The sequence below is a fragment of the Rhizorhapis sp. SPR117 genome, assembly GCF_021742065.1.
On record NZ_JAKKIE010000012.1, the window covers coordinates 1 to 56,291 of the forward strand.

General features: G+C 63.6%; 57 protein-coding genes and 1 pseudogene (1 of these 58 running past the window's edge). 24 read left to right on the forward strand and 34 right to left on the reverse strand.

Features of this window, described 5'->3' with window-relative positions; translation table 11 throughout:
* Positions 1–63: 63 nt before the first annotated feature.
* The 11 genes from L3X40_RS06600 to L3X40_RS06650 all read right to left on the reverse strand — a co-directional run bounded on the left by L3X40_RS06600 (position 64) and on the right by L3X40_RS06650 (position 11,005).
* On the reverse strand, positions 64–1,626 hold the full coding sequence (locus L3X40_RS06600; RefSeq protein WP_338331132.1) for an Atxe2 family lasso peptide isopeptidase: 1,563 nt from the start codon (positions 1,624–1,626) through the stop codon (positions 64–66).
* Positions 1,627–1,628: 2 nt separating this feature from the next.
* Positions 1,629–4,175, reverse strand: coding sequence for a TonB-dependent receptor (locus L3X40_RS06605; protein ID WP_158511743.1), 2,547 nt, complete (start codon positions 4,173–4,175; stop codon positions 1,629–1,631).
* A gap of 117 nt (positions 4,176–4,292) precedes the next feature.
* Positions 4,293–5,285 (reverse strand): FecR family protein, encoded by a 993-nt coding sequence (locus L3X40_RS06610; RefSeq protein WP_237364975.1) that lies wholly within the window; start codon positions 5,283–5,285, stop codon positions 4,293–4,295.
* 2 nt (positions 5,286–5,287) lie between these two features.
* On the reverse strand, positions 5,288–5,821 hold the full coding sequence (locus tag L3X40_RS06615) for an RNA polymerase sigma factor (protein WP_158511742.1): 534 nt from the start codon (positions 5,819–5,821) through the stop codon (positions 5,288–5,290).
* A gap of 307 nt (positions 5,822–6,128) precedes the next feature.
* On the reverse strand, positions 6,129–6,284 hold the full coding sequence (locus tag L3X40_RS06620; protein WP_158511741.1) for a hypothetical protein: 156 nt from the start codon (positions 6,282–6,284) through the stop codon (positions 6,129–6,131).
* 75 nt (positions 6,285–6,359) lie between these two features.
* On the reverse strand, positions 6,360–7,283 hold the full coding sequence (locus L3X40_RS06625) for a HEPN domain-containing protein (protein ID WP_066556948.1): 924 nt from the start codon (positions 7,281–7,283) through the stop codon (positions 6,360–6,362).
* Positions 7,280–8,269 carry a HEPN domain-containing protein gene (locus tag L3X40_RS06630; RefSeq protein ID WP_237364976.1) on the reverse strand — a complete coding sequence of 330 codons (990 nt, stop codon included), beginning with the start codon at positions 8,267–8,269 and terminating at the stop codon, positions 7,280–7,282. Before L3X40_RS06630 ends, L3X40_RS06625 begins: the two co-directional genes overlap by 4 nt.
* A 56-nt stretch (positions 8,270–8,325) precedes the next feature.
* Positions 8,326–8,838, reverse strand: a complete 513-nt coding sequence (locus tag L3X40_RS06635) for a type II toxin-antitoxin system VapC family toxin (RefSeq protein ID WP_066556946.1) — start codon at positions 8,836–8,838, stop codon at positions 8,326–8,328.
* Positions 8,835–9,131 carry a type II toxin-antitoxin system Phd/YefM family antitoxin gene (locus tag L3X40_RS06640; RefSeq protein ID WP_066556944.1) on the reverse strand — a complete coding sequence of 99 codons (297 nt, stop codon included), beginning with the start codon at positions 9,129–9,131 and terminating at the stop codon, positions 8,835–8,837. The genes L3X40_RS06635 and L3X40_RS06640 overlap by 4 nt, the downstream gene beginning before the upstream one ends.
* Positions 9,132–9,256: 125 nt before the next feature.
* Positions 9,257–10,183: a DUF7146 domain-containing protein gene (locus L3X40_RS06645; RefSeq protein ID WP_066556942.1), complete on the reverse strand. Its 927-nt coding sequence runs from the start codon at positions 10,181–10,183 to the stop codon at positions 9,257–9,259.
* A gap of 324 nt (positions 10,184–10,507) precedes the next feature.
* The gene (locus tag L3X40_RS06650) at positions 10,508–11,005 is read right to left on the reverse strand and encodes a winged helix DNA-binding protein (RefSeq protein WP_066556940.1); all 498 of its coding nucleotides are present in this window, start codon (positions 11,003–11,005) and stop codon (positions 10,508–10,510) included.
* A 313-nt stretch (positions 11,006–11,318) separates the two neighbouring features.
* Here L3X40_RS06650 and L3X40_RS06655 point away from each other — a divergent pair, with 313 nt between their 5' ends.
* The 4 genes from L3X40_RS06655 (at position 11,319) to L3X40_RS06670 (ending at position 15,812) form a co-directional block, all read left to right on the forward strand.
* Positions 11,319–11,465, forward strand: coding sequence for a hypothetical protein (locus L3X40_RS06655; RefSeq protein WP_237364977.1), 147 nt, complete (start codon positions 11,319–11,321; stop codon positions 11,463–11,465).
* A 461-nt stretch (positions 11,466–11,926) separates the two neighbouring features.
* Positions 11,927–12,586, forward strand: a complete 660-nt coding sequence (locus tag L3X40_RS06660; RefSeq protein WP_066556937.1) for an NAD(P)H-dependent oxidoreductase — start codon at positions 11,927–11,929, stop codon at positions 12,584–12,586.
* Between the two features lie 59 nt (positions 12,587–12,645).
* Positions 12,646–13,317 (forward strand): NAD(P)H-dependent oxidoreductase, encoded by a 672-nt coding sequence (locus L3X40_RS06665; RefSeq protein ID WP_158511740.1) that lies wholly within the window; start codon positions 12,646–12,648, stop codon positions 13,315–13,317.
* Between the two features lie 104 nt (positions 13,318–13,421).
* Positions 13,422–15,812 carry a phosphoketolase family protein gene (locus tag L3X40_RS06670; protein WP_066556931.1) on the forward strand — a complete coding sequence of 797 codons (2,391 nt, stop codon included), beginning with the start codon at positions 13,422–13,424 and terminating at the stop codon, positions 15,810–15,812.
* Between the two features lie 261 nt (positions 15,813–16,073).
* Here the strand turns inward: L3X40_RS06670 and dnaG are convergent, their stop codons facing one another.
* Positions 16,074–17,708: a DNA primase gene (gene dnaG, locus L3X40_RS06675; RefSeq protein WP_066556930.1), complete on the reverse strand. Its 1,635-nt coding sequence runs from the start codon at positions 17,706–17,708 to the stop codon at positions 16,074–16,076.
* A gap of 580 nt (positions 17,709–18,288) precedes the next feature.
* Here dnaG and L3X40_RS06680 point away from each other — a divergent pair.
* Positions 18,289–19,065 (forward strand): MucR family transcriptional regulator, encoded by a 777-nt coding sequence (locus tag L3X40_RS06680; RefSeq protein ID WP_082748894.1) that lies wholly within the window; start codon positions 18,289–18,291, stop codon positions 19,063–19,065.
* Between the two features lie 40 nt (positions 19,066–19,105).
* Here L3X40_RS06680 and L3X40_RS06685 read toward each other — a convergent pair whose 3' ends face one another.
* The gene (locus tag L3X40_RS06685; protein ID WP_066556928.1) at positions 19,106–19,360 is read right to left on the reverse strand and encodes a hypothetical protein; all 255 of its coding nucleotides are present in this window, start codon (positions 19,358–19,360) and stop codon (positions 19,106–19,108) included.
* Positions 19,361–19,524: 164 nt separating this feature from the next.
* On the opposite strand from L3X40_RS06685, the gene L3X40_RS06690 reads away from it, so the two are divergent.
* Both L3X40_RS06690 and L3X40_RS06695 read left to right on the forward strand, forming a co-directional pair.
* Entirely contained in the window at positions 19,525–19,887 is a 363-nt protein-coding gene (locus L3X40_RS06690; RefSeq protein ID WP_066556927.1) for a hypothetical protein, read from the forward strand.
* Positions 19,888–19,993: 106 nt separating this feature from the next.
* Positions 19,994–20,233, forward strand: a complete 240-nt coding sequence (locus tag L3X40_RS06695; protein WP_066556923.1) for a hypothetical protein — start codon at positions 19,994–19,996, stop codon at positions 20,231–20,233.
* A gap of 381 nt (positions 20,234–20,614) precedes the next feature.
* Here the strand turns inward: L3X40_RS06695 and L3X40_RS06700 are convergent, their stop codons facing one another.
* From L3X40_RS06700 to L3X40_RS06715, 4 genes are all read right to left on the reverse strand, one after another.
* The gene (locus tag L3X40_RS06700) at positions 20,615–21,655 is read right to left on the reverse strand and encodes a sensor histidine kinase (protein WP_237364978.1); all 1,041 of its coding nucleotides are present in this window, start codon (positions 21,653–21,655) and stop codon (positions 20,615–20,617) included.
* A gap of 192 nt (positions 21,656–21,847) precedes the next feature.
* A complete protein-coding gene (locus L3X40_RS06705; protein WP_158511739.1) occupies positions 21,848–22,237 on the reverse strand; it encodes a PRC-barrel domain-containing protein in 390 nt (129 codons plus the stop codon).
* Positions 22,238–22,306: 69 nt separating this feature from the next.
* Complete coding sequence (locus L3X40_RS06710; protein ID WP_066556918.1) at positions 22,307–22,753, reverse strand: ferritin-like domain-containing protein; 447 nt, start codon at positions 22,751–22,753, stop codon at positions 22,307–22,309.
* Positions 22,754–22,812: 59 nt separating this feature from the next.
* Complete coding sequence (locus tag L3X40_RS06715) at positions 22,813–23,397, reverse strand: DUF4142 domain-containing protein (protein WP_066556915.1); 585 nt, start codon at positions 23,395–23,397, stop codon at positions 22,813–22,815.
* 319 nt (positions 23,398–23,716) lie between these two features.
* Here L3X40_RS06715 and L3X40_RS06720 point away from each other — a divergent pair, with 319 nt between their 5' ends.
* Entirely contained in the window at positions 23,717–23,974 is a 258-nt protein-coding gene (locus L3X40_RS06720) for a GlsB/YeaQ/YmgE family stress response membrane protein (RefSeq protein ID WP_066556913.1), read from the forward strand.
* 78 nt (positions 23,975–24,052) lie between these two features.
* On the forward strand, positions 24,053–25,072 hold the full coding sequence (locus tag L3X40_RS06725) for an IS110 family transposase (protein WP_237364979.1): 1,020 nt from the start codon (positions 24,053–24,055) through the stop codon (positions 25,070–25,072).
* A gap of 73 nt (positions 25,073–25,145) precedes the next feature.
* On the opposite strand, the gene cyoA is transcribed toward L3X40_RS06725, so the two are convergent.
* Positions 25,146–26,219, reverse strand: a complete 1,074-nt coding sequence (cyoA, locus tag L3X40_RS06730; protein WP_272907927.1) for a ubiquinol oxidase subunit II — start codon at positions 26,217–26,219, stop codon at positions 25,146–25,148.
* 188 nt (positions 26,220–26,407) lie between these two features.
* Between cyoA and L3X40_RS06735 the strand changes: the two genes are divergently transcribed.
* Both L3X40_RS06735 and L3X40_RS06740 read left to right on the forward strand, forming a co-directional pair.
* Positions 26,408–27,742, forward strand: coding sequence for an MFS transporter (locus tag L3X40_RS06735; RefSeq protein WP_082748578.1), 1,335 nt, complete (start codon positions 26,408–26,410; stop codon positions 27,740–27,742).
* 281 nt (positions 27,743–28,023) lie between these two features.
* Complete coding sequence (locus L3X40_RS06740; protein ID WP_066556911.1) at positions 28,024–28,428, forward strand: hypothetical protein; 405 nt, start codon at positions 28,024–28,026, stop codon at positions 28,426–28,428.
* A 41-nt stretch (positions 28,429–28,469) separates the two neighbouring features.
* On the opposite strand, the gene L3X40_RS06745 is transcribed toward L3X40_RS06740, so the two are convergent.
* The gene (locus L3X40_RS06745; RefSeq protein ID WP_066556909.1) at positions 28,470–29,150 is read right to left on the reverse strand and encodes a TetR family transcriptional regulator; all 681 of its coding nucleotides are present in this window, start codon (positions 29,148–29,150) and stop codon (positions 28,470–28,472) included.
* Between the two features lie 87 nt (positions 29,151–29,237).
* Here L3X40_RS06745 and L3X40_RS06750 point away from each other — a divergent pair, with 87 nt between their 5' ends.
* The 4 genes from L3X40_RS06750 to L3X40_RS06765 all read left to right on the forward strand — a co-directional run bounded on the left by L3X40_RS06750 (position 29,238) and on the right by L3X40_RS06765 (position 31,904).
* Entirely contained in the window at positions 29,238–29,486 is a 249-nt protein-coding gene (locus L3X40_RS06750; protein ID WP_197672702.1) for a hypothetical protein, read from the forward strand.
* Between the two features lie 72 nt (positions 29,487–29,558).
* On the forward strand, positions 29,559–29,981 hold the full coding sequence (locus tag L3X40_RS06755) for an SIP domain-containing protein (RefSeq protein ID WP_197672701.1): 423 nt from the start codon (positions 29,559–29,561) through the stop codon (positions 29,979–29,981).
* A 34-nt stretch (positions 29,982–30,015) separates the two neighbouring features.
* Positions 30,016–31,242 (forward strand): FAD-dependent monooxygenase, encoded by a 1,227-nt coding sequence (locus tag L3X40_RS06760; protein ID WP_145907282.1) that lies wholly within the window; start codon positions 30,016–30,018, stop codon positions 31,240–31,242.
* Positions 31,239–31,904, forward strand: a complete 666-nt coding sequence (locus L3X40_RS06765) for an O-methyltransferase (RefSeq protein WP_066556907.1) — start codon at positions 31,239–31,241, stop codon at positions 31,902–31,904. The genes L3X40_RS06760 and L3X40_RS06765 overlap by 4 nt, the downstream gene beginning before the upstream one ends.
* A gap of 230 nt (positions 31,905–32,134) precedes the next feature.
* Here L3X40_RS06765 and L3X40_RS06770 read toward each other — a convergent pair whose 3' ends face one another.
* Genes L3X40_RS06770 through L3X40_RS06790 form a run of 5 tightly spaced genes read right to left on the reverse strand, consistent with a single transcriptional unit; the run spans position 32,135 to position 36,948 of the window.
* A complete protein-coding gene (locus L3X40_RS06770; protein WP_066556904.1) occupies positions 32,135–32,872 on the reverse strand; it encodes a DUF6796 family protein in 738 nt (245 codons plus the stop codon).
* Positions 32,873–32,874: 2 nt separating this feature from the next.
* Positions 32,875–33,576, reverse strand: coding sequence for an O-methyltransferase (locus L3X40_RS06775; protein WP_066561681.1), 702 nt, complete (start codon positions 33,574–33,576; stop codon positions 32,875–32,877).
* Positions 33,573–33,767, reverse strand: a complete 195-nt coding sequence (locus L3X40_RS06780) for a hypothetical protein (RefSeq protein ID WP_066556901.1) — start codon at positions 33,765–33,767, stop codon at positions 33,573–33,575. The genes L3X40_RS06775 and L3X40_RS06780 overlap by 4 nt, the downstream gene beginning before the upstream one ends.
* Positions 33,767–34,918, reverse strand: coding sequence for a PepSY-associated TM helix domain-containing protein (locus L3X40_RS06785; RefSeq protein ID WP_237229775.1), 1,152 nt, complete (start codon positions 34,916–34,918; stop codon positions 33,767–33,769). The genes L3X40_RS06780 and L3X40_RS06785 overlap by 1 nt, the downstream gene beginning before the upstream one ends.
* Before the next feature lie 11 nt (positions 34,919–34,929).
* Entirely contained in the window at positions 34,930–36,948 is a 2,019-nt protein-coding gene (locus L3X40_RS06790; protein ID WP_066556899.1) for a TonB-dependent receptor, read from the reverse strand.
* Positions 36,949–37,064: 116 nt separating this feature from the next.
* Here L3X40_RS06790 and L3X40_RS06795 point away from each other — a divergent pair, with 116 nt between their 5' ends.
* Both L3X40_RS06795 and L3X40_RS06800 read left to right on the forward strand, forming a co-directional pair.
* Complete coding sequence (locus L3X40_RS06795; protein ID WP_237364980.1) at positions 37,065–38,282, forward strand: helix-turn-helix transcriptional regulator; 1,218 nt, start codon at positions 37,065–37,067, stop codon at positions 38,280–38,282.
* Positions 38,283–38,574: 292 nt separating this feature from the next.
* Positions 38,575–38,850, forward strand: coding sequence for a PepSY domain-containing protein (locus tag L3X40_RS06800; protein WP_066556888.1), 276 nt, complete (start codon positions 38,575–38,577; stop codon positions 38,848–38,850).
* Between the two features lie 56 nt (positions 38,851–38,906).
* Here the strand turns inward: L3X40_RS06800 and L3X40_RS06805 are convergent, their stop codons facing one another.
* Both L3X40_RS06805 and L3X40_RS06810 read right to left on the reverse strand, forming a co-directional pair.
* Positions 38,907–40,019, reverse strand: a complete 1,113-nt coding sequence (locus tag L3X40_RS06805) for a pyridoxal phosphate-dependent aminotransferase (protein WP_237229773.1) — start codon at positions 40,017–40,019, stop codon at positions 38,907–38,909.
* A complete protein-coding gene (locus L3X40_RS06810) occupies positions 40,019–42,652 on the reverse strand; it encodes a TonB-dependent receptor plug domain-containing protein (RefSeq protein ID WP_066556885.1) in 2,634 nt (877 codons plus the stop codon). The genes L3X40_RS06805 and L3X40_RS06810 overlap by 1 nt, the downstream gene beginning before the upstream one ends.
* 293 nt (positions 42,653–42,945) lie before the next feature.
* On the opposite strand from L3X40_RS06810, the gene L3X40_RS06815 reads away from it, so the two are divergent.
* The 6 genes and pseudogenes from L3X40_RS06815 (at position 42,946) to L3X40_RS06840 (ending at position 46,059) form a co-directional block, all read left to right on the forward strand.
* The gene (locus L3X40_RS06815) at positions 42,946–43,533 is read left to right on the forward strand and encodes a hypothetical protein (RefSeq protein WP_197672700.1); all 588 of its coding nucleotides are present in this window, start codon (positions 42,946–42,948) and stop codon (positions 43,531–43,533) included.
* A 43-nt stretch (positions 43,534–43,576) separates the two neighbouring features.
* A complete protein-coding gene (locus tag L3X40_RS06820) occupies positions 43,577–44,218 on the forward strand; it encodes a peroxiredoxin (protein WP_066556882.1) in 642 nt (213 codons plus the stop codon).
* A gap of 55 nt (positions 44,219–44,273) precedes the next feature.
* Positions 44,274–44,984: a glutathione binding-like protein gene (locus L3X40_RS06825; protein WP_066556879.1), complete on the forward strand. Its 711-nt coding sequence runs from the start codon at positions 44,274–44,276 to the stop codon at positions 44,982–44,984.
* 2 nt (positions 44,985–44,986) lie between these two features.
* Positions 44,987–45,295, forward strand: coding sequence for a hypothetical protein (locus L3X40_RS06830; protein ID WP_237364981.1), 309 nt, complete (start codon positions 44,987–44,989; stop codon positions 45,293–45,295).
* 201 nt (positions 45,296–45,496) lie between these two features.
* Positions 45,497–45,661, forward strand: a pseudogene (locus L3X40_RS06835) (tyrosine-type recombinase/integrase); the annotation flags it as partial.
* 137 nt (positions 45,662–45,798) lie between these two features.
* Entirely contained in the window at positions 45,799–46,059 is a 261-nt protein-coding gene (locus L3X40_RS06840; RefSeq protein ID WP_066556870.1) for a hypothetical protein, read from the forward strand.
* A gap of 19 nt (positions 46,060–46,078) precedes the next feature.
* Here the strand turns inward: L3X40_RS06840 and L3X40_RS06845 are convergent, their stop codons facing one another.
* The 5 genes from L3X40_RS06845 to L3X40_RS06865 all read right to left on the reverse strand — a co-directional run bounded on the left by L3X40_RS06845 (position 46,079) and on the right by L3X40_RS06865 (position 49,070).
* Entirely contained in the window at positions 46,079–46,729 is a 651-nt protein-coding gene (locus tag L3X40_RS06845) for a GNAT family N-acetyltransferase (RefSeq protein WP_066556867.1), read from the reverse strand.
* Between the two features lie 125 nt (positions 46,730–46,854).
* Positions 46,855–46,995 (reverse strand): hypothetical protein, encoded by a 141-nt coding sequence (locus L3X40_RS06850; RefSeq protein WP_158511738.1) that lies wholly within the window; start codon positions 46,993–46,995, stop codon positions 46,855–46,857.
* Between the two features lie 29 nt (positions 46,996–47,024).
* Entirely contained in the window at positions 47,025–47,549 is a 525-nt protein-coding gene (locus L3X40_RS06855) for a Dps family protein (RefSeq protein WP_066561677.1), read from the reverse strand.
* Between the two features lie 200 nt (positions 47,550–47,749).
* A complete protein-coding gene (locus L3X40_RS06860) occupies positions 47,750–48,307 on the reverse strand; it encodes an NADPH-dependent FMN reductase (RefSeq protein WP_066556865.1) in 558 nt (185 codons plus the stop codon).
* Positions 48,308–48,341: 34 nt separating this feature from the next.
* The gene (locus tag L3X40_RS06865; protein WP_066556863.1) at positions 48,342–49,070 is read right to left on the reverse strand and encodes a dienelactone hydrolase family protein; all 729 of its coding nucleotides are present in this window, start codon (positions 49,068–49,070) and stop codon (positions 48,342–48,344) included.
* A gap of 84 nt (positions 49,071–49,154) precedes the next feature.
* On the opposite strand from L3X40_RS06865, the gene L3X40_RS06870 reads away from it, so the two are divergent.
* On the forward strand, positions 49,155–51,131 hold the full coding sequence (locus L3X40_RS06870; protein WP_066556854.1) for an MFS transporter: 1,977 nt from the start codon (positions 49,155–49,157) through the stop codon (positions 51,129–51,131).
* A 73-nt stretch (positions 51,132–51,204) separates the two neighbouring features.
* On the opposite strand, the gene L3X40_RS06875 is transcribed toward L3X40_RS06870, so the two are convergent.
* The 3 genes in view from L3X40_RS06875 to L3X40_RS06885 are tightly spaced (each overlapping or abutting the next) and all read right to left on the reverse strand, a layout consistent with a single transcriptional unit that may run on beyond the window.
* Positions 51,205–54,468 carry an error-prone DNA polymerase gene (locus tag L3X40_RS06875; RefSeq protein WP_237364982.1) on the reverse strand — a complete coding sequence of 1,088 codons (3,264 nt, stop codon included), beginning with the start codon at positions 54,466–54,468 and terminating at the stop codon, positions 51,205–51,207.
* A complete protein-coding gene (locus L3X40_RS06880) occupies positions 54,468–56,279 on the reverse strand; it encodes a DUF6504 family protein (RefSeq protein ID WP_082748573.1) in 1,812 nt (603 codons plus the stop codon). The genes L3X40_RS06875 and L3X40_RS06880 overlap by 1 nt, the downstream gene beginning before the upstream one ends.
* Positions 56,197–56,291, reverse strand: partial view of an ImuA family protein gene (locus L3X40_RS06885; RefSeq protein WP_082748571.1) — the end only. The gene runs 682 nt beyond the window's last position; the window shows 95 of its 777 coding nt (coding positions 683–777); its start codon lies off the right edge, out of view; it ends in the stop codon at positions 56,197–56,199. Before L3X40_RS06885 ends, L3X40_RS06880 begins: the two co-directional genes overlap by 83 nt.

The window sequence follows — 56,291 nt, forward strand, 5'->3', positions numbered from 1 at the left end:
GCCGACGAGATCCTCGCCGCCGTCAAACGCTTCTGCCAGAAAACAATGAAGCGAACTTCGGATTCAGGTGACTAGCATATAGCGTGCTTTGTCAGCACCATCGCTGAATCCAGTGATGCCTATCCGTTTAGGGTCAACGATTTCCTCGCGAACAAGACGATCTACGGTAGTTAGTATCGCCGATGAAACGCTGCGCTTGTCCATCCAATTCGTGACACCGATCCGGGTGCTTTCCTCCGTCGTCTTCACTGGCTGCGCGAGACCGTAGTAGACGGGCCGATTATATACTAGAACGGCATAGCCCGCGGACGCCAAAGGGAAGATCGGGTAGCTGTCGCCGACACCACCTCGCAAAAATCCCCGCGCATAATAGCCGACGATCACAAGCGGCAATTTCGGGCGTTCGCCGGTTCCGGGCGGAAGGACAAGCTCAGCAAAGTACGGCAAACCATATTGATTGCGATCCTCGAGATGTCTTACGGATCCGACCTTCAGGGAATGCCATTGCGGATTGGGGTCGAACAGGAGCGTGCGATCGCCCGTGGCTTTGCCGATAGTGATCAGCCGTCGCGGCACCGCTGCAGACTCAGCGGCGCAGATGATATCCGTTCGGGAACTTGCACATCCGCTGATGAGGTCGCGAGTTTGATATAGGAGGCGTGGTTGAGCGCGCGTTACCGGCCAGGAGTAAATCTTCGTCAGGCTGCGTGCCCACCCAGCGCGCGAAAGGAAAAATAGGGTGCTGCCATTATCGCCGAACCAGATCTGCTCCACGTCCGAACATATGGCATCGGCGCACGTCATCTCGGTTCCGTCGTTCCGGCGGATGACGATCGTGGTGGCAGAATTCACAAACCTTGGATCCTTTGACCCGATCCATGCCTCGGCGCCGGTAGATGCACGTTGACGACGCGGTTCTGCAGCTATGCGTTCCGCTTCTATCGGCAGCACGTCATGGCGCCCCTCCACGCCGATCGCGAACGTTTGAAACGGGGTTGCCGGAGGCCGGGGGGCCGGTCCCCAATTTGGTAACCATCGATCATCGTATCGATAGCCCTGAAGCCCCTCTTGCGTCTGATGCGGGGGTGTCCTCACAGTGAATATTATTTGCGCGCCAGTCTCGCTCCAACGAAATCCACGAACATCTTCAGTGGAGCGCGAGAGCAGAGCGAGAGTACCGCCGGCGCTTGGCAGCATCCACACCTGGGTCCGGCCCTCCCGACGCAGCAATAAGGCGAGCCTCTCACCATCCGGGGACCATCTCGGGATGATTGTTTCGATGGCCCCGGTGCCAAAATCTGCAACTGGCGGTCTGTCGAAAGTTCCCAAGATCGGCTCGCCATCGATAGGGAGTTCAAGATCGATCTTTCGACTGCGGATATCGATAATATAAAGCGTGGTGCAATACACGTTCCTGTCGGCATCTCCTTGGCGCACGGTCAAGGCGACCTTGCGACCGTCCGGCGATATGCTGAAGGGAGGCTCGGTATCAGCCATCCCTCCAATATCCCGCAATGAGACCAAATCTCGCGCTTGGACGTTGCGCGACGATCCGGACTCGGAAGACGACGCACATGGGGCCGACACCGCAGACATCGCTGCAAGCATGAGCGCCAGTGAGAACATCACTAGAACTGTGCAGAAAGTGAGAACTTAACAAATCGGCCGATCGCCGAGTAATTCGTCGAATCATATGGCTCGAAAAGCGCGCTTGTCGTTCGGATAAAGCTCGGTTTCCTATCGAACAAATTTAGTACCGACATCTGCACTTCCCAGTTGGACCGGCTGGATTCTCCGTTTAACTTGTATCGAGCGGTTATATCCCACGTCGTCATGGAGGCTGTCGAATAAGTTGATGCTGTGCGGTTATCGCGGACGCTGCCTAGATAGTTCGCGAAGAGATTCGCTCCCACGCCCCCACTATTTGTCCAGGAGAGGCCGCCGCGAGCCCTGAACCGCGGCGGATTAAATATCGTGCCGGCAAGTTGGACGCTCGGTTCCAAGGGAACGAGCTGACGGCTTGAGGTTAGGTATGACGCATCGGCCCGGAATGAGAGGGAATTCCGCGATCCAAATTCCAAGCGATAGGATATTGATCCGTCGACGCCACTGTAAGATGTGCTGGCAATGTTACGAAATCGGCCATCGATTATAGCAAATACCGAGGCCGGGTCGAACGGTCTACCTGTCTGATTGTTCAAACCCGTTGGCGAAACGCTCACCGCCTCCTGAATCGCAGACAGGGACGGCCTGAACTCGACCAATTCAGCAAAGGCTTGACTCAGTAGCGCCGTCTCGATCGAGCCGACCGGCGCAACGATGCGATCACGGTAACGAACGTCGAAATAGCTCACGCTAACCGCGAGACCGGGTAACGTCGGTGGGCGGATGTCGATTGTTGCTGAGAAGCTCGTTGCGCGTTCGGGCCTCAGCGTCGTGCTTCCGCCTGAGAGAGAGAGCAGGGTTCGTCCGCTCGGGACCGTACTTCCGCCAGATGCTGCGGACAGCAGCGTGGCGGCAGGAATAGAAAGCTGCTGCGCGAGAGTGGGAGCCTTGAAAGAACGGCCCCACGACAATTTGATTTCAGCTCCGCGGACGGGGGCCCAAATCAGGCCAAGTCGCGGGGTTCCCACGTTTGATAGACCATCGTAACGCTCGTATCTATAGGCAGCGCTTACACGAAGCTTCTCCACGCCCGGCATGGCATTCTGCTCCCCCACCAGGGGCAAATTAAGCTCGGCATACCCATAATATGCTGATTGGTCTCCGCGACGGACGACCGTCGCTCGGGTCGTTGTCAACTCATTGCGACGCCATCCACCGCCAAAAGCAAGCCTTACTCGTCCGCCGGGAAGATCGAACAGCGGGCCCTCTGCACCCGCTTCTACGACCCGATTTTCGTTGTCATAGATCACTTCGTTGCGCAGTAGCTGCGAACCTTGGAGAAATACCCGAGTAACTATGGGCGAAAAGCTACGACCGAAGACACCATTCAAGGATATCTTCCAAGGGGATAAATCGATTGTTGCGGCCGGCATGATGCCATAGGTCCAACTCTTCGATCGAAGGATTACGCCGAAATCAGTCAGAGGGCCGGTGGTTTGATTTGGTGCGTCCGTCGCCGTATCACGGCTGGTGTAATAGCCATCCGCATTCAAACTCAAGACGTCGCCGATTTGTTGGTGGCCGCTTGCGACGACACTGACTGTGCGAATCATGGGAAACAATGTCGCGTTCGGATTCATCGCGGCAGTGTAAGATCGCCGGCCGGCGGTGATGGCCGAATTGCGAGCAAAATTCCCAGTCAGGACGAGGCCGCCGCCCGACCATTGGGTCCCGCCAACGGCGCTATAATTTTGCGTAAAATTCCCCCCATCGGTTGACGCCCCGATAGCCGTATCAAAAGCCAACCCTCGATAGTTTCGCTTGAGAAGGATGTTCACAACGCCGCCGACAGCGTCGGAACCGTACAGCGCTGATGCGCCATCTGGCAGGACTTCTACTCGTTCAACTGCGGCGAGCGGAATGCTGGAGAAATCCACTCCCTGTGTAATGGAGCCGTAGACCATTCGGCGACCGTTGAGGAGTGTCAACGTCGCGTCGGGGCCGAGCCCTCTGAGATTGAGGGCCGTCGACGAATCCCCATTTTGGCTACCGAAAAGACCGGGGCCTTGCCCGACACCAGGATTTTGACCACCTGTAAAATTCTGTGGTATGATCGAAGCCAGTTCACGCAGATCTGTAACGCCCTGCTGTTTGACTTCCGCTGCCGAATATTCGTAGACTGCTGACGGGGATTCTGCGCCTCTGATCCGCGATCCCGTGACAACAATGTCGGAGCTGCCGCCACTGGAACTCAGTTCCGCCGAAGCTTCCCGAAATCGGCTCCGGATAAGGATCGCCCCGCCTCGCTCGACCGCTACGAGATCGGTACCGCGGAGGAGCTGTTCGACCGCCTCTCTCGTCGTGTATGAACCGTCAAGGGCAGGCGCCCGCTTCCCTTGAACGACATCCGTTTCGAAAATGATTTCACGATTGGCGGCCCTGCCCACTGCGCGAAGAGCTGCGCCCAGATCCTGGCTGGGAACATCGTATGACTGCCTCGTCGGCTCCCCTTCGGCGGCAGCGGCAACCGCCGTGCTGGCCAGAAGCGTCGAACCAAGCAACGCATTCACAATCGCTTTCCTGAACCCCATGTGTCCCCCGAATGACGCTGGGCCGGATGAATTTCCGGCCTTTCAGGGGCATGCGACGCAGAGGGTTGGGTTTTTTAACCGCTTGCTCTCCTAAATTTAGCGGGATTGTCCATTCAGCGTGATATCGCCATCGGGAGTTCGGCCGACCCGAGCATCAAGAAGGATCGCGAGGCGATCGGCCAGCCTCTCCGGATCGCCGACCCGGAATGTGCCGGAGACCCGTCTTGTCGCCAGCGCTGGATCGGCAATGATCAACCTTTCGTCGGAATACCGATTGGCCTCCGCCGCCATTTCTCCCAGCGTCGCGCCGTCGAAATCGAGTAGCGCGTCTGGCCATGTTGTCTGAACGATTTCCGTCTCTTGGGACGGTGCAACAGCAACGACACCATGCGAGTCATCGAAGGCGACTGCCTGTCCAGGCAAAGCCCTGTGGATCACGCCTTCCGACTGTACCTTGCCCGGAACGTGGACATCGATCGCCCCCTGAATGAGCCGAACCATCGCCCTGGCGCCGTCCACCCGAACATCGAACACAGTGCCGTGGGCGACGACGGTGCCAGCGCCAGCGTGGACGACAAATGTCCGTCCATCATGTGCCACGTTGAACCTTGCGCGTCCCTTCTTGAGCCACAGCTCGCGCCGATCCCGGCCGAATACGACGTCCAGATACGTGTTGGTGTCGAGGGTGACGATCGATCCGTCCGCGAGGTCGACCGAACGGATCTCGCCGATCCGCGTCGAGAACTGGGACGGCGGTGCAGCCGTTCCACGCTCGGCGATGGTCGTTGGACGCATCAGATAGATGAGTGGGGTCATCACGACCATCGCCAGCCCGACCATCGCCGCGAGGCGACGCAGCCGGCGCGCCTTTGTTTCCTCCTCCGCCTGGACAAGAAACTCGATTTTCGTCGGGTTGAGGTTCTTGCCGAGACTGTAGGTCTCGGCAATATGGCTGTACGCCATGCGGTGCAGGTCATCGGCGCCGAGCCATAGCTCGAATTCGGATTGCCAGGCCAAGGCGTCCGGCCCTTTCATCCGCGCGAGCCAGGTTGCAGCGTCACGCAACGCGGATCGTTCAGGAGATCGCACTCTCAAGCCTCATCGAGCAACGCAAGCGCTATTCTTTCCAATGCCTTCGCCATGTGCTTCTGTACGGCCGGGATGCTGATACCCAGCCGCGCCGCGATCTCCCGGTAGCACAGCTCTTCGACCCGATAGAGCAGAAACACGGTGCGTGTGCGCTCAGGCATGACCGCCAATGTGGCCTCATAAGTCTGCATCACATCGTTCAGGCGCAAGCCGTCTTCCTGCGTTGCCGGCACGGCAATGTCCTGGACGACGCGAAGAACGGCTGAGTGGATTTCTCGTCGTGAGCGGTCGATCAGGAGGTTTCTTGCAATGCGCTGAAGATAGGCGGCGGGCCGCGCCGGCATGGCTTCACGCGCGACCTGGGCAAGTCGCACAAATGCCTCCTGAACGAGATCGCAGACATCTTCGCCCGAGTGTAACCGTCGGCGGATATAGCGTTGCAGCCGAGGCCCTTCGACGCGGAACAGCGCCTCGATGGCGTCGCCATGTGCCTCTGAAACCAGCCGAGGCGCGGCGCCATCTTGCGGGCCGTTCACGACGAACATCGCCCAACGCAGCGGAGTGGCAAAGATTTGCCAAGCAATTCATGCATCGATTCCGGACCGTGCGCGGCAAAACCCATCGGCCGGCGGGCGCCGGCTCATCGAGCTCGCAGAGGAATGCCGCCGTTGGGCAATGACGCCCTGGTCCGGAACGGCCGCCTGTCAGTCAGAGACCGGCGTGTGTGCCTCGCTGGATAGTTCCACAGCATCGGTTGCCAGCGACGTGCCGAGCTGCCAGCTAATCATGCTGAGGGTTCCCGCGAATTGCAAGAGAGCTGCCCTGTCGCGTCGGAACGCGCCGTCATAGCTCATTGACTCCTGCATCCACGTCCCCAGAACCGCGTAACGCGTCGATTAAACGCTGCAACTCGGCCGCGGCGTCATAGTTCTGCGCATCGTCCAGCAGATGCAGCGCTCGCTCCATCAGACCCAGCGCAGCCGCTACCCGGTCATCCATCTCGCACCTCCGCAAACAAAGTTAGGGCGGAAGCAGCGACGTCTGGGGGCTCGGCTTTATGCCGAAGGCGTCGATTTATTTGCGCGCGTCGTCCTCGAGCCGCGCGATCCGGGCCTTGCAGCTCGCCTCGACGAGTTTGATCAAATGCTCGGCATGCTCGCCGAGCCAGGCAAGCTGCTCCTCCGAAATGTGATAGTCCCTCGGGTAACGCGCCTTCACATAAGCCTGCTGGAGCTTCTCGAACGCGGCGACATCCGCATCCTCTTCGCGTGGCCATGCCGAAGCGAGCGCGGGATCGTGCAATTCGGCGGCATTGCGCAACTCGACGATATTGTGGCTGTGGGGCGTATACAGCGTGTAGACCAGCAGGACTGAATGATAGAGCCGTTCTACGCATTGATGGAGCTCATATGCCGCCTTCTTGATCCGATCCTTTTCCACGTTCCCGATGTAATCGTCGTAAAATTCGATCGAGCTTTTGAACCAGTCCTCGAAATACTCCTGGGTTAATTTCAGCACGCGCTTGGGAGACATGGGTTTCGGCTCAACGAGTGCGGCGTCATCGGTCTCGTACACGACGATGCCGTCACGCAGGAAATCGATGAAAAAATAACGCCCGCTCTCGAGCGATGCATTGATTTGCTCTATCGTGTATACGAAATAATGGGCCGGTGATCGCAGTCTGTGCGTGAAGCGATATTCCCGATAGAGCCGCTCGGTCACGTTGCGCCAATATTTGATGCGGTCGGTCAATCGTTCATCATTGACCATAACGATCAGGTCCCAGTCGGAATGCTTCCCGACATGGGTGTGATGCAGGTCCACCCAGTCCCCGCGCGCACGGCTGCCATAGAGAACGATCTTTGTGATCCGACCCTTCGATCGCCATTCTTGCTGCGCGAGCGACAGCACATCCTCGAACTCCTCAAGGATCATGCCGATTATGCGTTCGAGTTCGGGCCGCTCCGTGACTGCGACATGCTCAATGCCATGCCTCATTCGCTCTCCTCCTCGACCGCTCTATCGATATTGCGCACCGAGACAGGTATCGCGTCGACCGAATGCATTGCCTCCGCCTTCAGCGCAGCGATATGTTCCTGGCACACGATGCGCACCGCTTCCGAGAGATTCTGCGTGATCTCGCCCAGCCAGCGCAACTGTTCCACCGTGATCTTGTAGCCCGGTCTGGCGTAGCGTGCCTTGACATAGGCATCGCGCAGGATGTTGAACGCAGCCCGCTGCCAATGAAAGTCGCTTGGCCAAACATAGGCGAGGCGACGATCGAGCTTGTCCGCCATTCCCCGCAATGCTTTTATATTGTGATTGCGCGGCGCATAGAATGTTAAGGTCAGAAGCACGGCATTGTAGAGATGCTCGACGCATTGGTGTAGTTCGAAGGCGGCTTTGTGAGTTCGAGACAATTCCAAATTGCGCGAAAAATCATCATAAAACTCTCCGGCGCTCGGATACCATTCTCCAAAATATTCCTCTGCCAATGCCACTTTATCGCTGGGCGTCTTAGGTTTCGGTTTTGGAAATTCTACATCGTCGGCATCGTACAGCAGGATACCGTCTTTCACGATATCCATGAAGAAATAACGGCCTCTGGACAGGGCGCTGTGAACTTCCTGACGGGTGTGGACGATCATCGAAGGCAAGCTCTTTATGCGGCCGGCAGCGCGCGCCTTGAGGAATCGGTCCTCCAACGCGGACCAGAAGGCGATATTGTCCACGACCTGCTTGCGATTGACCATGACCAGAAGGTCGTAGTCCGACGAATAGGCCTTTTTGGTGTGGGGCTCGTACACCCAGCCGCCGCGCGCGAAGCTGCCATAAAGCACGATCTTGTGGATGCGGCCTTTTTTCTTCCAGCCGGTCACCGAACTGGCATGGGCATCCTCGAACGCGGTCAATATCGTGCGTAGCACGAAATCCCCCAGTTCGCGTCGTCGATCCGCCGGCAAATGATCCAGATCGGTCCGCATCAGTGCTGGTCTTCTGGTGGAGCTTTCGCGGGATGGAGTGAAACGATAGTCAAGCTTCACCCCCGCTGGGCCAGGAGGCTAGACAACAGGCTAGGATTCGCGAGATCGTCGACATTGATCGGGACGCTCTTGGAAGGGATGAAAATGGCCTTCCAGGGCTCGAGAACAGGCACGCCGGCAGCCTTGAAATGCGTTACATCCCGGCTGACCACGATCAGACCATTCTCGGCCGCGCAGGCCCCGATCAGAAGATCGAGCTGTCCGAAAACGTGACCGCGACGTCTCCCAGCCTCGAGAAGGAGCCGCCAACGCAACAGCACGTTCTCATCGATCGCAAGCGTCCTGCCCGCAAACAGCGGCCGTAGCTCATGATCGAGCCAGCTTGCGATGTGCGCCCGGCGATCCGCGTCCGCCAGCTGCTCGATCCCGAACCGGATCTCCGCAAAAGTCACGTCCGAGACGAACAGATCATCTTCGCCCTGCGCAGCCACGAACCGGACGACGTTGGCCTCCGGCCGAGGTTTCCGCAATTCCGAGAGGATGTTCGTGTCGAGCAGGAAGCCGCTCACAGATGGACGTTCCTCACCGGCCCGTCCACCGACGGCCGGTCGAATTCGACATCAACGAGCGGCGAAGCGGCCAGAAGGTCGACCAGACGGCGGCCGCTACGCTGCGCGCGTTCCTTGTCCCAGGTCTCCGCCGACACGATCACGACCGCGTCGCGCCCATGCAGGGTTACCCTCTGCGGGCCATTTTCGCGTGCGAGTCGTACGACTTCGCTGAACCTTGCTTTCGCATCCTGCAGCCGCCACCGCGTTCGAATTGGCGGCGCCGGCGTCTCCGGATTAGCGCGTTTTCCCACAGTCACATCCTACTAGTCAGCATGACTAGAATATGGCGGAGCACCGTTCGGGAATCAATCGTCTATTTGACCTCGTTGCTTGGACCGGGTCGGCCGAGTATTTCCTGCCTGTGGATGCCAGCTGCTCAAGCGGCCCGGCGCAACTCCTGCGGCCCGCCCTTCCCATATTTCCGCAGGACGTCATTCCAGTCGTTGAAACGAGGCGGCGGCCAGATTGTCTCGATCGTCCGGCCAGGCATTCCGTAGGCCTGCTCGGCCTTGGTCGCACCAATCCTTCCGCCTCGATCGTTATCGGGAAGGAGCAGCAGGCGCGTGACGGTCTCGGGGATCGTGATGCCCGCAAGGCGTTCGTTTCCAAGCGTCGCCCAAACGGGCAGATCGAAAAGGATCATGGCCGAGTAGGCCGTCTCCATGCCCTCGGCCAGGCCGAGCGTATCTCCGGCTGGGGCAAGCGTGACCGCGCCCCCCAGCGGACGACCGAGCATTCGGCGGGGATTAGCCAGATCCCGCGCGCGACGAGGTTCGCTGGGATCAAGAAAGGTGCGCTGAACCGCAACGAAATTGCCTCTCTCGTGCAGCGCGGAGATGAGGGCCGGACGCAAGGTAGCGATCTTGCCTCGTCCAAGGGGCGTATAGCGGTTATAGCGCAAGGCACGCGAGACTGCCGGCAACGATCGGCGCCGGAGATATTCCTCGGCCGGCGTCCCGGCGAGCGGGATCGAAGCATCCCAGAGATCCAGCGCGCGCTGCCGCAGCCAAAATGACGAATCTTGGTTGGTGGGTGCGCGATCCTCGGACGGAAGTGATTGGAGGGCATTGCGATCCAGGCGACGGATGGCGCGAAGGACGTCGCGCGTGTCGCAGCCCGCGAAGCATTTGAAGAGCAGCGCGCTGTCGCCGATGCGGACTGATAGGCTTGGACTGCGGTCGTCATGCGCAGGGCAAAGGCACATACCTCTGTCCGAGGACCAGACGCCGCCAAGACGCTTCACGAGACCGGACCCCAGAGCCTCGAGCTCGAGGTTTCGATTGGTGAGGAGAGATTGGGACACATGCGAACTCCCGGTCGTTCGCACTCCTCCGCCCGCCTTTCCTCCTTCCGGCCGAATTCATGCGGCACTGGGCGAAATCCGCCTTCCGGAGGACACGCGTTCCGCAGGCAGAGGAGATGGGGCACGGTGGTGCCCTTTTTCGAATTCGATGATGCGGATGCTATTGGCGACGATTTCCAGGACCCTGATCGATCCGGACAGAGCGTGGTGTGGAAGCGGTGTCCAATGTCCGCTATTGAGCGGGCCAGAGGTAATTGCCGATGGCGGTCGTGGCCGAGCGCGTCCGCGTCCCGCTCGACGCTCAAAAAGGGCCGAAGCCGGGTTCTACCTTGTCAGGCCAGCTCCTCTCTGGATCAGCGTGTCGAAATAGGTCCGCATGAGGGCACGCCCTTGCGGAGTGAGCCTGAGGTGGATTCTGCGCCGGTCCTTTGGGTCTCTTGTTCGAACGACGAGCCCCTTCTTCGAGAGTATCTGGGCCCAGCGGGCCGACGTGCTCGGAGCCATGGGCGAAAAGCTGGTGACGTTGACATTCTCCTCGCGCGCCTCGGCACCGTGGAGGTCGAGCAGAATGTCCCAGGCTGGATCGGCGAAAAGGCCCTCGCCAAAGATGTCCTCGCGCAGGCGCAGCGCCGACAGGAAGAGGTGCGCGATCCTCACGCCTTCGAGATAAGCTGGATGTGAGACAGGGTCGTTCGGTGCAGGCGAGAGATGCTGCTCGTCATCAGGCACCTGCCCATCGGAATGATCGTTTTTCGCTAGGTCTTTACCGGCGCCCTTCCCTTTGTCTCGCAACCCGGACGCGTTGGCACTTTCCTCGCTCATTCGCCCCGCTCCTCTGCCTATCGTAGGTTTTTGCTCGCAATGTGGGGGCCGTGCGCGGTCGGACGGTCCGACATTGGCTTTAATCCTGGCCTTTCTGCGACCGGACTGGCGCAGCGGACGGGTCAGGGGGCAGGCCGACTCCAATCACGTTCGGGACGGGGGCTTCGTTCGGCGTGCATATCACCGGTAACATCTGGACCGCTGTCCGGAGGCGCCCTCGGCGAGTGCCTGGGCGCCTTCCGGGGTCACGGGAAGATAGGCGAGCAAGGCTGCGTGATCGGCCGGTATCCCGTCGCGTTCGATCAGGTGAAAGATGTCCGGGTCCTGTGCCAGCAGCTTCCACGATGAAATCGTCCACGAGGACGTCGAGCCGGCTGCGAACAGCCGCCATATCGGAAATCGCTTCTTCCTGGTCGGCGGCGCGGATGGTTGGAACTGTCCCGTTGGGATCGGCCCGTAGGCGCCTCGCCGGCGTGGAGAAGGACATTGTCTGATAGCCGGCACCGAAGCCGGTCTCGGGCTTTTCGTGACCCATTTGCTTGAACTCGTCGTGTCTGCGAGAGGTCGCGATACTTACGGCCTTCGCTCCTTCCTGAAGCGAGTGAGATTTACTCCAGGGTGTATCAATGATTGCACCACCCCCCTCTTTCGCAGATGCCCGATGTCCCGTTTGGCGCGGAGGGTGGCGCGTATCGATTGACGCGACCTCGAGCTCTTCCTCGAGTCGGACAAGCCGGAAGTTTCAGGGCCTGTGCTAGCTTCGAACGTTGAGCGGCGAGTCCATCAGACTTTGGTGCATGGCGCTGGTACGCATCGCCGCGGTGCTGCGCGTCGCCATCTCCGTAGAATCCCCAAGCGTGTTATGAGGAGCGAGGCGCTAGCAGGACGAAGCCGCGCTTGGTGAGGGAAAAGGAGATTCTAATGTCCAGGCAGCCCGCCTTCTATAAGCCGCGCCATGTCGTCATCCTCGCTCATCCGATTGCGGGCAGCTTCAACGGCCTTGTGGCTGATGCCTATTGCGAGGCCGTGCGCGCCTGCGGGCAGGAAGCCATCGTGCGCGATCTTTACGCCATGGGCTTCGATCCCGTCCTCAAGGATCACGAGCGTCCCGGCAGACCGGGATTCAGCCTCTCCCATGACGTCGAGGCCGAGCACGATGCGATCAGGGGCAGCGATGTCTTCGTTCTCGTCTATCCGATCTGGTTCGGCATGCCGCCCGCGATGATGAAGGGTTACATCGATCGGGTGCTCGGAGCGGGGGTGACGCCGCAGGACGTCCAGCATCGCGCCGCTCTGACCCTGATGAAAGGCCGTCGGCTCGTCAGCATCACGTCGTCGGGGGCGAGCAAGCGCTGGCTCAACCAGCAGGACCAGATGGAATCCCTGCGCAACGTGCTTGGCCGCTATCTGCTGCATGCCTTCGCGATGACGGACTACCAGGATCTTCATTTCGGCGAGACGGTCGAGGGCCTGGAGCAGGACTATGTCGACCAGAATATCGGGGTCGTCGACGAGCGCGCCCGCAGCATCTGCGCGGCCGTCGCAGCCGAACGCGCGGCTCTTGGCGAAACTGCGACGTGATGATCCTGGCCGCTGACCCGGCGAGAAGTCGGGTTGCCGAACCGGGAAAGGAGAAACCGATGTCTGATCAATCCACCGCCCACCCGCGTCACGTGGTGGTCCTTGCGCATCCCGATCCGAACAGCTTCAACGCCAGCGTCGTTCGGACCTATTGCGAAACCGTCCGCTCCTGCGGACAGGAGGCGATCGTTCGCGATCTCTACGCGATCGGCTTCGATCCGGCGCTGAAAGCGGATGAGCGACCCCATGCGCAAGCGATCGCGCTTTCACCGGATGTGCAGGCCGAACTCGCCGCGATCGCCGAAGCCGACATCTACACACTGGTCTATCCGATCTGGTTTGCGATGCCGCCGGCGATGTTGACGGGCTATATCGACCGGGTGCTGGGCGCGGGGATCACTGTGAATGAGATTCAGGATCGCGCCGGGGAAAGCGTGCTTAGCGGACGGCACATGCTGAGCATTACCAGCTCGGGAACGCGCGAGGTCTGGCTCGACGAGCAGGGCCAAGTCGAATCGCTGCGCAACTTGATCGGTAAGTATCTCCTCCATGCCTTCGGCATGAAATCGTGCGAGCATCTCCACCTCGGCGGTGTCGTTGAAGGTCTCGACAAAGGGTTTGTCGATCAGTCTCTCTATGAAGTTCATGAGCGCGCCAGAAAGGTGTGCGCCATGCTCGCGGCGGAACGGCACGCCGCATCGGCATCGTTATCCGTCTCGGATCGTAGCTGACCGCCGAGACGTTCCGCGGTTGCACGCGTTGGCTATCCGATAAGGATGTCGCGGTCGCGAGCGCCCACGCGCGCCGCTTTGAAACGATTTTAACGGGAGCCCCGATGACCCACGACACAGATGTCCGCCATGGCTCGTTCGATCCGGCCGCCCCGCTCGATGCCGACGAGTTGAAACGGATGGACGCTTGGTGGCGGGCCGCCAACTATCTCAATGTGGGGCAGATCTATCTGTCGGCCAATCCTCTGCTTCGGGAGGCCCTGAAGATCGAGCATATCAAACCGCGGCTGCTCGGCCATTGGGGTACGTCGCCAGGACTCAACCTGGTCTACGTCCACATGAACCGGCTGATCCGCAAATATGATCTCGACACCATCTACATGGCCGGTCCCGGCCACGGTGGCCCGGCGCTGATCGCCAATGTCTGGCTGGAGGGCAGCTATAGCGATTTCTATCCCGAGATTACACGCGACGGGGCGGGCATGCTGCGCCTGTTCCGCCAGTTCTCGACCCCGGGCGGCGTCCCGAGCCACGTCAGCGTGCCGACCCCCGGCTCGATCCACGAGGGCGGCGAACTTGGCTATGTGCTGCTTCATGCCTTCGGGGCGGTGATGGACAATCCCGACCTGCTGGTGACGGCGGTGGTCGGCGATGGCGAGGCCGAGACCGGGCCGCTCGCCGGAAGCTGGAAAAGCATCGACTTTCTCAACCCGACGCGTGACGGCGCGGTGCTGCCGATCCTCCATCTCAACGGCTACAAGATTTCGGGCCCGACCGTCTGGGCCCGACACAGCGATGCCGACCTGGCCAAATTCTTCGAAGGTCAGGGCTATGCGCCGGTCTTCGTCGAGGGCGACGACCCGATGGTCGTCCATCAGCAGTTCGCGGCCGTGCTGGAGGCCGCGGTCCTCGGGATCAGGGATATCCAGAAGGAAGCGCGTGCGAACGGCCTCGGAGATCGCCCGGTCTGGCCGCTGATCGTGCTGCGCACGCCGAAAGGTTGGACCGGCCCGAAGATCGTCGACGGCGTGCAGATCGAGGGTACGTTCCGCGCCCACCAGGTGCCGGTCTCGGAGGTCAGGACCAACCCCGAGCATCTGCGCATCCTGGAAGACTGGCTGCGCAGCTATCACCCGGAAGAGCTGTTCGATGCTGACGGACGGCTCCAGCCCGAGATCGCCGCGCTGGCGCCGGAGGGCGACCGTCGAATGGGGTCCAACCCGCAGGCCAATGGCGGCTTGCTGACGAAGCCGCTCAAGCTTCCTGTTTATACGGTATACCAGGTCCGGTTCGAGCGGCGCGCTGCGGAGCGGATCGGCTCCACCGCCGTTCTCGGCCAATATCTGCGCGACCTCTATCGCGACAATCCCGACAATTTCCGCCTTTTCTGTCCGGACGAGACAAATTCGAACCGGCTGGGTGCGGTGTTCGACGCCTCGGATCGCTGTCTCGTGAGCGAGATCGAACCGGGCGACGACCATATCTCGCACGGCGGCCGAGTGATGGAGGTGCTGAGCGAGCATTGCTGCCACGGCTGGCTCGAAGGTTACACGCTCACCGGCCGCCACGGCCTGTTCGCGACCTACGAAGCCTTCGCCATGATCATCGATTCGATGGCGATGCAGCATTCCAAATGGATCGAGCATGCCCGCCGGGTGCCTTGGCGCGCCGACATACCCTCGCTCAACTATCTGCTGACGTCGACCTGCTGGCGCAACGACCATAACGGCTTCAGCCACCAGGGGCCGGGCTTCATCGATACGATCATTCATCGCAAGCCGGTTGTCGCCCGTGTCTACCTGCCGCCGGACGCCAATTGCCTGCTCTCGGTCGCCGACCACTGTCTCCGGAGCCGCAATTATCTGAACCTGATCGTCATCGACAAGCAGCCGCAACTGCAATGGCTGACGATGGCGGAGGCCGAGGCGCATTGCGCGAGCGGTGCGGGTGTGTGGGACATGTACAGCAATCAGCCCGAGGCGCCGGACATCGTGCTCGCCTGCGCCGGCGACGTGCCTACGCAAGAGACGATCGCCGCTGCCTGGATGCTGAGACGGCATGCCCCCGACCTCAAGGTTCGCGTGGTCAACATCGTCGATCTCATGCGGCTGGCCCCCGCTGATCGGCATCCGCACGGCATGAGCGATGCCGACTTCGTGGAGATTTTCACAGCCAACGTGCCGGTGGTGTTCGCTTTTCACGGCTATCCGGGCGTCGTCCACGATTTGCTGCATGGCCGGTCGGCGCATGAGCGGTTCCACGTGCGTGGTTACATGGAGGAAGGAACGACGACCACCCCGTTCGACATGGTGGTCCTCAACGAGATGAGCCGCCTGCATCTCTGCCTTGACGCGCTGCGCTACGTATCGGGTGCGCTGACCGCGAACAGCGACCTGATCGAACGCTGCAACGCTCTGCTCGCGGAGCATGAGGCCTACATCCGCGAGCATTTCGACGATCTGCCGGAGATCAGGGACTGGACCTGGTCGGACTGACGACGGCGAGCGCGATACTCGGCATCGGGGACCTTTGGATTTCGGCCAGGAATGCCAGCGCGCATTGAGTAGGATCGATCGCAGCCTGGCCTTATGGTCCGCGATTGTCTCGGGCATTGGGATGGTCCGCGGCGAGGCACCGGGGGCGACGTCTGCTGCCGCGACCGGCGCTTCATAGCTCGGCGAATGTTCGTCCCCCACGAGGCGATTGCCGGGAGGGGTAACGTCCACCACCGGCAAACCGGATCGACGGGCGGGGATTCAGCTGAAGCGCGAGAATTCTCGCTCGAGGGCGTTAATCGCGGCTGCGAGGTCGGCTCGTCCTCGCTCCGAGGGTGGTTTGCGGAGGAAGGAGAAAGGCAGGCTCGCCGCGTGCATCAACGCGACGACGGCATCGCCGAGCCCCGCCCGTGTGATGCCGCCCGCAAGGTCATGGCCGGCCTGGCCTTTTTCGGTGAGGATATCCCGAATACGTCGAAGGGAATCATCGCCCAGCGGGAGTGCCTTGATGGCGGCAAGGTGGTCGGGCACGAGTTCTGGATAGCGGACGAGACCCGCGAGGATGCAGCGATTGAGGATATCCCCGGAGTGGGAGGCGCCGACCGAATGAGTTGCCTGGCTTTCCGTAGGGGGACCAAGCGGTGGGAATTGTCGATTGAAGCGCGCCGTGAATTCGATGCGGTATTGATCGGCGACAGTTGCGTTGCGGATGCTCGCGACATGGTCGGACAGGCGCTGCTGGAGCCCGGCGCGGCCCTCGGGCGTCGCCGTCTGGGCGTTGTTGAACTCATGGTGCCAGAGCAGATCGGCGAGCGGAGCCTGCGCTTTGATGAGGAGCTCGACTGCGGCGCGCCCGCCGCTGCGGACGATCTCGTCGGGATCCTGACCCTCTGGCAGCGGTGCGAATGCGAGCGAACGGCCGGGTACGAGCCCCGGCAGCGCGCGGAGCGCCGCGCGCACGGCGGCCCCCTGGCCGGCAGCGTCCCCGTCGAAGCAGAGCAAAGGAACGTCCGCGATGGTCCAGAGCCGTTCGATATGCGCTTCGCTGAGCGCAGTACCCAAGGGCGCGACGGTCTCCTCGATGCCAGCCTGGGCGAGCGCGATGACATCCATATAGCCCTCAACGACGAGCAGCCGTCCCGATCGCCTGGTTCCCACGACGGCCCGGTCGACGTTGAAAAGCGTGCTTCCCTTGTCGAACAGAGCCGTTTCGGGCGAGTTCATATATTTTGGGCGCTCGTCGTCGAGGACGCGCCCGCCAAAGGCGATGACGCGGCCGCGGATATCGCGGATCGGGAAGATCAGCCGGTCGCGGAAACGATCATAGGGCGCGCGATTGGCGAGCGCGATGACGAGCCCGGCGTCGACAAGCAAGCCAGGCTTGCGATGCTGAAATGCCTCGAGAAGAGCCTGACCCGTTGCGGGCGCGTAGCCGAGGGTGAATGCCTCGCGCGTGTCCGGCGTAATGCCGCGGGCGTCGAGATACGCGCGGGCAGCATGCCCTTGCGGCCCCGCCAGCTGCGCGACGAACCAGCGGCTCGCCTCGGCCAGGACGTCGAACAGCCTTTGGCGATAGGCCGAACGTTCAGCGGCCCGGGGATCGGCGGCGGGAAGCTCGAGCTTGGCGGCGGCCGCCAGCTCCCTGACGGCGTCGACAAATCCCAAGCCGTTCGCTTCAATCAGGAACTGAATGGCATCGCCATGCGCGCCGCACGAAAAGCAATGGAAGAAGCCCTTTTCGTCGCTGACGGTGAAACTCGGATCCCGCTCACTATGGAAGGGGCAGCATGCCTTGAACTCCTTGCCCGCCCTGATCAGCTTGACGGAGCGGCCAATGACGTCGGAGATTTTGGTCCTGGCTCGAACCTCATCGAGAAAGGCGGGCGGGAAGCGCATCGGAGTGTCGTGTGGTGGCCTTAGCTCGGGAGGTGGATACGACTGCCCAGAAATATTTGAGGATAGTGGCAGACGATTCCAAGAGGCCGGATTGCTCTATCGTTCGAACGGACAGGTTCCGTTGTCGCCCCGGCCGCGTCGGACCCCCAGAGATGCGGCATGTCTCGCGCGCGATTGGACCGGCGGCATTCCGCGCCGGATGGAGAGAAACGTCACGGCGCTCGTTGGAGGCAATCATTCTCTACCGGCCGCGCTCGCATGAATTGATGCAAGGATCTCCTCGTCGCCGATGCGACCACCGGCAGTGGGCATTGGTGCGATGACGCGGATTTCTATCGCTCGGCCCCTCGGCAGCATGAGACCACGCAATAGTGAATTTGAGTCCGCGCGCTATCTTGCCCACGGCGCGACAGGCCGCGCGGATCGGCGACCAGGATTGCGCTGCTTGCGACCTTGTCGCCTGATTTTTTCACCTCTTCCCTTTGACTTCGCCGGTGGCTGACGGCAGGAGTCCCCTTTGCCTGTTCGAAAGCCGTCGCCTTTATCGGCGTTCGCGTTCCCACCATGCATGGAGCTGATCATGGCCGAGGCAGAGAAGCCCGATCTCACTAATCTGACCGTGGAGCTCCTGAGCGCCTATGTGTCGAACAACACCGTGCCGAGTTCTGAGCTCGCCGAGCTGATTCGGACGACGCGAGCCGCGCTGGGAGGGGAAGCCGTTCCCGCGCCGCCGTCCGAGCCGGAGTACGCCCCAGCCGTTTCGGTGCGCAAAAGCCTGGCATCGCCCGACCATATTGTGAGCTTGATCGACGGCAAACCTTATAGGAGCCTCAAGCGGCATCTTTCGTCGCACGGGCTGACGCCGAACGAGTACAAGGTCCGCTTCGGGCTTGCCAAGGATTATCCGATGGTCGCGCCGGGCTATTCGCAACAGCGGCGTGAGGTTGCGCAGCGTCTCGGCCTCGGACGCAAAAAGGCAGCGGCGCCTACGGAGTCGGCGGCGCCCAGAGAGGCGGAGGCGCCCGTGGAAGCGGAGGCGCCGGCCGGCCCTGTGTCGGCTCCGAGAGCGCGCGCAGAACAGCCGAGCCGAATACGAAAAGCAAAGACCGCGCCCGCGGCCGTGGCAGCCGTTCCGCCGACGGGCGAAGCCGCGGCCGACACCTCCGCAAGCGCGACGAAAGCACGAAAGACGCGGCCCGGAAAACTTGCGACGGTGAAGGCCAAACTTGGCCGGGAAGGCGAGACGCCGGCGGGCAAGAAGGCAGGAACGCGGCGGAGTCGCGGCGCGGCCGCTGAGACGCCGGTGAATGCCGGCGATACCGACGCAGCGGCAGCCTCGCCGCAGCCTGCAGAATAGGGGTTCTGGCCTTCGGCGGAGCGGCCGAGGGTCGGGTCGCTCACGGGCGGTCATCGAGTCTTTGCCTACCGCGCCGATCAACCTGCGTGCAGAGGCGGTAGGCGGCGCGACGACCCTGGGGTGAAGCCGTGGCGGTGAATAGCGCGGCAAACTCTCCATCGTCATCGGGAAGGTCAACGACGTCGCGGCTTCTGGTCAGCTTCTTGATTTCGATCGCGGCCGCACTGCCAAGCGTCGCAAGGGCGATGTTGAAGGCACCGGCGAAGCATTTGTCGGACATGGGTTTCTCGTCCATGTAGGGATCTCCGGATCGCGATCGTTCAGTGTGATCAGCCTGCCCGGCTCTCCTCTTCCATCTGATCGACACCGGCCGTCCCGGAGGGCTGTGCGTGGATTTTGCTCCTATTCTACGTCTTATTCTCGATTGCGAGGAGCCGATGTGCGAGATAGCCACAAGGCATGAGCGAGAATCGACGAATCCTGTCCCTGTGCTTGCAAGATGACGAGCCGGCCGAAAATGATCCGGATGAAAATGTATTTGCGCATGCGATCGCAAATCACCTTTGCGTGCGCGTGACCCACAATCGCGGCCTGATGATCCTTGCTCCGCATGTCGTGTTCACGCGCGGGGGCGAGCGGTTCGTGGACGCTGTCGTGATCGAAAGAAATGGTGAAAGGCCGGCCGAACCTAAGCTGGACATGTTGAAGTTCTCGAGTCTGAAGGGTCCGGTTATTACTTCGGAGCCGTTCTTTCCTTTTCAGGACTATGATGCCGGCGACGATCGCTATGCCGAGAAGATCATCGCCCGGATCGACAGCTGATTCCGGCGCCTGGAGCGCAAACCGGAAGCGAGGTGCGTCGCCGCATTCGACGTGCCGGGGCCAGTCACCGGCTACGGTAAGAGCGATCAATCTGCTGGGGGTGGACTTGGGTCTTATTGACGAATTGCTGGAAAACGGCGGACACTTCATCGCCGAGCGCGGCGAAAGGCGGGCGACATTCCGGCCAGTCAGCGACCGTGGCGGCGATGTCGCGTCGTTCCAGACCATTGTTCGGCGGCTGCGGGATCATGAGGGCGAGGGCTATACGATCATACAAGACCATATGTCATCTCATCATGGGCTTGATTTTGTCGACCTGGTAATTCTCTCGGTCGGAGCGGGTTAGGCTCGGAAGCTGCCCGATGGCGCCAGACCCATTGCCTTGTCGGATCTGCGTTTCCCTTGAAGGCACCCAGTTCCGGCTGCCGCCAACTATTCGTTTGATATTCGGTTGGCGAAAATTGCGTCGATAGCAAGCCTTTCGATAGGTCGAATGTTCACAGTCCGCCTTTTTCGGTCAGCCCAAGATGCATGTGGGGATGACCTCATCCGCAAACAGCCGGTGATCGTCTTAGCCGCGGGCGCCGAGTTATGGCATGCTCCGGCCTAACAGAGCCTGCGCTGTGCCGCTGGCGCGGATGTCCAGCCCGGCGACATTGGAGCGAACGGCGGCTCTCTCAGCCTGTCGAGCCCTCAAGGCCCATCGGGCCGCGGGGAGGATGGGCCGTCATAAAGGTTCGCGGGCCGGAATCCCGGAGGCAGTATGGGCGATCGAGATTGTCGTGCCCGGATATCCGGCCTCGGTCTGAACGGTCGCATCAAGCTGATTTGCCAGAGCCTCGACAATGCTCGTACCGAGACCTGGTTTGGCACTCGCCATTGTCTCGGGTGTTCCGACGCCATCGTCGCTGACCGATAGCTTCCACTCGGCCTCGTGCGAGTGATAGTCGACGAGGATCTTGCCGCTGTGGTCGCCTGGAAAGGCATGCTTGAGCGCGTTGATTACCAGCTCGGTGACGATGAGGCCGAGGCTCACCGAGATGTCCGCGCTTACGCTGCTGCCATCTGCGGTCACCGCAATGGACACCTGATCATGGTTGCGGATCATGGATGCGCCGAGGCTTTGGCAAAGCTGGGTGAAGTAGCCATGCAACTCGACCTCACCCAGCCTCGATGCAGCGAGCTGCTGCTGAACGGTGGCGATCGACATGACCCGGTGGTGCGCGTCATGGAGATGGCTGCGGGTTTCCTCGGACTGCACGCGCCGTGCGCTCTGCATGAGCACGCTGGCGATGATCTGCAGGCTGTTGGCGACGCGATGCTGCAGCTCCTGGAGGAGGATCGCCTTCTCGCGCAGCAGATCGTCCTTGAGCTTCTCGCTGATCCGCGCCTCGGTGACGTCGGAAATGGTGAGCAGCAGCCGTATCTGTTCGGCATCGCCATAGTCGAGATTCTGGGCATTGAGGACGAGCCGTCGCGGCGCTGCATCGCCTTTGAGGTCCATCTCATAGGCCTCGATCCTGGCAATCCCGGAGAGCGTTGCGTTGAGCAGGGATCTAAGCTGCGGCACATCCCACTCGCCCGCACCAAGCTTGAACAGCGGCTTTCCAGCCACATTCTTGGGATCAAGAGAGAAGGTGCGATAGAAGGATGCGCTGCCGGCGATCACCCCCAGATCCCCGTCGAGCAGCAGCGCCGGCGCGGCCGTCGAAGCCAGGATCGCGAGCGCCAGATTATGCCCGACATCGGGATGGGTGGTTCGGTTCACGATCTTCACCCCTTCCGGGGAAAACCGGAAAGCTCGCGGGGTGAAAGCTGTGTCCGGGTAACAGCGATTGAGTCGCCCCTCGGACCGGGAGCATGGAATCGCAGCGTTATCCTAGCATGGATCGTGCGCAAACCAGCGTCTATTCGACACCGGATCAATCTTCCCTCCTGGACCGTGCCGGGAAGCGAGCAATCAGGCGGCGCCATCGGGCGGCAGCCGATAATAGTCGGTGACGCGCCGACCGTAGCTCTCATCGAAGACCGGAGCCGAATCCGGCCGGAAACTGGGGGCGCCCTCGAGCAGTCGCTTGTCGATCGCCACTGCATAGCTGTCCTGTTTCTCTTCATAGCGGAACGTCGCCCAGGGAATGGGATGATAGCTCTGACCCAGGCCCAGGAAACCGCCCGAAGACAGGATCACGTAGGCGACCTGGCCGGTCCGCTTGTCGAGAACGAGCTTGTCGATGGTGCCAAGCTTGTCGCCGTCACGGCCATGGACAGCCATGCCTCGGACATCCTCGGCGCAAATCAGCATGGTCGTGCCGATGGCAGTTTCGATGGGAATTTCTGCATTGGTGGCCACGGCCATTCTCCATTCCAAGGAATATCCGGGCGGCAGGCACGCGCCCGCCGCCCGGTCATCGTGCAAGCGTCAAACCAGGCTGTGCTTCAGCGCGCTGGCCTGGTCGTGACCTGCCTTGACCGAAGCGGAGGCTTCCCGGATCACCGCGAGCGTGGCCGGTTGCAGGTCCGGATCCCTCAGAGCCTCTCCGAACTTTGCCTTGATGTGATCCTCGCCGCGTTCGACCTCCTCCACGACCGCCTTGTCGTTCTTGCCGGTGAGCGCCTGCTTGAGGTTCATGAAACTGCGATGTGCGGCGCCCAGAAGGCTGGAGCGCTCCTCCGGCTTGTCGCCCAGCGCTCGAACTCTGGCCTGCAAAGAAGCGACGACCTGTGCCCGATCACGCGCGAAGTCCGCGAAGATCGTGGCGAACCGCGTGCTTTTAGCATCTTCGGCTGCGTCTTCGAAGCCCTTGATGCTGTCGAGCGTCGTGGTGATAAGACCATTGAGGACGGAAACGTCGTGCGTATCGCTCATATTCGAATCCTTTGATCGTCGAGAAGCCGGCCGGACAGCGCTCTGCCCGGCCTTGACCCTCAGTTCGCCGAAAGCGCCGAAGGCAGGAGCGCGTTGCCCTGCTGAAGCTGCTGCTCGATAATCGGAACGCCATTTCCGGCGACCTGTTTCAGCGACTGGTCGGCGCCATCCTCGGCATAGCCCTTGTACGTGGCCCAGCTGGCCTGCTGCACCTGTGCAGATTGGGTGAGGTACAGATTGTCGAACGAGCCGCGAGGTGTCTTGCGGAGCAGCTTGAGCATCGAGGCGCGTTCGGCAGACAGGTTGGATGTCGGCCTGGTGATCTTGCGCTGATCGTTGCTGAGCGAGGCGACGAGCGTCTGCTGGGCAGTTTCTGAATCCGAGATGATGCGGCGGGCATAATCCTTGACGTCGCTGCGCTGCGAACGGGTCAAGCTGAGACGACCGGCCGCGATCTGGTACTGGTTGCCGTCGGACGCTGCCGCGGAAAATCCCGCGCCATCGAGGCCGTGTATGGGCGCAACGCCGGCGTTCGCGTTCGAATAGCTGCCGGTCGTGGCCGGGGAGGTGGACTGGGCCGCTGCAATCGTCGCAGCGCCGAGGGTAGCCGTTCCCAAGAGAAGGGCAAAAACAGTAAGTTTCATGTCGTGTTCCTTCGTGGCGCGGCAACCGACAGGTTTTGCCTGCAAGAATGGACGCACCGGTTCGTTGGCTGGAAGACGCGCCTTCGGAATTGAAAGGTATCGCTTGGAGCTGCCTGATAACGATCAGCCGATAGAATCGTTACAGGCTGGTTCGCTTTTATTTCTAGTTTCGGCCATCGTCCTGAAGATAGCCGACAAATTCTTGTCCGGAGGAGCCGAAAGGAGCGTCAGGAACGCTATCAGCGACTGGGGGTTATGGACTTTCCGGGTACGATGCGTCGATGTGGCCAAATCGTCTTCTGGATGACAGGAGAATGGCGTGGGAATTATCATGTGGCTCATCGTCGGCGGCGTCATCGGGTGGCTTGCCAGCCTCATCATGCGGACCGACGGCCAGCAGGGCATCATCCTGAACATTGTGGTAGGCATTGTCGGCGCTTTCATCGGCGGCCTGATCCTGGCCCGAGGCGAGATCAACAATGCGCCGCTGACGATCACGACATTCCTCGTCTCGCTGGCGGGCGCGGTCATATTGCTTGCCATCGTCAATCTGGTGCGCCGCGGTTCGCTGCGCTGACGTGATGGGGTGGACGGCCCCTGCACCAGCGTAGCTGTGCAATGATGTGGTCGTTGAGCCACGTCTAGGAGTTGATCCATGCAGCAGGATGTTGTGACCGTCGGTGTCGATCTGGCGAAGAACGTGTTTCAGGTTCATGCAATCGGGGCCGACGGAAAGGTGTTGGTGCGCCGACAGCTTCGGCGCGGCGAAGTGGTGAAGTTCTTCTCATCGTTGCCGCCGTGCCTGGTTGGGATGGAGGCGTGCGCATCGGCGCACCATTGGGGTCGAGAGCTACTGGCGCTGGGCCATGATGTCCGGTTGATGCCGCCCGCCTATGTGAAGCCATACGTGAAGCGCGGGAAGACCGATGCCGCAGATGCCGAGGCTATTTGCGAGGCGGTGACCCGGCCAACGATGCGGTTCGTAGCGGTAAAGAGTGTTGATCAGCAGGCGGTGCTGATGCTCCACAAGACTCGCGATCTGCTCGTGCGACAGCGAACCGCATTGATCAACGCTTTGCGGGCGCACCTGGCGGAGTACGGCATCGTCAGTGGCAAGGGGCCCGGCGGCGTCACCGTGCTGATGAAACTCCTTCACGAGGAGCAGGCGAAGCTGCCGGCACACGCCCGTTCAGCGCTGCATACCATCGGGTCTCAACTACGCTCGTTGGCAAGCGAGATTGACCGGCTCGAGGCGCAGATTCTCGCCTGGCACCGGGCCGACGAAACTAGTCGCCGGCTTGCAACCATCCCTGGCATTGGTCCGATTACCGCGTCGGCCATCGCTGCGGCCGTGCCTGATGCTTCGCTCTTTCGGTCAGGCCGGCAGTTTGCTGCCTGGCTCGGGCTTACGCCGAGGCCCCATAGCTCTGGCGGTAAGGAGCGGCTTGGCGGCATCAGCAAGCAGGGCGACGGGTACCTCCGCAAATTGCTGGTCGTCGGTGCGACCGCGGTGATGCGGATGGCGCGTAAGGACACCACCAGACAGCCATGGATTGCGCAACTGCTCGAGCGCAAGCCGGTGAAAATCGCGACCGTAGGCCTAGCTAACAAGACAGCCCGCATCGCCTGGGCCGTGATGGCGCACAAGGAAGTCTACGCAGCGCCCGCTGCGTGACCGCTTTCCTCATTGCCCGCTGAAGCGAGCGGAGGGATGGTGTAAGGGCAGCTGAGTGGTGATGACAAACCGGTCAGACCGGGGATCGAACAAACCCAGGGGAGCAGAGCGCTTCGAGCGCGATGACGTGATTAGGGATCCGATCCGCGGACTTCATCAGGGCCAGCAGCCATGCGGTGCTGCGCGAACAGGCCGAACACATGGATGCACCCGACCGGTGCTCATCGCTACACGAAAGCTCTTGCACCGCAGGGGCCGTCCACACATGCGCCATCACGTCGCTCATGCAGGGCTTGTCCGGCTCGACGCAGCGATTGAGGACGCGGTCGAACAACTGGGGCTGCACCGCCGCGTAGCGGATCACCGGGACCTTCTCGCTCGGCTGCTCGAGCCTGAGGTAATCGGCCGCCGTGAGAGCGCCCCCGTCCTTTTTCACGCGGGCGACCCAGCGATCGAAGTCGGCCGGCGCCATGCCATGCAGCTGAAAGCGCATGTCGGAATGGCCGCGCCCCGTATAATTGCCGGAGTAGCCCCAGCTGTCGCCCGGCTTGTTGAGGACGGCATTCAACTGCGATTGCATGCCTGGCATCGCATAGATCATGCCGGCCATCGTGGGCGCGTAGAAGGTGCTGAACTGGCTGGTCGAGGTGATCGAGAAGTGGACGGGGACGTCCACCGGGAGCGCGAGCTCGTTCACCGTGGCGATGCCCAGCTCGGGATAGATGAACAGCCATTTCCAATCGAGCCCGACGACCTGCACCTTGAGCGGCTTGGCGTCGGCGGGAACGGGTCTGCCGGGGCCAATGCGCTCGAGCGGACGGAAAGGATCGAGCAGATGCGTGCTGGTCCAGGTGACCGCGCTCAGCGCGATGATGATCAGGAGCGGACAGGACCAGATGACCAGCTCGAGGGTCGTCGAATGATCGAAGTCGGGGTCGTATATCTTGTTGGGGTTGCCTCGACGATAGCGCCAGGCGAACACCACGGTCATCGTCATCACGGGAACGATGATGATCAGCATCAGGCCGACCGCGACGAGGATGAGGTTGCGCTGCTGGAGGGCGATGTCGCCGGTCGGGTTCATCACGACCATGTTGCAGCCACCGAGCAAGGCAAGCGCGCCGGCGGCGGAAACGGCTCGAGTCACGCCGCGAATTGTGGGTTCTCTTCCTGGCATAGGACCCGATAGCCCTCCCTGGCTGCCGCGACTTTGACGGGAATCAAGTGATCGCCATCGCGAGTCGGCCATCGTCATTAAACAGATCGCGAATCTTCGCGTCGGTGTTAAACTGCTGGCGCACACTACATTTTGATCTGGGATGAGGAAAGCACGGGATGGTGAGCACGACCATGGGACCGGCCAGTTCCACCCCCCTGGAGCGCGACGCGCGGCTCGTCAACGCGCGCGAGCACCGTGTCAAACCGGGCGAAATCGCCGTCGGAGTCGTGATCGGCCGCACCTCGGAATTCTTCGATTTCTTCGTGTACGCGATCGCGTCGGTGCTGGTTTTCCCGAGCGTCATCTTTCCCTTCGTCGATGCGCTGACCGGAACACTTTACTCGTTTGCGATGTTCGCGCTCGCATTCATCGCCCGTCCTGTGGGCGCGTTCCTGTTTCTCTGGATCGATCGCCGCCACGGCCGAGGCGTGAAGCTGACGATCGCGCTCTTTCTCCTCGGCGGATCGACGATGTCGATGGCGTTCCTGCCGAGCTATCACACAGCCGGTATCTTCGCCGTCCTTTTGCTCGGCCTCTTTCGGCTCGGTCAGGGGTTCGCCACCGGAGGGACGTGGGACGGCCTGCCCTCGCTGCTTTCTCTCAATGCGCCGCCAGAGCGGCGCGGCTGGTTTGCGATGATCCCGCAGCTTGGCGCACCGCTGGGCCTGCTGGTCGCATCCGCCGTCTTCGCGTTCCTGCTGACGACCCTGTCGACGGCCGACTTTCTCGAATGGGGCTGGCGCTATCCCTTCTTCGTGGCGTTCGCGATCAATGTCGTCGCCCTGTTTGCCAGGCTCCGCCTGATTTCGACACCCGGGTTCGAGCGGCTGTACGAAAGCCGGGAACTCCAGCCGTCGCCGGTGCTGGAGATGTTCCGGGACGAATGGCGCACCGTCGTGCTCGGCGCCTTCGCGCCGCTCGCGAGCTTCGCCCTCTTCCATCTCGTCACCGTATTTCCCCTGTCGTGGGTCATGCTCAATACGCATGAACCCCCCGTTCGCTTTCTCGTGATCGAGATCGTCGGCGCCGTGGTGGGCGTGTTAGCGGTCGTGCTTTCCGGCCTCTTCGCGGATCGGATCGGACGGCGGACGGTGCTCGGCGTGTCGGCCGCGCTCATTGCAGCCTATAGCGGGTTTGCGCCCCAGCTGCTGTCGAAGGGCAGTGCTGGCGAGTGGACCTATATGCTGCTTGGATTCCTGCTGCTCGGCCTCGCCTTCGGACAATCGTCCGGCGTCGTGAACGGGAGCTTTTCGTCCAGGCACCGCTACACCGGCGCTGGCACCACCGCGACCGCCGCATGGCTCATCGGCGCGGGCTTTGCGCCACTGGCGGCGCTCCTTCTTGCCTCCCACTTCGGACTGCTTGCCGTGGGCGCCTATCTCCTTTCGGGCGCCGTCTGCACCCTGGCCGCGCTCGGCATCAACCGCGAATGGGGCCGAAAGGCGGTTTGAATCGAGATTTCGGGGGCAGAGATGAACGATGCGGCGCCGCCGCCGCTTGGGATCGCGACCTTGTCGCCCAGAACCGGCGCTCGTTGGCATCGGCCACGGCACCTCTCGAACTCGATGGAGACCTGCAGGGAACCAAGTGATGTATTAACTTCGGTTCCTGGCCGACCCGCGATCCACACGGGCCAACGCGCCTCTCCTTGCACGCGGCGTTGTGATCCGATAGCCAGTTGCGAATAATTCTCAAGAAGAGAAAGGGGATCCACGCAGGAAAGTGACGCCGGATGACCTATGCCCTTTCGCCATCGCCAAGCCCTTTAATCCTCCCGGCCGCGATCCTGATCGACACGGCGCGATGCTGGCGGGAGGCGCGCGACAGCGGGAGATCGGTCCAGCCGTGCCTTTCAAGGACGCTCGCGGCGCATGACTGCGCGATGCTCGCGCCCGTCTTCGATAGCCTGATCCTGTTTTACGAAGCGGCGCTCGGCCGGCCCATGACGGTGGGCAAATCGCCGGCGCTATCCGACGACGAGCATCTGCTGCTCGGCCTGCTCGATGGATCAAGGCCAAGGCCCGCTGACATCGACTGTCCCGAAGGCGCGGCGACCGCCCTCGACTGCGCGCTCTGCTCGACGCGGATCATGATGGCGCTGACGATCGAGCGGCCCGCCACGCAGGCGATTCCATGACCGCCGTACAGGAGGGCAGCATGGATCGGCGCCAGCCGCATTCATGTCGGACGGGCTTGGCCGCGCGCTCTCGGCCGCTGGCCGGCGACGGCGTTCGCGTCCATATTTTCAAGATAGGCGCAGAACATGTCTCCGAGCGCGCTGGCCCGGGCGTCGATCGCGGCGGGGGCATATCCGTCCTCCGACACCTGCTTGCCCACCGCGGCCAGCGACATCATGATGATGTCCGCCGCGACCAGACGCCTGGACTCGGGCGCATGAGGAAGGGCTTCGCGCATGAATGCGCGCACTGTCCGCATGGTGGCGAGGCGAAGCGTGCGCGCCTCGGGCGCATCGCGGTAGAGCGGCTCCGCGTCGCCCAGCGCGATACGCATTCCGGCCTCCTCGCATTCGGATCGCACGAATTCGCGGACCGCCACGCGCAGGCGATCGAGCGGCGCCAGCGACGCATCGGCGAGGATGCCTGCCAGCAGCCCGCCGGTCGCCTTCCACTCGTCGGCCTGGAGGCGGAACAGGATCGCCTCCTTGTTGGGGAAATACTGGTAGAGCGACCCGACGCTGACCCCGGCCTCCTCGGCGACTCGCGCGGCGGTGAATCGGCGCGCGCCCCCGCGCGCCAGAACGCGACCTGCGGCCGCCAGAATGTCTGTGACGAGCTGGCGCGACCGCTCCTGTTTGGGCTGCTTTCGCGAGGAAATGCGCAACGTTGCTGGACTGGTCATGGCGGTCTCGGGAACGCGAATAGTAAATGCGACGAATTAGTCGTATTTATGTGAGGAGGCAAGACGCCCGACCGAGGAGATTATCCGTTGAGCAGGGAGACCGCTGGCGCCGATATGGCGACCCCGCCGCAGACCGATGGTCGGCTGACCCGCGCCCTGGTCCGATGGCTGATGCGGTCCGCGACCGTCGCCTCCGTCGAAGCGCTGTCCGATCGCTTCCGCCTGATCGGGTTTACGGGTGAAGGATTGCGCGGCGCGGCGTGGCGGCCGGGACAGAAGATTCAGATCAAGATCGGCGGCGGCCTGACGGCGCGCACCTATACGCCGATCGCCTGAGACGCCGCGGGCGGCGCGACTTCGATCCTCGCCTGGCTGCATGGCGACGGGCCGGCCAGCGCCTGGATTCGGTTGCTGGCGGCCGGACAGCAATGCCAGTTCTTCGGCCCGCGCGCCTCCCTCGACCTCGCGGACCTGAGCAGCCGCTTCGTCCTATTCGGCGACGAGACCTCGTTCGGCCTGGCGGCGTCCGTCGCCGGCCTTGGCGAAGGCACGTTCCTGTTCGAGGCGAGTTCTGCCGCCGAATGCGCGCCGGTTCTCGCCCGGCTGGGCGTCACGGCGACGGTGAGCGAGCGCCGCCCCGGCGACGCGCATCTGGGCGACGTCGAAGTCGAAATCGTGCGCCGCGCCGCCGACGCCGACGTCCGCTTCATCCTCACCGGCAAGGCGCAGTCGATCCAGCGGATAAGCCGCGCCCTGAAGGCTGCTGGTGTCAGCTCGGCCCGCATCCTCGCCAAAGCCTATTGGGCGCCCGGCAAGACGGGTCTCGACTGATCCGTTTCGAGCCGCTGCCAGCAAAGAGTGATCGATGATGAAGAATGATGTGAATGTGCTCATCTCCGGCGCCGGCGTTGCGGGCCTCACCGTCGCTCATTGGCTCGTCCGCTATGGCTTCAAGGTGACGGTGGTGGAGCGCGCGCCGCATCTGCGTCCGGGCGGACAGGCGCTCGACGTGCGCGGCCCGGCCCTGGAGGTCGCCGAGCGGATGGGCGTGCTGGACACGTTCCGCCAGCGCAGCACGGGTCAGACCGGGATGTCGGTGGTCGATGGCGACGGCAAGGAGATTTTCCGAAGCACCGAGCGCACGCTGACCGGCGGACGCTTCGACAGCCCCGACGTCGAGATCCTGCGCGACGCGCTGTGCGACGTCCTCTACCGCGCCGCGGGCGCGGTCGAGTATCTGTTCGGCGACCGGATCACCGCGCTCGCCCAGGACGAGGGCGGCGTTGACGTCACCTTCGCCAGCGCCCCGCCCCGCCGCTTCGATCTGGTGATCGGCGCGGACGGCTTGCACTCGGGCGTGCGCCGCCTCGCCTTCGGACCCGAGGCGGAGTTCATCCGCTATATCGGCGGGTGCCTGGCCGTCTTCCCGATGCCGAACTTCCTCGGCCTCGATCGCTTGCAGGTCTTCCATCAGCACGCCGGCATCTTCGGCGGCGTTCTCGGCCTGCGCGCCGACCTCGACGTCAGAACCTATATCGGCTTCGGCTTCGGCTTCGATGCCGAGCAGCCGCGCTACGACTATCGTGACGTTGATGCGCAGAAGCGGCTGGTGGCCGATCAGGTCGCCGGCGCGGGATGGATATTCCCGCAGATCGTCGAGCATATGTGGGCCGCGCCCGATTTCTATTTCGACACGATGAGCCAGATTCGCATGGACCGCTGGTCGCGCGGGCGCGTCGTCCTGGTGGGCGACGCCGGCTACTGCGTGTCGCCGGCCACGGGCCAGGGCACGAGCGTCGCGATGGTCGGCGCCTACATCCTCGCCGGAGAGCTTGCCGCCCACCGAGGCGACTTCGAGGCCGCCGCGGCCGCCTACGAAGCCGAGCTGCGCGACTATGCCACGCGGACAGCGCGCTGGCGGTCAGCGCCGAGGCCTTGGACACGCTGGGCGAGTCCACGGCGCCGGACGATCCTGGCCACCCGAATGGCGTCCCGGACCTGGGCCTGCTGGTCCAACCGATCACGCTCAAGGATTACCAGGCTCTGGCGCGGCCATCCTAGCGCCTCCCACCAATTCGGAGACTCCTCATGACGACCCTCACAGCCACACCCTTGGCCCCGCTGCTTGACCGGCTGTTCGCCGATGCCGAAGCGACCACCGCGCAAGTGCTGCCGACCATCATGGAGATGCCGGAAGACGAGCGCGCCGCGATGATGGCGAGCAAGACCGATTACCGCGCGTTCTACACGCGGATGAAGGACGCGCACCTGGCCGTCTCGCGCGAGACCGCCGCGCTTCTCTACATGCTGGGCCGCTCGACCGGCGCAAAGAGCATCGTCGAGTTCGGAACCTCGTTCGGCATCTCGACCCTCCATCTTGCCGCCGCACTCCGCGACAATGGCGGCGGGCGGCTCATCACCAGCGAGTTCGAGCCGTCCAAGGTTGCGCGCGCGCGCGCAAACTTCGCGGCCGGCGGCCTCGCCGATCTGATCGAGCTGCGCGAGGGCGACGCGCTGGAGACGCTGGCGCGCGACCTGCCCGACCGGATCGACATCCTGCTGCTCGATGGCGCGAAAGGCCTCTATCCGGCCGTGCTGGCGCTGGTCGAGGGCCGCCTGCGTCCCGGCGCCTTCATCGTCGCCGACAACGCCGACTGGAGCCAGGACTATCTGGCGCGGGTCCGCTCGCCCGATCACGGCTACATGTCGGTGCCGTTCGGCGGTGATGTCGAGCTGTCGATGCGGTTCGGGTGAATCGGCCATGCGGATGCGACTCATCCCGGTCGAGTTATGAGTGCGACACGTCCCGCACGACCACCGCGGCTCGGCCGCGCCGCGCGGCAGTCGTCCGGCGGTGATGCCCTCGATCTGCGCGACCCAGTTCGACGTCCTCCGCGGCATTGCCGCCTCGCCACCTTCTCAGGAATGCGCCGGCAGCCTCGTACTTGCCCATTCCCATGTTAAGGAACCTCAGTCCGCAGCCCTCAACGCGGGCACGTCCGTCGCTCTCCTTTCCAGAGCAGAATCGTCGATAGGGTATAGACTGCCAGCCAGCCGAGATTGAATGCCGCACCGTCGAGCCAGATCGAGACTGGCTTGGGCGAGATGAATGCGATCACCATGCCGAGCAGCACCAGCGACACCGGATTGGCGATCAGCGCGAACCAGCGTGGCCAAGCCGTCCGGCCGAATGCGATGACGACCCCGAGCCCGAGCAGTGCGAGACCGAGCGTGACGATCGGCAGCAGCCAGGCGATCAGCAGCACGGCATGGAAACGCGCGGCGAGATCGAGCAGCGCCTGGTGCGCGGCTGGCGGCGTCACCAGCACTGTCTTGTAGGCCATGCCCAGATAGTAAAAGGCTGCGTGTCCGAGCGGCGACCAGGCATTGCCGCAGATGAACAATGCGAAGATTGGCCATGCCCATTTGGCGCCCGCCGGCAGCAGGCCGCGAAACAGATGCCAGCTTCCGGCGAGGTAGAAGACGATACCGATGTCGGCGACGAGGGCGCCGGCCGCCAGTCGCGTCTCCGAGGACGAAACCATCGCGGCCGCGAGATCGGGCTCGATCTGGTGAGCATAGGTCTGGAAGAGCAGCGGGTAGTCCGCCGCGGCCGCCTTTCCTCCGACGATGAGCGCATCGCCGAGCGTCCAGAGGATCGCCCCTACGATGCCGGCGATTCCGGCCAGGCGCAGCCAGCGGAGTGAGGCAGTATCGGTCATTCCTATCTCCGCACCGAATATTCGCTGCCGCCCTTGAGCGGCAGCAGGGTGGAATCGAACCCGTTGGCGGGATCGCGAAGCCAGGCGACATAGTCGCGGAAGTTGCCCGCCAGCCCGCCGACGTCGTCGGTCAACACCACCGCGCCGGGGCGCATGCGCCGTGCAAGCAACTGCACGACGTCGAGCGCGAGCATGGGAAAGCCGTCGTTCAGCAGAAAGTCGATGTCGGATGGCTCCTCCCGAAGGCTCTCGAGCGCATCGCCGACGCGAAGGTCGATGATGTCGGCGACGCCGGCCTCCTCAAAATTTTGGCGTGCGACGGCAGCCTTTTCCGGCACGATTTCGGTCGTGACGACCGTTCCGCCGCCGTTCGCCTTGACGGCCGCTGCGAGCCACAGCGTCGAGACGCCGAACGACGTGCCGAACTCGACGATTGTCCGAGCTCGGCGCGCGCGGGCTGTCAGGTAGCAGAAGGCGCCCTGCGGTTCGACGATGGCGATATATTTGTCGCTCCAGAACCCGGCCATCTCGGCCATCGGAAAGTCGACCGCCCTGCCGCGCAGGAAGGACAGCGCGTGGCGCGACAGATGGCGGACGACGGAGAAGTGCTGACGATTGGCCTCGCGGTAGAGACGGCGCAGCACGTCCGCGATGCGCTCGTCGGCGATCACCGCGAACGGATCGGCATGGCGAACGTCCGTCATTTCGCGGACCATCCCCGCCAGGCCACGACCATGAGGAACACGCAAGCGCCGAGGCAGAGCCAGGACAGCGCGTCATACCAGCCATCGCCGACGAGCGCGGACAGGAGGCCGACGAAGCTCATGATTCCGATCAGCAACGGCCAGCGGAAGACGCGCCAGTTGGTCTGCGAAACGCTCCTGCGGTCGCTCATTACTCTGCAGGCTCCAGCACGCCGCCACTGTTCAGTTCCATGATACGCTTCTCGATCGGCACGCGGCGGCGGCCGAGCCAGAGATAGATTCCGGTTCCGAGCACTACGATCGCGGCGATATCGAGCAGCGCCCAGATGATCTTGAGCGGAAGGCCGCCATAGTCGCCGAAGTGGAGCGGCTGCGAGAGGAACAGCGTCTTCACATAGAGCGGCATCTCCTCGATCGCGGTGAGCTTGCCGGTCTCCGCATCGACCAGCGCGGGTTTGATCAGCTTCCTGGTTAGCGGCGTGTTGCCGCTGAGGAACACCGCATAATGGTGCTTCGAGCTGAAGAAGGTGCCGGGCCAGGCGATGACGCTGACCGACGTCGAAGGCGCGGCGGCGTGGGCGACTCGCGCCGCATGGTCGACCGATCCGAGCCGGCGAAGCGGCGGCGCGTTCTTGTAGGGCGCGGTCATCTCGGCGAGCTGGCCCATCTGCCAGACGCCGGCGATCGGCGTCGAAAGCGCGGTGATCACCCCGGTCGCGCCGACCACCGCCAGCCAGGCCAGCGCGACGATGCCGACCATGTTGTGCGTGTCGAGCCACTTGAGGCGCGCGCTGCGGGCCTTGCGCACTGTCCCGAAGGCCAGCTTGCGCATGAAGGGCGCATAGACCACGGCGCCCGAGATCAGCGAGACCAGAAAGACCAGCCCGACCAGCGCCATGACCATTTCCCCGGGCAGGCCGAGCAGCAGGCTTGAATGCAGCTCCAGCAGGAAGTGCATCACGCCGGTATCGAGCGGCGGCGCCATCAGCAGCACGCCGGTCCGCGCATCGAACTGCGCGATGTGCGTCTCCTCTTCCTTCGAGTCCACGCGCGGCGCGGTAATCGCATAGAAGATCGGCTTGTCCGGATCGCGGCTGAGGAACATCATCACCTCGCCTGGCCGGTTGGCTAGGGCCCCGGCCACGATCGCGTCGAGGTTGGGCGGCGGCGCCGGCTTCACCGCAGCCGGGATGGCCGGCGCCCGCGTCAGCCCGTCGATCTCGGCGTGGAAGATCAGCGGCAGCCCGGTCAGGCAGAGGAGCAGCAGGAAGACCGTGCAGACGAGGCTCGTCCATTTGTGGACGAGATACCATCGCCGGATCGTGGTCTGCGACATCGCCATTGCGGGCCCGATCAGAACCGGAGCTCGACGCCGCCGGTCACGGTGCGCGGCTGGAGGATCGTCGCGCCGTAAACCGCGCCGCCATAGATGACATAGTCGACGGGATGGCCGCTGTTCAGCAGGTTGCGCACCGACAGCGACAGGCGCGCGGGTCCCAGATTGTAGGCGACCCGGCCATTGAGCACGGCATAGGGGCTCACCTTGCCGCGGGCGTTGCTGAACACGTCCGAAAAATAGGAATCAGTGTAGCGAACGTCGCCGCCCATCTCGAACTTTCCATCGGGCGAGACATTGAACCCGACATCGCTGCTGAAGGCCGGGGCGTGCAGCAGGTCGTTCCCCTGAACCGCGGGATCGTCGTAGCGGTTCACCCTGGTCTTCAGGAGGCCGACGTTCGCGTAGATCTGGTTGCCCATCGAGGGGTTCCAGCTGATCCCGGCCTCGGCGCCATAGGTCGTCGCCCTGTCGGCGTTGCGGATCACCGTCGACAGGACGCCGAGGCTGTAGGGCAGTTGGAGACCCTTATAGTCGTTGTAGAAGACGTTCGCGGTCAGCGTCACCTTGCCGCCGGCGAGCGAGCTGCGCAGGAAGCCCTCATAGTTCCAGACGAACTCGGGCTTGTAGGTGTAGCTTACATAGGGCGGATAGTAGGTGAAGCCCGCGCCGCCGCCATTATAGCCGCGCCCGGCGGTGACGCCGACCGTGATCGCATCGGTGGCGCGCAGCGACAGCGTCGCCTTGGGCAGGAACTCGCGATAGGTCTCGTCGAAGTCGATGAGGAAGGGGCCGGCATAGCCGGTGCGGAAGCGATGCTCGACCTCGTAGCGCCCGCCCAGCACCAGCGTCAGCGCGTCGGTGAGCTTGCCGGTGAACTCGCCGAAAGCGGCGGTGGTCCGGGTGCGGTCGCGGAACGCGCCGCCGCCGTAGAGATCGATCGTCTCGCTCTGGTGCGTCCTGAAGATATAGGCCGCGACGAAGCCGCTGAACCGGTCGTCGGGCGAACGCAGCCGGACGAAGGGTTCCGCGACATATTCCCTGCCGTCGATCCGGGCATTGCCGGTCGTGGCCGGCGCATAGCGATCGGTCCTGAAATCCGTCGCCGACAAATAGGCCTGCAGGGTGACGATATCGCTGACTCTCCAGCTCGTGTCCGTGATACCCGTCGTGTTGCGCGAGCGAAACACCGGCTGCGGGGCCGACTGCGGGACCTTCTGGCTGTAGTCCGGCCCGAGCACATATTCCGATTGCGGAGCCCGCCCATCGACATAGGCGACGGTGAGGAGCGAGCGCACGTCAGGGGTCGGCGTGAAGAGCAGCTTGCCGCGCAGGGTCAGGTTCTGAAAGCGTCCGGGATGCGCTTCTTCGGGGTAGGGGGTGAAGTCGACATAAGCTTGCGAGCGGCGCCAGTCGGCGCTCAGACGGAAGGCGAGCAGATCCGGCGCGATCGGTCCGGACAGCGCGCCGGAGACCTGCCGTTCGTCCTGGCTGCCGACGAGCGCGCGCGCCCGCCCTTCCCAATCGAACGTCGGATCGGCGGTGCGGATCGCGATGGTGCCGGCGATCGCATTGCGCCCCTGCAGGGTGCTCTGCGGGCCGCGATAGACCTCGACCTGGCCAATGTCCCACAGCGTCCCGTTCTGGAAGATCGATTCGTTGAAGCCGAGCGTTCGGCCGTCGAGCTGGTAGTTGAGCCGCGGGCGCGTGCCCGCGAAAAAGGCGTCGGATCCCTGCGCCGGACCCGTGCCGTCGATGCCGCGCACGGTCGGGGCGGCATTGCCGGGCTTGATGTTGACGAGGTTCGTCATGCGGTCGAGCAGCTCGTTGGTACCGTAGACCCCCATGCGTTCGGCCGCCTCATCGGTGATGACCGTTACGCTCGACGCGGTCTCGCGCAGGCTGCGGTTCGACTTCTCCGCAGTCACCACGATCTCGTCGAGCGTGCCGCCGTCTTGTTCGGCAGCGCAGGCGGCGCTCGTCGGCAGCAGGACAAGCGCGCCGGCGGTGACGAAAAGCTGCGAACGAAACGGCATCAGTGAACCACCCCCCTGTGCTGCGCGAAGCGGCACAATCGAAGGGATTGGGAACCACCGCCTGCGCCGCGTGATGACGCCGGCCACGCGACAAGCGTCCGTCGCCTGACTGCGACTTGTTCGCATTAGCAAGTGTCCGTGCGATCTGCTATCGCTTGGGCTATGTCGAGACGTTCGAAAAGTATCGCGCAACGAAATATGGCGAAGGGGCCGCCGCGATGGGCCTAGTGTTCCGGAAAACCGGCGAATTCTCCGCTTCCGACCTTCTTCGGGAAGCCGCTGAACGGTCGATGCACGTTACCGTTCAGCACGCGGCAATGACGCATGTCGATGCACCGATGATGCGCGGCACCGTCGTTGCAGAAGACATACAGCCGGGTCTCGCCGTGGCGGCTCATGATCTCGTTTATCTTTGCGACGGCAGCTATGAGGCGGAAGTGGAGCGCTCCTTGATGTGCGCCCTGCTCGTCGAAGGCGAAACGGAGCCCATGCTGCTTCCGCGCCGTTCGCCGATCGGGCATGTCGTCGGCGAGGTCGCGCTGATCGGTTTCAGTGCCCGTACCCGCTGCATGCGGCACTATCGCACTGGCCAGCGCAATCGAGCTTTTGCACTTACCATCAAGCCCACCTTCTTCGAGCGTTTCGAGGGTGATGTCTCGGACGCCGGCTTGGCTGCTTTCCGCGGCTTAATCGATCCCGGTGCCGACGAGGTCATCCGTCAGCCGCCGCTCGTACTAGCTGCGCTCGCGGGCGAGCTCTTCCACCCCAGTTACGGCGGACAGCTCGGGCGGCTTTACCAGGAGAGCCTGGCCCTGCGTTTCGTTGTCGAGGCAAGCGCGCGAATGCGCGACGAGGAGGATTTTGGCCGACTTCTTGGCCGGCGTCGAACCCAGCGGCTGTGCGACGCGCGGGATATCCTGGACAATTCGCTGACACATCCTCCCAAGACGCTCGACCTTGCTCGGATGGTTGGTACCAACGTCACGAGTCTCCAGCGAGAATTCAAGCAGGCGTTCGGGACGACGATCTTCGGCTATGTTCGGGCCCACAAGTTGGCGATGGCGGATATTCTCATCGTAGAGCATGGTCTCGGCATCGCTGAGGCGGGCTACAGGGTAGGCTTCACAAATGCCGCGGCCTTCACGGCGGCATACCGGCGGCATTTCGGACATCCGCCGTCGCGGCGTGAGCGTTGGCCGCGAACGGGATCGGCCGCCGGCGCGAATTGCGGCTGCGACGAACGAATCCAGCGGATCGAAACCTCGAACGTCAGCATCGCCTCTGCATTGGCATCTCCTGCGACAAGGCATGGCGCCTTGACGACGGACGGCTAGAGATTGGGTGATGAAACGGCGCGTGGCGGCGAATCGCTGACTGCGGTTGCGCTCGACGATCGTTGTCGAGCAGTCAGCGCTCGGACAGGCCGTGGGAGGGCCCACGTGGGATAGGCGATTGGCCATGGCGGTTTTGATCGTTCCGAGAGGCATCTGATAATTGGCAGTTGGCGCCTTGGCGCACAATGGAAGTGTCGCGAGGGGTTGGTCTTCAGAAATCATCATTCTCGATCCAGGAACCTGACGATAGTCCTCAAGTTATAGTCCGGTCCTGAATCGAGGGAGAGAAAAGGTGAGAAGGCAATTGGCGGCCGTGATCGCGGGTACCACATTCGTCGCTGCGACCCCTGCGTTGGCAGACAGGGCGCCGACCGCCCAGGAGCGGACGGCGATAGAGGCGGTCCTGAAGGCAAACGGCTTTGCCAGCTGGGAAGAAATCGAACTCGACGATGACGGACCGCGCTGGGAAGTCGATGATGCGCGAACGACGAACCGGGCAGCCGGAAAATTCGATTTGAAGCTCACTCCAGAGACGTTGCAAATCGTGAAGCGGGAACGGGACGACTGATTGCATCGGTCAGCCCCACGAGCGGAAGGACGAATAACCGCAGATATCTCTTCGGGCTATCCGTGGAGGCCGTTCAGCACAGCAATGACCGCCTCATTTTCGCGCGGTAGGCCTACGGTGATGCGAATCCATTCGGACAAGGGCGGAAACGCCCTTCCCACCTCAATTCCGGCGGCTGCGAGTCGGCCGCGAAGGTCGGTCACATGGGGCGAGCGAAAGAAAATGAAATTCGCTTTGCTGTCCGTATGCTCGAGGCTGAGACTGTCGAGTACTCGCGTGAGCCGCGTTCGTTCAGCGGCGGTACGCGCACGTATGTCGCGGAGATGGGCCTGATCTCCCAGCGCCGCTGATGCTGCCACCAGCGCAAGGCGGCTAAGGGAATGCGGGGCGCCGATTCCCGCTGCGCGCAAGGCTTGCGCCAATGATGCAGGGGCCACGGCATAGCCGATCGAGAGACCGGCCAAGCCATAGATCTTCGCAAGCGTGCGGAAGACGAGGACATTAGCGCCCTCGCGCGCGAGTCTGATCGCGCTTCGCTGCGCGAGATCGTCATATTCGAGATAGGCTTCGTCGACGATGACGAGGGTCCGCTTCGATATGTCCCGGATGAAGCTGTCGAGGGCGTCTCGGTCGTTGATGGTGCCGGAGGGATTATGCGGGTTGACCAGGCTGACTGCGAGGGTCCGATCGTCGACAGCACGCGCCAGCGCGGGCAGGTCGTTCTCGAGGCGCTCATTGAGGGGAACCGCGATGCCGATGCCGCCGAGCGGGGCGCCTGCATCGATCAGCGCGGTATAGCCCGGCGACGAATAGACGAAGTTGCCGCCGCCGGGCCGCTGGCGCGCAAGGTAGAGCCCGAGCGGCTCGAGCACCTCGCCGATCACCACCTGTTCGGGGCTTACCCGTTCGAGCGCGGCGATCTGCCCAACAAGTGCGTCGACCTCGCTCTGGCCGACATAGCGTTCGAGGCCTCTGAGATGGGCCGCTATCGCCCGGCCGACCTTCGGCGAGGGGCCGAAGGCATTTTCGTTGAGATCAAGCCGTATCGGTTGGGTCGCACCGGATCCGGTCGGGGTGCCCGCGAGGGCCGGCGCGCCGGCGAGAAGCGCAACGCCACCCGCCGCCAGCCAGTCGCGGCGGGTCAGGGCAAATCCTTCATTGCCCGACATCAGAAGCTGAACCCCACCCGCGCATAATAGAAGGCCCCGCTGAAGCCGAAGGGCGAGAACTCGCTATAGGGGAAGACGCCGAACGTGTCGGCACCGGTGAGCAGCGGCGTCGAGGCGATGTTCTTGGTCGGATAGACGTTGAAGATGTTGTTGGCGCCCACGGTGGCGGTGATATTGGGCGTCACCTCGCCGGTGAAGCTGAAATCGGTCACCCATTTGGCCTTGAGACGTTGGATCACGTCGACATTGCCGGCAGTGCCGGATTCGGTCGGCACCGTTCGGAATGGCGTCGAGCCCTGCGCGATCAGTGCGACATTGGCCGGCGTCTGGTTGGTGAGCGCCACCTGCTCGACCCGGCCGTAGCGCGTGGTGCGCGCATCGAACGTGATCGGACCGACCTTCCAGTTCGCTCCCAGCGCGATCTTGTCACGCGGCTGGCCATGCTCGATGCGGGTGCGCTCGTTGATGTCGAAGAGCGGCGTGGTGATCCCCAGCGCGGTGATCTGTGTGGGCGTTGCGCCGACCCGGCGGAGACGAACCTGGTTGTAATTATAGGCCGCGCTCAGGCGCAGCGCGCCCCAGTCCCGCAGATCGGTCGTATAGGCGGCCGTCACATCGACGCCCTGGGTGCGGGTGTCGATCGCATTGGTGAAGTAGCGCACGCTGGTCACCCCCGGTATCCCGATCGAGGCGAGATAATCGCGGAGCGCGCGCCTGCCCGACGCGTCGACATAGTTGGAGGAGAGCGTGATCTGATCGTCGATGTCGATATGATAATAGTCGACCGAGGCGGTGAGCCCGCCGCCCGCATAGGTCAGGCCGCCGCCAAAGCTGGTGGATTTTTCGGGCTTGAGATCCTGCGCGCCGAGCGCCTGGGCAAGCGCCGAACCCACGGGCGCTGTCCGCACAAGCACGAACTCGGGAAACCCCGTCGTGTTGTTGACGATGGTCCGGCTGCTCGTCGAGCTGAAATATTGCTGGGCGAGCGAAGGAGCGTGGAAGCCGGTGCTGACCGAACCGCGCAGCGCGAAGCCCGCGGGCAGCTGGATTCGCGTCGAGGCCTGGCCGTTCCAGGTGTCGCCGAAGTCGCTATAATCCTCGTAGCGGCCGGCGAGGTTCACCTGCCAGCCCTTCACCACCTCGGTGTTGAGCTCGGCAAAGGCGCCGATCGCATGGCGGTCGACATCGACCGCGTCGCCGGGCTGGATGCCGGCGAAGCCCTGCGATCCGATCGTCGGAATGGCGCCGGCACTGGGGCCGTCAAGCACGCGCGAAGTGCCGAAGGCATAGCTGTCGGGTTCGCCGGGCGAGATCTTGTAGCCGTCGTAGCGAAGCTCCGCGCCGACCGCGAGGCCGATCGGGGCCGCCAGCCCCGCGTCGAAATCGCGCGAGAAGGTGAGGTCTGTCGTTGACTGCCAGTTGGTGAACTTGCCGGCGTAGAAACTGGTCGGGCTCGCCGCGCCGAGCGTCGCGTTGAGCGTGTTGTTGGGCCGGTATTCGATGCTGTTGCCGCCATAGACCGACGACAGGTCCCAATCCCAGCCCGAAAGGTCGCCGCGCAGCCCGAGCCCCGCCGAATAGTCGATGCTCTTGGTGTCGACGAAGGGCAGGAAGCCGTCGGGAAAGATCGCGCGGACATTCTCGTCCTGGCCGGCGCGGCGGAAGGAGGCGTTCGAATGCGCCTTGCTCTCGCGATAGCCGCCAAAGCCATAGAGCTCGGCGTCGCCGATCGGCTTCTTCAGATTGACGACGGCGCTTGCGTCCTTGGTGTCGCCCTCGTCGGCGAAGCGCCAGACATTGCGGTTGACGGTCGCCTCGCGCGGATCGATCGTGGTGCCGGCCACGCCGCCGGGCGGAGTGAGGCCGAGACCCGCGCCGTAGCGCGCCGAGAGGGGCTGCGGCGTGCCGGTCGGCGAGAGGCCGAAGTAGAATTGGCGGGTGTCTGGCAACGCCCGGTTCGCGCCCTTATGGTCGCGATAATAGCCGGTCGCATTGATGAAGCCATCGTCGCCGAGCTTGATGCCGCCGCCGAGTGAGAATTCGTAGGCGTCCCCTCCCCCGTCATAGGTCGTGCCCGCGCTCGCCGTCCCATGGATCGCCGTATCCTCGCGCAGCAGGATATTGATGACACCGGCGATCGCGTCGGAGCCATATTGGGCCGAGGCGCCGTCGCGCAGGATCTCGATCCGGCCGATAGCGGCGGCTGGAATCTGGTTGAGGTCGGTCGGGGTCGCCCCCTTGCCGATCGTCCCGCCGGTGTTGACCCAGGCGGCGTTGTGAAGGCGCTTGCCGTTCACCAGCACCAGCGTCTCGTCGGGCGACAGCCCGCGCAGCGACGCGGAGTGGATATGGGTGTTGCCGTCGGGAGTCGTCGGCGTGGCGAAGGAGAACGACGGGGCCAGCTGGCGGAGCACCTCGGTGGTTTCCTGATACCCCGAGGCACGAAGATCGTCCCCGCGAAGCGAGTCGATCGGGACGGGCGACGTCGTGACCGTGCGATCTCCAAAGCGGGTGCCGGTCACGACAATCTCGTCATCTGCCGCATGGCCTGCCTTGGAGGCCTCGACATCCTGCGCGAAAGCGGGAACGGGAGCGAGCGCCAGGGCAAGGAGCCACGTTGTTTTCTTATCCATGAGGAACCCCCTGTTTTCCCCATTTGGATACTCTACTGATCTGGTAGGGAAAGAAAGAAATTCTATCACGCCTGCGAAGAGATTGGTCTTTTATGATGCCGGGAATCGCATAGCCTCAGTCTCGGAAGGGAATCGTGCAAGCACTGGAACCAGGAGTTTGACGCCCGCATAAAGCAAACTCGAACAAGACTGAACATTCGGGCGAACAGCGGCGCGGAAACAACCAAGGGGGCATCGCAGGTCGACCGGCAACGGGGAGGCCTAAACTGCAAATAGCAGTCGGGATAGCTCTGATGGATTATGTGACAATAGACTTCGAAGCCAGCTGCCTGCCCCGGCACGGACGATCCTTTCCGATCGAGGTAGCGATCACCGATCAGGCGGGTACGCGATCCTGGCTCATCAAGCCGGACCCGCTTTGGCGGGACTGGGACTGGACCGATGAAGCCCTCGATCTGCACGGCATCCGGCGCGAGCAGCTCGACCAGGAAGGGTTCGAAGCGGAGGTCGTCGTCGCCGAACTCAGCCGGTCCGTCCGGGGCAGACGCGTCATCGCGGACAGCAGTATTGATACCTATTGGTGGGATACGCTGGTTGATGCGACAGCGGTCCGCCTGCCTTCGCCGATCGAGCACGTCCGCTGCGTCCTGGACGAGCTGGGCGCCACAAGCGAGCAGATCTTCTCAGCGCAAGGGCAGGCGGACCGGCTATGTCCGGCGCGGCACCGGGCCGCCGCGGATGCGCGCTGGCTCTGGACGCTGCTGTCGAAGGTGCGCGAGGCGGTCGAAGAATGCGCGCCATCCCGATCCTGGCTCCGAAGCCCGCCGCCCGTCCCGGTCGCGGTCGGCTGGACGAACACCGCCCTGTTCGATTCACGTTGAGGCCGCATCCGATTTTCCATGAACCATTCGAAGGAGATGCAACATGTCGCTCAAATTGTCCGATACGGTTCCCGATTTCAGCCAGGATTCGACCCAAGGCCCGCTTCATTTCTACGAATGGGCGGCCGACGGCTGGGTCGTGCTGTTCTCGCACCCCAAGGATTTCACGCCGGTCTGTACGACCGAGCTCGGCACGGTCGCCAAGCTCAAGCCCGAGTTCGACAAGCGCGGCGTCAAGGTGCTGGGGCTGTCGGTCGATCCCGCCGACAGTCATCAGAGCTGGGCACGAGATATCGAGGAGACGCAAGGTGCCGCGCTCAATTTCCCGCTGATCGCCGATCATGACCGCAAGGTCTCGACGCTGCTCGACCTCATCCATCCCAATGCGTCCGACACCACCACGGTGCGCAGTGTGCTGGTGATCGATCCCAACAAGAAGCTCCGCCTCACCCTCACCTATCCGGCCTCGACCGGTCGCAACTTCCCGGAGATCCTGCGGACGATCGACAGCCTGCAGCTGACCGACAAGCACAAGGTGGCGACGCCCGCGGACTGGAAGCAGGGCGACGATGTGATCATCGTGCCGTCGCTCGACGACGATGCAGCGCGCAACCTGTTCCCGCAAGGATGGACCACCCACAAACCCTATCTGCGCACCGTACGGCAACCCGAGACAACCGGTTGAAGAGCGGCGGCGACATCGCCGGAACAATGGGCCAAGCATCGGCAGGAGGCGCGATATGATCGATCTCTATTACTGGACCACTCCCAACGGGCATAAGATCACGATCTTCCTCGAGGAGACGGCCCTGCCCTACCGGATCTTGCCGGTGAACATCGGCAAGGGCGAGCAGTTCGCGCCCGCCTTCCTGGCGATCGCGCCCAACAACCGCATCCCGGCGATCGTCGACACCGAGCCTGCCGGTGGCATCGCGCCGGTCTCGCTGTTCGAATCGGGCGCGATCCTGCTCTACCTCGCCGAGAAGACCGGCAAGCTGATACCGTCCGATCTCCACGGCCGCGCCGAGGTTCTGCAATGGCTGTTCTGGCAGATGGCGGGGCTTGGCCCGATGGCGGGCCAGAACAATCATTTCCGCTACGCCGCCCCGGAAAAGCTTCCCTACGCGATCGAGCGCTACACCAACGAGACCAACCGCCTGTTCGGCGTGCTCGACAAACGGCTGGCGGACCGGTCCTTCCTCACCGGCGAGTCCTATTCGATCGCCGATATATCCAGCTATCCCTGGGTGGTTCCCTATGAGCGGCAGGGCCAGTCGCTTGACGAGTTCCCGCACCTGAAGCGCTGGTTCGAAGCGATCCGCGCGCGGCCAGCGACCGAACGCGCCTATGCGCTGGTAGAGCGGATCAACCCTGACGCGAACGCCCCGCAGAGCGACGAAGCACGGCGGATCCTCTACGGCCAGACCGCGGCCGTGGTGCGGGGAAGATAGCCATGCCCGGTCGCCACGCCATCGTCGGCGCTGCGATGGATATCCAGCCAGGCGCCCTGCGCCCAATGGTCGGTCGGCCGCCCGCCCTTGGGTTAGAGCCACCGTCGGAGGCGCCCATCCGCATCGCAACGCATGATCGCTGCCCCCTACCCTTGCGCGCATGCCCGCCCGAACGCGCCGTGGCGATCAGCCAAGGGGCCAGCACGCTCTATCGCCAGGCGCTTGGCCGGACCCGTCCCGCCGCGTTCTCGCAGTCTCGCGGTGTCGGTACCCTGGAGGTCGAATCCGCTGCCTGTGCCGAGAGCCTCTAGCGATGGCCGGCGACTTTCTCGTACTCCGCGATCTGTCGGCCTGCTGGTGCGACGAGCGGGGTCGCCTGGGGCCACCCGGCCGCATACGACCCATGTGGGTCCTCATCCCGCGCGAGGATCCCGATGCCGAGCTTGGGCGAGGTCAACTGACGGGAGCGCAATCCTTTTATGGATACCTCATGGCTGCCCCCTTCGGTTGGGCAGACAGGCGCGGCCGGGATTGCGAGGGCGATCGGCAACCCTTCGCTCCGCGCGACCGGCATTAGCACCTATTCGAAAAATGGCGGCACGCTGGAGACCGCCGCGACGAAGGCGCATCATTATTCGACCCGCACTACCCACCCGTATGACCGGCCGCCCCTATGACCCGCGGCCCGGTGACGGGAGGCCGGGCGCGGTGGCGCGCGTGCTGAACTGGATTCGCTCGTTAACTTGATACGAGGCCCACTCGGGGCAATATGCTGCCTATGTCACGGAATAGATCGACCGCTCAGGCGATAGTAATGACGTTGCTTGCGATCGCGGCCACGCCGCTTTCCGCAAAACCGCCCGTCAGCTCGACGATGACGGTCGGCCACGATGCCAAGCCGCAAGGGCGCATCATCACCACGCCGGCATATCCTTACGGCGTGTATGTCGTGCCAGTGGAGCGGGACGATCGCACGCCTAAGCAGCGTTGTTTGGATGACGAGTCGGCGAGGATCGGCGGCACCCTCTCCGACCTTGATCGGCGAGCCATGGACCTCAAATGCAGCCAGCGCTGACGCTCGCAGCGCGATCGGCTCATGCCGGCGGTGGAATGACGGCGGTGGTGTAAAGCGAAAGTAGCTCCCAGCCCAAAGCTTCATAGAGGCCCCGGCCATCAGCCGTGGCGACCAATACGCCCCGCGTCGCGCCGGCACCTCGCGCGATCGTTTCGAGCTTCTTCATGACAGCGCGGCCGAGCCCGCGTCGTCTATGCGCCGCGGTGGTTTCAATCCGATCATATATGGCGAACTCGCCGACGCGGACGACGCGCCCGATCGCCGCCAGCTCGCCGCTTGAAGCGAGCGCCTTCACGACCGCGAGCGGCATAGGGTCCGTCGCATCGAGCGAATAGCCATCAGGCGGGGCCCCGCCGGCCATCTGGCCGCAACAGGTCATCATGAAGCCCGGCGGCTGAATGGCCCAGCGGTTTGGCAGCGCGGCCCGCATCGCGCTTGGGGTGGCACAGGCTTTCACAAAGACCCAAGGCTCAGTGATCCCCGCCGCTAGCTCGCGCATCGCTGGCGAGATGCGGGGAAAGACGTAGCGGACCCGCTGTTGCGGCCAGCCGACATCCACACGGAATCCGCCGTGATCCTCGACGGGGGGTGGAGTTTCACGGGCGAGCGTCCATCCTTTGATCCATGTCGCCACGATGCGGGGATCGGCCACCAGGTCTTCGTCAGCCATGCCCCATCCTGACATGCGTCAATGGCCGAGAGGTGGGCCGAGACATTAGCGCCAGACGGCGCGAGGCCGCCCGTAACGACGCAGCACCCAGCTTTCTCCTGCCTTTGATCGCATCAAGCGCAGCATCAGGCTGGCCGCGCTGCCGTCAGGCCGCCTCCGGCGGACGCGGCCATAAGCAGGATGATCGCGAACCACGGAAGCGGCAGCAGCTTCGGCCACCGGAGTGCGAGCACCGCCTCGTCGAACCGGTCGGGATCGATGACCATGCGCCTCGCTCGCCCGCGCCGCCCGAGGACTATTCGCCGAGACTTGAGCGCAACATCCATGCATTCTCTTCATGAACGCCGATGCGCGCCACGAGCATGTCATGGGTGAACAGATCGCCGGCCTCGTCGGCGAGTTCGGCGAACTCGCTCATCCGCCGCGCCACCGTCTCATTGTCCCTGGCCAGCTCCGCGATCATCTCCGGGGTCGGCCTGTGCGGCGTCTCGTTCTCGATCACCGTGAGCGCACGGAATGTCTCGCTGCCGGTCGGGGCAAGCTTGCCCAACGCACGGATGCGTTCCGCCAGCGCGTCCGCCGCCTGGTGCAGCTCATTATATTGCGCGTCAGTCAGTTTATGGAGGCCGTAGAAGCTCGGGCCCTGCACATTCCAGTGAACCCCCAAGGTCTTGGCGTACAGCGTGTAACTATCGGCGACTGCTTTCGTCAGCGCTTCGGCGACCTTTTCGCGGACATTGCTGTCCACGCTCGTATTGAGCGTATTGCCGTCGCCTTCCACCGTTTGTGGCGTTGCTTTCGATCTGGCGGCTCTGGCCATGTCCTTGTCCTTCCAGTTTTTGACTCGCACCCTCCCGCCATCAGACCATAGCGTGAGGATCAGTCATTGGAAGCGCGCGCGTTGCGACCGCGCGGATCATCGGTGGCGGCAGCTCCGCCGAACGCGAGGAGGGTGTCCATGAGCTTGGCTGCGGGCTGTATTGAAACGCGCGGCGAGCCTCCATTCGTAACGATAGTGTCTCAGCCGTGCCAGCGCCGGACGCGCCCGATCCACGCCTCGAAGGCGTCCAGCTGCCGCTCGAGCAAGATGCGCAAATGATCGTCCGCGATGGTGAGGTCGTCGGCGATCGCGTCCGGCTTGAGCTGCAGATAAGCCTCGGGTTGGCCCATCAGCACGACGTCGAGAACCAAGAGCGTGTTGCGCAGATGGGACTGGGCTACCGCGGTGCCGACCGCGCCTGGCGAGGCGCCCATGATCGCGGACGGCTTTCCGATCCAGCTGCTCTTACCCGTCGGTCGCGATCCCCAGTCGATCGCATTCTTGAGGATGCCTGGTATCGACCGGTTGTACTCGGGCGTGACGAACAGCACGCCGTCGCTCGCCTCGATCGTTCGTTTGAGCGTCTGGACGCTTTCCGGCGGGTCCGACCACAAATCCTCATTGTAGTGCGGCAGGCCGCCGATATCGACATAGCTGAATTCGAACCGCTTGCCCGCCAGCGCTTCGACGGCGCGCGCGAGGCGCTGGTTGATGGATTGCTTGCGAATGCTTCCGACGAAAACTGCGATCGCCGTCATTTTAGGAACTCCCGGCCAGCGGTGTTTTGAAAGGTCATGCGGCTTCGCCGAATATCTCGTCGAAGAATGCGCGCATCTCGGCCCAGGATCGCGCATCCGCCTTGGGATCGTAGCGGGCGAAGTCCGGCCGCCCGAGGCGATCGGCCGCCGGGTTGGTAAAGCTGTGGACGACGCCGCCATAAAGGTTCATCTGCCAGTCGACGCCGCCTGCCCGCATCTCCGCTTCGAAGGCCGCGCGCTGCGCTGCGTCGATGCCGGGATCATCGGCACCGATGCAGACGAGCACCTTGCCCTTGATCGCCTTGGCATCCTCCGGCGCGACGGTCGCCAACCCGCTGTGAAAGCCGACGGCACCGACGATGGCGGCGCCGTCCCGCGCCAACTCGAGCGCCATCGTGCCACCGAAGCAATAGCCGATCGCAGCCACCCGCGTGGCATCGACCTCCGGCCGCGCAAGCAGCGCGTCCAGCCCGCCACGTGCGCGGGCGCGCGTTCGACTCGGATCATCGCGCAGTGGATTGATCAGCCCCATCACGGCGTCCAGGGCGTCAAACTCCTTGCCCTGGCCGTGAAGGTCACAGGCCAAGGCGACATAGCCAAGCGCGGCAAGCCGCTCTGCGCGCGACCTCGCATGATCGCCGAGCCCGAAGGCTTCGGGAAACACAAGCACGCCAGGGCGAGGCCCGGCGCGTGAAGCGTCGATATAAAGGTCGCTCTTCATCTTGAGCCCATCGGCCGAATAGGTCAGGGTTTCTGTGGGCATCCGGTTTGTCTCCCAACTTGCTCTTGAAGGACAAGCGGTAGACCCCGAGGAAGAGCGTAGCAACGGAGAGGGAATCGCGTTCGCATGCTCAAGGAGACATCGGTCACGCCGACGGCGCCCGCAGCGCCGCCACAATCGGTGCGACTGATTTTCGGGGCGCTGATGCTGGTGATGCTGCTGGCTTCACTCGATCAGACGATCGTGTCGACGGCGCTGCCGACGATCGTTGGCGAGTTTGGCGGGCTCGCGCACCTTTCGTGGATCGTCACCGCCTATATGCTGGCGACCACCATCGTCACCCCGCTCTATGGCAAGCTGGGCGACCTGTTCGGGCGCAAGATCGTGCTCCAGGGCGCAATCCTGTTGTTTCTGGCCGGCTCGGCACTGTGCGGGCTCAGCCGCTCCATGGGCGCGCTGATCGCGTTCCGCGCGCTTCAGGGACTCGGCGGGGGCGGGCTGATGGTGACGACTATGGCGGCGATCGGCGACATCATCCCGCCGCGCGACCGGGGCCGATACCAAGGCTTTTTTGGTGGCGTGTTCGGGCTGTCGACCGTGCTCGGACCGTTGATCGGTGGCTTCTTTGTCGAGCATCTGAGCTGGCGCTGGATCTTCTACATAAATTTGCCGCTGGGCCTCCTGGCGCTGGGCGTGATCGCCGTCGCCTTCACCTCGCCCGCCGAGCGGCGGCGACCAGCGATCGACGTGACCGGGGCCGCGCTGATGGCAACTTTTCTGACGGCGCTTGTCCTATTCACCAGCCTTGGCGGCCATACCTATCCCTGGGATTCCCCTATGAGCCTGGGGCTGGCGGGGGTCGCACTGGTCGCGCTGGCTGGCTTCATCATGGTCGAACGCCGTGCCGCAGAGCCGATCCTGCCGCTGCCGCTCTTCGCCAACCCAACCTTCCTCATCGCCTGCGCGGTCGGGTTCATCGTCGGCCTGGCGATGTTCGGCTCGGTCACATACATGCCGATCTATCTGCAGGTGGTGAAGGGCGTGAGCCCGTCCACCGCCGGTTTGCAGTTGACGCCGATGATGGGGGGCGTGCTCGTGACCTCGATCGCCAGCGGGCAGATCATCAGCCGGATCGGGCGCTATCGGCTGTTTCCTATCATCGGCACCGCGGTGATGACGGTCGGTCTGGGCTTGCTCTCCACGCTCGGCGTAGCGAGCAGCATCTGGGTGGCGCCCGCTTACATGCTGGTGCTCGGCCTTGGGCTCGGCATGGTCATGCAGGTGCTGGTCCTGGCCGTCCAGAACGCTATCGACTACCGGAATCTGGGCGTCGCCACGTCTGGCACGACCTTGTTTCGCTCGACCGGCGGCTCGGTCGGCGTGTCGCTGTTCGGCGCGATCTTCGCCGCGAACCTGGCGAGCGGGCTCGCCAGCCGCATGCCGGCGGGTGCCAGGCTGCCGACGGCGAGCGATGCTGTGGCGATCGCCGCGCTGCCGCCGGGCGTTCGCCATGTCTATCTTGAGGTATTCACCGCAGCGCTGCACCCCGTGTTCCTGTCGGCGGCGGTGATCGCAGCATTCGCTTTCCTGCTGACCTGGTTCCTGAAGGAGGTGCCGCTGCGGGATGGCGAGCGGTCGGAGACAATCGGCGAGAGCTTCGCAATGCCGCATGACGCGACCTCGCTGGACGAGCTCGAGCTGATCGTGACGCGCCTGGGCCGGCGGGAGCATCGCTGGGAGACATATCGCCGCATCGCCGAACGACGCGGAATCTCGCTCGCACCGGATGAGATGTGGCTGCTCGTACAGCTCTGTCGGGCTCCGCAAGCATTACCGGCGAACCTGGGCGAAGGATCTCTGGGGCCGATCGCCGGCCGACTTGTCGACCGGGGTTTGCTGAGGCGCGCGCGCGAGGGCCGCCTTGCGGTCTCGGATGCCGGCCGCGCGATCTTCGAGAACATCATCGCAGGCTATCGCGCGTGGTTGGCGCATATCCTCGAACGCTGGTCGCCCGAGGAGCATGAGGAGGTCAGGACGATGCTCAATGGACTGGCGCGCGAGCTGGTGGCGGAACTGCCTACCCTGAACGCGAGAATATCCTGAGCGCACGCTCGGCGATCGTCGAACATGATCGCGGCAGAAGCATGCCCAGGATTGCGTGGCTTCGCTCGCTCTATCAATGAAAGTCATGGCTGCGGACGCGCAGAATCTCTTCTTGCTCGGCTGCGCTGCCACAGGGCGGCGAAGCCAATACACGGCCGCGCGGGCTCCATGCGGGATCGCGCGGATCGGGACCGCCGCCATTCTTCGAGCCATCGCCGCGTGCTTGCGCCACCGCGAAATCCATTCGCCCGATCGAACGGAGCATGGCGTTATGGTCGGTGATGCGGTCGCAAATGATGTGGATGATCTCTCCCTCCTTCTGGAGGCGCCCTCTGATCGCGATCATCGAAGCGGACATGACCTGTCGGCGGTAGATCTCGAACCGATCGGGCCAGAGGATGCCGTTGGCGATGCCGGTCTCATCCTCGATCGTTACGAACAGCACGCCCTTGGCTGAACCGGGGCGCTGTCGAACAAGGACCACGCCGGCGACCTCGACATTGCGGCCATCGCGGATGGTCGGGAGATCGACACATCGCGCGATCTTCATCGCGTCGAGCTGGCCGCGCAGGAAGCTCACCGGATAGCCGCGCAGCGAGAGCTGGAGCGCACGATAGTCCTCGACCACTTCGCGGCCATCGCTCATCGGGCGGAGCGCCACCAATGGCTCCAGCCCTTCGGGGCTGAACTTGGCGTCGCGCTCGTCGGCCGCCACGAACAGCGGCAGCGGCGCTTCGCCCAGACCCTTCACCTTCCACAATCCCTGCCGCCGGTTCTCGGCGATGCAGTGGAAGGCATCTGCCTCGGCCAGTCGCTCGATCGCAGCGCGCGGCACAGCGGCGCGGCGCCATACTTCCTCGACGCTCTCATAGGGTGCCGGCCCGCGCGCGCCGACGATCGCCGCACCGTGAAGATTGGCGAGCCCGCGCACCTGCCGGAACCCGAGCCGCACCGCCATATAACGACCGCCGGTCGCCTCGAGCGTGCAATCCCAATGGCTGTCGTTGATCGACACCGGACGCACCTCGATACCGTGGTTGCGCGCGTCCTTCACGATTTGCGCGGGCGCATAGAAGCCCATCGGCTGCGCATTGAGCAAGGCCGCGCAGAAGACGTCGGGATGGTGATGCTTCACCCAGCATGACGCATAGGCAATCTTGGCGAACGATGCGGCGTGACTCTCGGGAAAGCCATAGCTGCCGAATCCCTCGATCTGCTTGAAGGTGCGCTCCGCGAAGTCTTGTGGGTATCCGCGCTCCACCATGCCGCCGACGAGCTTGTCGTAGAAATGGCTGACGCCGCCGGTGAGCTTGAACGTCGCCATTGCGCGGCGCAGCTGATCGGCCTCGGCGGGCGTGAAGCCCGCACCCACGATCGCGACCTTCATCGCCTGCTCCTGAAACAGCGGCACGCCCAGCGTCTTCTCGAGCACGGCGCGGAGTTCCGGCTTGGGGTATTCGGGCTTCTCCTTGCCTTCGCGGCGACGGAGATAGGGATGGACCATATCGCCCTGGATCGGTCCAGGCCGGACGATCGCGACCTCGATGACCAGATCGTAGAATTTGTTCGGCTTGATCCGCGGCAGCATCGACATCTGCGCACGGGACTCGATCTGGAAGACGCCCAAGGTATCGGCCTTCTGGATCATCGCATAGACGCCCGGGTCATCGTCCTGCAGGTCGGCCATTCCGACCTTGATTCCCTTCATCTCCTTCAGGAGATTGAAGGCGCGGTTCATGCAGCCAAGCATCCCGAGCCCCAGGACGTCCACCTTCATGAACTTCAAGGCGTCGATATCATCCTTGTCCCATTCGATGATCTGACGGTCTTCCATCCGCGCCGGCTCGATCGGCACGAGGTCGTCCAATCGCTCCTGGGTGAGCACAAACCCGCCGGGATGCTGCGAAAGGTGACGCGGCGTGCCGACGAGCTGGCGGGCCAGCTCGAGCGTCAGCTTGAGGCGGTGATCCTCGGCATTGAGGTTGAGCGAGGCGATCTGTTCGTCCGGGATGCCGTCCATCGACCAGCCCCACACCAGGCCGGTCAGCATCTTGGTGAGATCGCGCGGCAGGCCGAGCGCCTTGCCGACCTCGGCGACCGCGCCGCGCGTGCGGTAGCGGGTGATGACCGCGGTCAGCGCCGAGCGGTGGCGGCCGTAGGTCTCGTAGATCCACTGGATGATCTCTTCGCGCCGCTCATGCTCGAAATCGACGTCGATGTCAGGTGGTTCCTTGCGCTCTCCGCTCACGAACCGTTCGAACAACAGCTCGTGCTTGATCGGATCGATCGAGGTGATGCCGAGCATGTAGCAGACGCAGCTATTGGCGGCCGAGCCCCGTCCCTGACACAGAATGCCGCGCCGCCGGCTCTCGGCGACGATCGCGTTGACGGTCAGGAAATAGGGCGCGTAGCCAAGCTGATCGATCAGCCGCAGTTCGTGATCGATCTGGCCGCGATAGCCTGGGTGAAGGCCATCGGGAAACATCCGCGCGGCGGCTTCCTCGGTCAGCGCGGCGAGCGCTTCCTGCGCCGTCCGGCCGGCCATCACCTGCTCATAGGGATATTGATACTGGATCTCGCCAAGGTCGAACCGGCATTGCGCGGCGATATCGGCGCTTGCCTGGATCGCATCGGGGAAAGCCGCGAACCGACGCTCCATCTCGGCCGGCGCCTTCAGGTCACGGTCCATATGCCGCTCGCGCCTGAACCCGAGCGCATCGATGGTGGTCTTCTCGCGGATCGCGGTCATGACGTCCTGCAACGGCCGCCGCTCGGCCGCGTGATAGAGGACATCGCCGGTCGCGACGCCGCGCATCCCCGCATCGCGGGCCATTGCATCGAGTCGGTGCAGTCGCTCGGCATCGTCCGGCCGGCGCCGCAGCGACAGCGCCAGATAGCCGCGCGCGCCGAACACCTCGCGCAGCTCGCCAAGATGCGCGGCGGTCGTGTCGTCCGGCAAGTCCGGCACGAGGATCGCGATCAGCCCGTCGGCGTGGGCGACGACGTCGCTCCAGTCGAGGATGCAGCAGCCCTTGCCGCCGCGTGTCTTGCCCGCCGTCAGCAACCGGGTGAGCCGCGACCAGGCCGGGCGTGTCGTGGGGTAGAACAGCAGCGCGCGGCCATCGGTCAGCTCAACCCGCGCACCGGGAATCATGCGGACGCCGGTCGCTTTTTGCCCTTCCCAGCCCCGGACGACGCCGGCGACGCTCCCCCAATCGGCATGGCCAAGCGCCTTATGGCCCTGCAACGCCGCCGCGGCGAACAGCTCCTCGGGTGAGGACGCGCCGCGCAGGAACGAAAAGTGGCTTGTGACCTGAAGCTCGACGTAGACCGCCATCAGCCGAACAGCCCGTGCATGTACCAGGAGAGATCGCCGGTCGGCGCGTCCACACCATCACCGCGCCGGAACAACCAGAAACGCTCGCCGCCTTCCGCCTCGACCCGGAAATAGTCCCGGATTGCCCACATCTCTTGGGGTTTGCGCCACCATTCGCCATGAATCCTCTCGGGACCGTCGCCGGCGACGACGCGATAGCGCTTGCCGCGCCAGACGAAGCGGCGGGGCGGATGGTCGGGCAGCAGCGCGACGACTTGTCCCAGCAGCTCGGGCCGACGCAGCAGCCGCGCCGGCCGCTTCCATGCCGGCCATCCGGTCGGGCACGCGAGCGCGTCGGCGCGGCAGGCGGCGCGCTCGGGAACGTCGCTTTCCTGGCTGCCCACGCGGAACAGGGCGGCGTCGCCGACGCGGCCGGCGAGCTGATCGACCAAGGGCGCGAGATCGGACGCCTGGGTCTCACCACCAAGTCGGGCACCCAGCGCGTGCGGGAACAGGTCTTCGACGCGCGGCGCTGCGAGCGCCATCGCCTCGATTCCCAGTCCCGGCTCGATCCGCTCGACCCGCATCCCCAACATACGCTTGAGATGCTTCGCATCGCGCGTGGCCCTGGCGGTGCCGAGGCCGATGTGCTGCGCCTCGCCATCGACCCGAACGCAGGTCAGCACCGCCGCGCGCAGGCCGAGCCCGCGTGCCTGGAGCAGGCCCACCATATCGTCGACGAGATCGCCGATGACCTGCGTAATCGCCTCAGCCGTGCCGATCGGTTCGAGCAGCCGACGTGCGACGTGCGGTTCCTCGAATGGCACGACCGGCACGATCGGCTCAGCCACAGCCCCGCGCGCCTGGTCGAGCCGCTGGACCGTCGCGACGCCCAACCGCCGCGCGAGCGGGCCGCGCGGCATCGGATACAGGTCCGCGACCCGCTCCAGCCCGAACCGGGCGGCGGCGGTCAGCGCCTCCGGGGCCAGGCGCAGGGCGGCGAGTGGCAGTTCGGCGATCGCCCGCGTTTCGGCGCCGGGCGGCAGGACGGTAATGGCGTCTCCGCCATAGCGCGCGAGCGCATGCGCCGCGCCCGGCGTACCGGCGATCGCGATCGTGGCGGTGAAGCCGAGCCTGCGCAGGAAAGCGAGCAGACGCCGACAGAAGCGCTGTTCGCCGCCGAACAGGTGGGTGGTGCCGGTGAGATCGAGCCACAGTCCGTCCGGTGCGGCGACGCTGGCGGTCGGCGTCCAGCGACCGATCGCGTGCAGAGCAAGCCGATCGAGCAAGGCGCGGTCCTTCTCGCCTTCGGCATCGCGTACGTCGAGATCAGTGACAAGCGCGCGGGCGTGGGCGGCGGCCATGCCAGGCCGCAGGCCCAGGTCCAGCGCGAGCGGGCAGGCCGCGGTGACGACATCGCGTTGCCCGACGCGTTCGATCAGGATCACCGGCCTGCCGAACGTCACCACCGCCGGCTGCAGCCATCCCGGCGCATAATCCGGCGCGCCCTCATCGGGCGGCATCGCCCTGAACGGATGTTCGACTGGCTCGCTGCGCCGTCCCATCTGCTGCATGGTAGGGCGCTGGTGCTTGGGGAGCGCGTCGATCTCGGCCTGGCGCGGCCCCTGCCCAATTGTGTCGTCGCGCGCCCAGCGCGCACCGGGGCGCCAGCCGCCGCCGCGTGGTGCCGAGCAAGCGCCGGGATCGTCGTCAATCGGTGGTAACACCACCTGCGGGAGGGGGACCAGCTCAGGCGGCTTGGCTGGCCGCTCCGACCGGCGCAGCCGCTCGATCGGGAGCTGCGGCAGGTAGAGCGAGGCGACCCGTGTCATCACAAGCATCAA

Bases quoted from the DNA above. Each gene is read 5' to 3' on its own strand.
- L3X40_RS06670 (WP_066556931.1), top strand. From the start codon at position 13,422: ATGACCCACGACACAGATGTCCGCCATGGCTCGTTCGATCCGGCCGCC.
- L3X40_RS06785 (WP_237229775.1), bottom strand. From the start codon at position 34,918: ATGGCGATGTCGCAGACCACGATCCGGCGATGGTATCTCGTCCACAAA.
- L3X40_RS06830 (WP_237364981.1), top strand. From the start codon at position 44,987: ATGCCCGGTCGCCACGCCATCGTCGGCGCTGCGATGGATATCCAGCCA.
- L3X40_RS06745 (WP_066556909.1), bottom strand. From the start codon at position 29,150: ATGACCAGTCCAGCAACGTTGCGCATTTCCTCGCGAAAGCAGCCCAAA.
- L3X40_RS06770 (WP_066556904.1), bottom strand. From the start codon at position 32,872: ATGACCGATACTGCCTCACTCCGCTGGCTGCGCCTGGCCGGAATCGCC.
- L3X40_RS06715 (WP_066556915.1), bottom strand. From the start codon at position 23,397: ATGAAACTTACTGTTTTTGCCCTTCTCTTGGGAACGGCTACCCTCGGC.
- L3X40_RS06845 (WP_066556867.1), bottom strand. From the start codon at position 46,729: ATGGCTGACGAAGACCTGGTGGCCGATCCCCGCATCGTGGCGACATGG.
- L3X40_RS06850 (WP_158511738.1), bottom strand. From the start codon at position 46,995: ATGGTCATCGATCCCGACCGGTTCGACGAGGCGGTGCTCGCACTCCGG.
- L3X40_RS06815 (WP_197672700.1), top strand. From the start codon at position 42,946: ATGGATTATGTGACAATAGACTTCGAAGCCAGCTGCCTGCCCCGGCAC.
- L3X40_RS06690 (WP_066556927.1), top strand. From the start codon at position 19,525: ATGAGCGAGAATCGACGAATCCTGTCCCTGTGCTTGCAAGATGACGAG.
- L3X40_RS06875 (WP_237364982.1), bottom strand. From the start codon at position 54,468: ATGGCGGTCTACGTCGAGCTTCAGGTCACAAGCCACTTTTCGTTCCTG.
- L3X40_RS06660 (WP_066556937.1), top strand. From the start codon at position 11,927: ATGTCCAGGCAGCCCGCCTTCTATAAGCCGCGCCATGTCGTCATCCTC.
- L3X40_RS06760 (WP_145907282.1), top strand. From the start codon at position 30,016: ATGATGAAGAATGATGTGAATGTGCTCATCTCCGGCGCCGGCGTTGCG.
- L3X40_RS06765 (WP_066556907.1), top strand. From the start codon at position 31,239: ATGACGACCCTCACAGCCACACCCTTGGCCCCGCTGCTTGACCGGCTG.
- L3X40_RS06740 (WP_066556911.1), top strand. From the start codon at position 28,024: ATGACCTATGCCCTTTCGCCATCGCCAAGCCCTTTAATCCTCCCGGCC.
- L3X40_RS06725 (WP_237364979.1), top strand. From the start codon at position 24,053: ATGCAGCAGGATGTTGTGACCGTCGGTGTCGATCTGGCGAAGAACGTG.
- L3X40_RS06820 (WP_066556882.1), top strand. From the start codon at position 43,577: ATGTCGCTCAAATTGTCCGATACGGTTCCCGATTTCAGCCAGGATTCG.
- L3X40_RS06665 (WP_158511740.1), top strand. From the start codon at position 12,646: ATGTCTGATCAATCCACCGCCCACCCGCGTCACGTGGTGGTCCTTGCG.
- L3X40_RS06880 (WP_082748573.1), bottom strand. From the start codon at position 56,279: ATGACACGGGTCGCCTCGCTCTACCTGCCGCAGCTCCCGATCGAGCGG.
- L3X40_RS06650 (WP_066556940.1), bottom strand. From the start codon at position 11,005: ATGAGCGAGGAAAGTGCCAACGCGTCCGGGTTGCGAGACAAAGGGAAG.
- L3X40_RS06600 (WP_338331132.1), bottom strand. From the start codon at position 1,626: ATGTTCTCACTGGCGCTCATGCTTGCAGCGATGTCTGCGGTGTCGGCC.
- L3X40_RS06735 (WP_082748578.1), top strand. From the start codon at position 26,408: ATGGTGAGCACGACCATGGGACCGGCCAGTTCCACCCCCCTGGAGCGC.
- L3X40_RS06810 (WP_066556885.1), bottom strand. From the start codon at position 42,652: ATGGATAAGAAAACAACGTGGCTCCTTGCCCTGGCGCTCGCTCCCGTT.
- dnaG (WP_066556930.1), bottom strand. From the start codon at position 17,708: ATGCGCTTCCCGCCCGCCTTTCTCGATGAGGTTCGAGCCAGGACCAAA.
- L3X40_RS06630 (WP_237364976.1), bottom strand. From the start codon at position 8,269: ATGCGGACCGATCTGGATCATTTGCCGGCGGATCGACGACGCGAACTG.
- L3X40_RS06825 (WP_066556879.1), top strand. From the start codon at position 44,274: ATGATCGATCTCTATTACTGGACCACTCCCAACGGGCATAAGATCACG.
- L3X40_RS06805 (WP_237229773.1), bottom strand. From the start codon at position 40,019: ATGTCGGGCAATGAAGGATTTGCCCTGACCCGCCGCGACTGGCTGGCG.
- L3X40_RS06625 (WP_066556948.1), bottom strand. From the start codon at position 7,283: ATGAGGCATGGCATTGAGCATGTCGCAGTCACGGAGCGGCCCGAACTC.
- L3X40_RS06870 (WP_066556854.1), top strand. From the start codon at position 49,155: ATGCTCAAGGAGACATCGGTCACGCCGACGGCGCCCGCAGCGCCGCCA.
- L3X40_RS06865 (WP_066556863.1), bottom strand. From the start codon at position 49,070: ATGCCCACAGAAACCCTGACCTATTCGGCCGATGGGCTCAAGATGAAG.
- L3X40_RS06790 (WP_066556899.1), bottom strand. From the start codon at position 36,948: ATGCCGTTTCGTTCGCAGCTTTTCGTCACCGCCGGCGCGCTTGTCCTG.
- L3X40_RS06680 (WP_082748894.1), top strand. From the start codon at position 18,289: ATGGCCGAGGCAGAGAAGCCCGATCTCACTAATCTGACCGTGGAGCTC.
- L3X40_RS06710 (WP_066556918.1), bottom strand. From the start codon at position 22,753: ATGAGCGATACGCACGACGTTTCCGTCCTCAATGGTCTTATCACCACG.
- L3X40_RS06855 (WP_066561677.1), bottom strand. From the start codon at position 47,549: ATGGCCAGAGCCGCCAGATCGAAAGCAACGCCACAAACGGTGGAAGGC.
- L3X40_RS06775 (WP_066561681.1), bottom strand. From the start codon at position 33,576: ATGACGGACGTTCGCCATGCCGATCCGTTCGCGGTGATCGCCGACGAG.
- L3X40_RS06620 (WP_158511741.1), bottom strand. From the start codon at position 6,284: ATGGATGACCGGGTAGCGGCTGCGCTGGGTCTGATGGAGCGAGCGCTG.
- L3X40_RS06685 (WP_066556928.1), bottom strand. From the start codon at position 19,360: ATGGACGAGAAACCCATGTCCGACAAATGCTTCGCCGGTGCCTTCAAC.
- L3X40_RS06655 (WP_237364977.1), top strand. From the start codon at position 11,319: ATGTCCGGGTCCTGTGCCAGCAGCTTCCACGATGAAATCGTCCACGAG.
- L3X40_RS06860 (WP_066556865.1), bottom strand. From the start codon at position 48,307: ATGACGGCGATCGCAGTTTTCGTCGGAAGCATTCGCAAGCAATCCATC.
- L3X40_RS06780 (WP_066556901.1), bottom strand. From the start codon at position 33,767: ATGAGCGACCGCAGGAGCGTTTCGCAGACCAACTGGCGCGTCTTCCGC.
- L3X40_RS06840 (WP_066556870.1), top strand. From the start codon at position 45,799: ATGACGTTGCTTGCGATCGCGGCCACGCCGCTTTCCGCAAAACCGCCC.